This is a genomic window from Candidatus Neomarinimicrobiota bacterium (assembly GCA_016784545.1).
Classification (GTDB): Bacteria; Fidelibacterota; UBA8477; order UBA8477; family JABMPR01; genus JABMPR01.
The window spans coordinates 57672-105870 of sequence record JADHUM010000003.1 but is presented as its reverse complement, the minus strand read 5'-3'; the positions used below and the strand labels follow the sequence as shown (position 1 = coordinate 105870).

Sequence of the window (48199 nt, the reverse complement as noted above, 5' to 3'; positions counted from 1 at the left end):
ATGGCTTGAAATGGCTGTTTCTTTTGATCTAGACAATGAAAATGTCAATTTATCAGAGAAATGAGTGAAAGATGTCTCAAAATGACGAAAAAGAGACTCTTGCAATTGTATTCTCACACAGCCTCTTAATTCGGGTGCTATAGATTTGACCTCATGCAAAAAAAAAGGTCCCGGAAAACCGGGACCTTTTTTTAAAACTAAACGTTTAGACTAGAAATGAAGTTTTAGTCCAAAGTTCATGAAACGAGGTGTACCCAGGAACACTTCAGCTCTTGAAGCTGAGTGACTGGCACCACTTGAGAAACCATTGTACTGGCTATTGTCAACTGCATCTTGAACATAAGTAGCATCAAGAGCATTGAAAACGTGAGTAAACAGTTGTGCATTGAAACCGGCGATCTTTGGAAGGTCGTAGGTTACATGCAGATCCATTTTAGCATAGCCTGGGGCATCCCAAACTTGTACACGATCAGCAGCGTCTATTTCAGCATCGCTGAGTATGCCATTATCATCAGCATCATCAATGATACGACTATCAGGACTCCAGTCAGCATAGTTGTTGTCATAGATGCTGTAGATTGCCTGTACTCTCAGACCTTTAATTGGCATCAAAGTAGCACCAACTATATAGGCAGTCTGTGGCATATCACCAACTTTGAGATCTTTCAAGGCATATCTGTACTCACCCAATAGTTCACCAGCTTCGTTCTGGTAGTCTCCATCAGCATCATCGCCAAATGTCCAGTTACCAAAACTCAATGATGCATCAACACGGAGCATTTGCATAGGTTGTACAGAAGCTTCAACTTCAAGACCCTTATGGTTCTGGTTGACACCAGTTAAGAAAATAACATCGGTATCACCACTTGAACCCTGGCCACTGGTAACAGCCTTGGTCAGATTACGATCTATCCAATCGGTATTGTAAGCATTTGCAGTTACTGCAAACATTTTTGCCTTGTAATTCACACCAAGTTCTGTACTCGTGAATTTCTCATTTGTAGGATCAGCTGCAACTGTACCATCAAAATAGATCACGTTGTCCATGATTGGTGGTTTTTCAACATAACCAAAGTTACCGAAAATGTTGAAGTTATCGGCTAGATGGAACATACCACCACCCTTGACCTGCATGGCACCAATAGCGTCAGACTTGATAACTTCTTGTGCTGTGGTGAAGAGATCCTGATAGGAGTATTTGATGGATGAGAATCCGGCCATACCATAGGCATTCAATGCGCCTGCAGTATAACTGGCCTGTGCAAATCCACCGATCCAGTCAACAGTAGTCTCATTGTAATAATCGATGTTGTCACCAAGTACAACCCGATAGGGGTCACCATTGTTTACATTTGGATCAGAGTCATCCAGGTAATAGTCGCCACCCATGAGGTCACGGACTTCACGTGTGTGCTCAATTCCAGCAGTACGCCAGTCGATACCAACCTGAAGTTTCAACATGTCACTCATGTCAAAGTTCAGCTTGGAGATCAAACCGATGGTGCTCTGACGGTTGATGCTGTTTCTCAAGATTCCAACGGACTGATTGTTATCTGCACCGTGGGTACGAACCAGGGCAGTTTTATCAACATAAACCGTATCATCACTACCTGAGTTATAAGCAACAAGTGTATTCCAATCCCTGGTCCAGGGACCATCACCATAGTAGTATTTGTAATCTTCACCACCCAGGACGCCATTGCCATCCAAGGTTGGAATCTTACCATATGTACCTGTACCACCACCTGAACCACCTGACCAATACAGAACCGTTGATAGTCTCATCTTTTCAGTGAGATTTAAATAATGGTTCAAGTTGACCAATGGTTTATGGAAATAGTTTTCCCGTTCGTTCAGGAAATTGGGATCATATCGATCTTCGGTACGATCGCCGTACATATAAAAATACTGTTGTCCCTTATAGTCAGAGCTGATATCTGCCACATTCTGATTAAACAGATGACCCACATCGGAACCATCGGAATCCTTGGTGAACTTATCTACATAGGCGTCCCAATCTGCATCGTCTACACCATCTTTAGCTATTTCTTCAGCGAATTCCTGGTCATAGGCCATGACATTCTGCTTGTACAGATTTTGACCATGACGCTGTGGAGCACCAATAGCATATAACTCAAAACGGTTGTTAGAGTTAACTGCATAAGAAGCACCAAAATAGTATGCCCAGGCATCGGTCCAGGCCCCATCAACAATACCATCACCAGTTTTACGGACAATAGTACCACTCATGGCAATTTTGTCAGCAATCATGCCAGTGTTGTAATTCACGGTGGTCTTCAAGAATGCACCTGAGCCGGCTTCCTGTTTGAAGCTACCACCAGCTTCAAGCTGTGTAGGATCAGTAATGATATTCATGGTTCCACCAATGGAAGGTGTTGCCAGGTTAACCGCACTGAGTCCACGCTGCATCTGGATTGAAGATGTGGCATCTCCAACACCATCCCAGTTTGACCAATAGACCCAACCGTTTTCCATGTCATTTTGAGGAACACCGTTAATCATAACGGCGACATTGCGCTGGTTGAATCCACGCACGTTGATACGAGCATCACCAGCACCTCCACCCTGATTGGTGGCATATACTGAAGGAGTTGTATTAAGAACGAGTGGAATATCCTGTGAACCAAGACGTACTTCCATCTCTTCCTTTGAAACATTTGTATAAGCAACAGGCGTGTTGGCATCTGCGCGAGAAGCCAATACTTCCAAAGCACTCATTTCGAGAGCCTGGCTTGTGAGAGCAAAATTCAGGGTTGTGGCTACACCACTTGCAACCTGTGCACTCATGGTCACGGATTCATAACCAATGACTGAAGCTGTGACGGAATAATTACCTGCAGGGACACCTTCAATAACAAAGGCACCTGATAGATCTGATGCACCACCATAGGGCTGGCCATCAACGATCACATTTGCGCCTGGAAGGGCGTCACCTGTAGTTCCGTCAGTAACTGAACCGGAAATCGTACCCTGTGCCAGGGCGAGAGCCGGAACCATTACCATAACGAGCAATACAGTAAATAGATAACGTTTACTCATCTTCTTGTTTTCCTCCTTTTATTGGACATACGATATTGTAATGACTGTGACAGACATCACATGATGAATGGGTTCTTCAGGAAATTTATTCCAGATGAACACCATAAAATTACTTAAATTTCTCCATCCATTACGGCGCAAGATAGACTGGCAATTTTTCCCTGTCAACTACCAATTTGTTAGTATTCTGTTATACTCAGGTAGAATGGTGTACCCGCACAACTATTAGGGGTTGACATATACACGAACCCAATATGTTGTATCTCTAGAGCTTAGAGAGATTAGCTCTAGTAGGATGAGAAGCTCATTTCTATTTATGCCGGATGAGTGTGAAAATATTTTAATTTTCCAGGTGAAACATTTAGTGGTGAGCTGTGGTTATCTGCTACTCCAACATCAATTGAGCTCATACCGAAAATTGAGCCTGAAGTGAGATTGATCAATAGAATTATGTGTTTGCATTCTCATCTCTCAGATGGCTTATTTGAGCACTATATAATGACTATAAGGTAAATACCCATATATGAACAAATTAGATTCAGAATTATTATTGCCAGCTGGAAATTTCGAGAAATTGAAATATGCCTTTGCCTATGGGGCAGACGCTGTCTATGCAGGTGTACCACGCTACTCCTTGCGCACCAGGGAAAACGAATTTAGAAAAGAATCTTTGCTTGACGGAATTGCTTATACCCATGATTTAGGCAAAAAACTATATCTCACCATGAACATCTATGCCCATAACACCAAGATAAAGGGCTTTATGGATGAGATGGAACGTATGCTCAAATATGATCCAGACGCCATGATCATGGCTGATCCTGGCCTCATTCACCTCGCACGTAAAGAATTTCCTCAATTGGATATTCATTTGTCCACTCAGGCAAATTGCACCAATTGGGCCAGTGCAGATTTCTGGAGAGATCAGGGTGTGACCAGAATAATTCTTTCCAGGGAATTGAGCCTGAAAGAAATAGCCGAAATACATGCCAAGGTTCCACATGTTGAATTGGAAGCCTTTGTGCATGGTGCCATCTGCATTGCCTATTCAGGAAGATGCCTGATTACCAACTATATGAATAATATGGATGCCAATCAGGGAACCTGTACCAACTCCTGTCGCTGGGGCTATAATTTTGGCCAGAAATCTCCAAGCCTGTTGGAGATGGAAAGTCAGGATATCATTCAAATTGATGCACCCTACACCCCTCCTGAAGATGGATATTTCCTGGAAGAACCCAAACGCCCCGGTCAATACTTTGACATGAAAGAAGATGAGCACGGCACGTATATGATGAATGCCAAAGATCTTTGCTCCATTGAGTTGCTCCAGCAAATGCGAGATGCAGGAATTGTCAGCTACAAAATTGAGGGACGCACAAAATCAGTTTATTATGCAGCCATGACAGCTCGTTCATATCGCAAAGCCATCGATGACATGCAGGCAGATCGTCCTTTCGATTCAAAAAACCTTGAAGACCTGATTGGTATTGCTCATCGTGGATACATCTCCGGATTCTATACCAAGAATCCCCAGGAATATGGACAGAATTATGTGGATCCTTCTTCACAGGACTTTACCCATCAGAATGCTGGTATGGTCACAGGCTGGGACAAATCATCCCAATTGCTTGAATTTGAAATTAAAAATCAAATCAGGGTAGGCGAGACCTTGGAAGTCATTTCTCCAGATAGAACAGTCGAGATGGTGGTCGAAGAGTTATTCAACGCCAAAAAACGTCCTGTCGATGTGGTTCATGGCGGTACAGGGTTAGGCTATATCCCTTTCAATCATGACCCAGGCGAATTTTCTGTGATGCGTAAGGTGCTTGCTGAACCACGAGCATAATTGTATCCACCAAACCAAGCGAGGATTCGAATCCTCACCTGGTGTACATTGCGTTCTAACCTCTCAAAAAATTAAAACATCAAATTCAATGACAAAAACCGGGTATCCCCCAGGTGTTCATGCATGACAAAGGCGTAATCCAACTTGATGACCATTTTGTCGATGCGTTGATTGAGCCCCACACCCAGACTTGCGCTTGCTTCATCCGAATTGGTTCTGTATCCACCCCTGATAACAAAGTGCTGAGCGACAGTGTTTTCAAGACCAACCAGGACTTGTTCATCATTGTCATTAAAGTGGACAATATCCAGACCAATAGTTGAATGCCAAAAGGGCGAGTTGATAACATCGCTTGTAAGACCAAACTGAAAAATCAATGGTAGTGGATAAGCGTCGGTTTTCTTGTTGGCAGGGAGAATGCGATTGGCGTATTCTTCAGAAGCATCATAAAACACCAGCAAATCTGGACCAGACATTTGTAAATCTGGTCCAAAGTTCCTCATGGACATGGCAATAGCTGTATTCCGATAATGAATATGATAGAGGGTGCCAATGTCCAAAGCTACCGCCGTGGCAGTTTCATTCCAGATACGTTGTTGGACAATTTTGGATGTAAAACCAATACTGAATTGATCGATGAGTTTGACTGCATAACTCACTCCAATTTCAATATCCTGGGAGTCGAAAAATTCTCCCGTCCCATTGGGCTCCAATTCAGTAGTGATTTCCATTTTCTCCATACCAAGTGCCCTGAAGTGGAAGCCAAGGGTGCCTCTTCGAGGAAGATTGATTGTGTAGCCAACTGCCGTGATGTTGAAGTAGGTCATCCATGGAATCTGCGAAACATGCAGTGAGTGGGTGTGGTCCTGGGTTATACCCGCTGGATTCCAGAAAAGTGAGGTCGCATCATCTGACAGACCGGTGACTGCACCTCCCAGTGCTGCAGCGCGAGCACCAACAGGAATTTTTAAAAATTGGGCACCCGCTGTACCCAGATTCTTGTTCTGTCCCAACCCAGTTTGATTGAACATGAGGACCATGAATAATGCAATGACAGATTTGAGCGTCGTATTATTTGATAGAGTTCTCATTTGATCACCGCGAATCGATTTAAATATTCCAGACCAGCACTCTTCACTTGGTAGAGGTAAATGCCGGAAACGATTTCCCGACCTCCTTCAGCCCGCATATCCCAGGTCTCAGTGCCATGATTTTCATTATGCTCCAGCGTCTTGATCAAATCACCTGACAGGGTGAATATGTTGATCTCACATTCCATGGGAAGATTGATGAATTGTATTTGACGGATGGGCTCCCGTCGGTAACTGCCATATTCAGACTCCCAGAGTGAACCAGCAAGGTATGGATTGGGTACCACTCTGATCGACTCTAACTCATTTGCCGCATCGAGGGGTTTGATTTGCTCCTCTGTCACACCAAAAGTATAGGCATCCTGTATATGAGGGCTGTAAGGAGGAACTGAAGTTAAGGTAATCATGGTACCCACTGGAGGTGGATTACCAGGATCAAAGGTGAGGCTTGCCTCAATTCCATCAAAATTGAATGATTCCGTTGTATACAAGGTATCCGCTTCAAAAAGTACAGCATCCATATCTCTTGCAACCTGCATGACAATAAAAGTTTCACTGCCCGGACCGCTACCCACTCCTGAAACAGATATCTGGTAACTGGATGCTACCAGAGATGCCTCGTCAAGAACTTCAAATTCAAGGGTGAAATTAAGAAGCGGTGGGGAACTGACATCTTGTAAGATTGGCTGAGGTTCAAAAAGCATAATCAGGCCATCCTCTGATACAAGGGGAGTCTCCAGATCAAATTGCTGTGATTGCATGACTATGCTAGTGTCTGAGCCTTCTATACGACGAAGTGTTGCCGCGAAAATCAAACTGAAATAATCCCCGGGACTGGGTGATTTTGATATATCCGTGTTCTCAAAACTTAAATAGAATGCGGAGTCAGCCCAGATATAGGACCAGATGTTATCCCAGTAGAAAGGCATACTGGTGTAAATGAGTTCATACGGTGTCAACGTGTAAAGATCCGCTGCGGAGGATGACACAAATTCAAAACCGTAATGTTTAGTGGGCACAATACTGGAGTCAACAATTTCAATGTAGGACAGAATTCCAGGATCGCCTATTTCCTGCCGATGAGCATAATCGAACGTCAGGATGTATTTATAAGCGCTCAGCAAACCTGGTGAAACGGGGTCAACCTTGAGCAGATAGTTGGAGCGACCGGTTCCCGTATGGGTCACACCTGAGCTCGCTGAAGAAATATGATTTGGGGCATTTGAACGAGGGGTTAGTCCTACGACATTGTTTGGGCTAAGGCTGTTGCCAATTGGACTTTCAAGGCTGGTAGTGACTGAATCCCCATGATCGAAGGCTGTCAGAGAATACCAATATTCAAAGCCATTGATCACAGTCTCATCACGATAGGAATAAGCCATCCCAAGATCATCACCAATACCATTAATACGATCAAAACTGGCCAGGGGGATTGGATCCAACCCATCAGCTGAAACCTGGTTACGATCGACTTGATCCCAGGATGCCCCTGCATTTACACTCCGATACAGATGGTAGCCTTCAAAATCGATCATTTCTGATGCCTCATCTGGGACCGATTCAACTTCATCCGACCAATACAGGGTTGTGAATCCATCTCCAGCTATGCCATTAAGGACCGGAGTTTGAGGTGGTCGAGCTGTGACGAAATTTTTGGCGTATAAAGCCTGAGCAGCAGTGAGATTTGTATAAAGATCATCAATATCATCACCTGCTATGATGCAGATGATGAAGGTGAGTGTGTCTGTAGGGGATAGATCATAGGGACCCGAAGAAATGGTGCCATAGATATCAGCACCGGAAGGGGGAATCAATCCAGGATCATCAAAATGTATATCAGGAGAACTACCGGTGTTAAAAAAATTCACCGGACTTACACCAACAGGAAGCAAATCCAAATTGCTTGAGAGTGTTGCCATGAGTGTAGAATCTACTAAATCAAGTCTGCCGTAGTGCATATCGGTGATGCCTGCCATAGACCCATCGATCAATGGGGTCTCCAGCATGGTGATACCCATGACCCCGGGCTGTGCTGCCCACTCAGCAGAATAATTATCTGCATCATAAGTATAAATGAAATTGTTAGCGCTGTCCCAACCCAATAAATCATCTCGATATTCACTATCTCCCCCGATATCAAAATCATGATGAAAACCAAAATAAACGCTATCATAGCTCACAAGAGATTGGTTAGTGATCTCAAATTTGAAAAAGACCATGTCCTTTATATCAGGATTGGCAAAAGCATAGCCCGTCTTGATCGTTTGAATACCCAAAACCTCAACCGTATTGTTTGCATCATTGTAGGCGCAATAGCTATCCTGATTTGATACAAAGAGTGAGTTGTCCTGGTCATCATGGAAAAACCAGACGGAAGCTGGCCATGTGATAGGGTCATCGCTAAATGCAATAGATGCACGAGCAGGATTGTGGAAATCCGGTACAGCTTCCCATTCGATATTCGAGATATAGACGGATTGGATCACGTTGGCAGCCCGACCGGCAGCTCTATCCGGTGCGACACCGACCAGAGGCATCAATTTCCAGATATAATTGTGATCGCTATTAATGGGATACTCACCTGCGTATCTGGAAGCAAAGGTTCCTCGAGAGATTCGTCCATAATTTGTAAAATACAATCCGATATTGCTGGCATCATGAACGCCCTTGGCACGATCGGATATTTCCAGGATAGACGGTTTGAAGGCTGCTCTTTTCTCTTTATCGAGATCTTTTTCACTAGCACCCAATGACATGGGAAGAAGCATGATGATGAGGAGAATGTGACCAAATATTTTAGTGTTCATAATTATCTCCAATCCAATGACAGACCGAATCTGATGGTACGGGGAGGTCCGAAATTGCCAGGATTGTGCATATACTCCTCGCTGTGTCCAGGGTCTAGGGTGTAGTCGGGTTCACCGGTGCTGGTAAAGACAGAGAGTACGTTTCTGGCATTGGTAAGATTCTGAACTTCAAGGAATGTTCTTGCCGAGAGTTTACCAGGCAGATTAAATCTTTTACCTGCTATCATATCCAACGAGTATGTAGAGGGCTTGCGGAGTGAATTTATTTCCACAAGTTCAATACCTTTCCACACGGGAGTATAGGGTCTGCCTGAGCTTGCCCGGAAGACAAAACCCAGGTCCGTTCTGGAAAAGGGGAAGCGGTTGAACACCTTTAATCCACTGGATTTCCCCACTCGTAATGATCCATAAACGTTCAGGCCATGGGTCCGGTCAAAATCCAGATTATAGAGAATGCTTGATTCTGTGGTACTTGGATATTGCTCATCAGCGAAAGAGGCGCTTCCTTTGGCAATGGAGTAGGTGTAGGTCATTGCGGTGGAGAAGAAGTCCGTTGGCTTAAAATCAAAATTGATTTCGAAACCTTTTGAGAAGGCATAATCTTCGTTAATAATGAGGGTATAGCCAGCGTATCGATCAGGTGCATCCTCCGTAAAGGGCGCAAAATAGTGTGTACCCACTAAGCCGGAAATATCCTTGAAATACGCATTAAATCGACCCAGAAGTGCGGCGTTAAATTGATGCGTTATCCCAATCTCGTACGCGATGGTTCTCTCGGCATCCATGTCAGGGTCACCGAAGACAGGTGCACTTACAGTGACATCATAATTCAACCTGTTATACAGATAGGCATAAGGTGGGTTCTGGAAGAAATGACCATATGCAAAATGAATTTTGGTTTTGTCCGATATGGGATGTGCGATACCCAATCTGGGGCTGATTTGACTCTTGGACGTGGACATCACACGGGTTGCTTCATCCAGGGGATCTTTGCGGTAGCTTGTCTTGCCATCCATCTGATCAAAGCGTAAACCCAGATTGATGACAATAAAAGCCAGCTCAATTTTGTCCTGAAAGTACCCTGCTATTTCAACTGGCGTCATGTGGTATTCATCACGGTAGGGGTTGGCTCGCTGAGGATCGTAGGGGTTCTCCATGTCCAGATCATGGTGCTTATACTGAAGTCCCAGCTTTAGTTCATTCCAGCTATTCATTTGCCAGATAATATCGCCACGAAAGTCAAAAGTTTTTGTAGCAGAGATAGTATAGGTTGGAGGATCCCTGCGAGCATAAAATTCATGTCCATTGCCTACTTCAGTATACCATTCGTAGCTGCTATAAGGCTCATATTCGCTGCTGTCTTTCCAGGAAGAAGTGGAATCTATCCAGACTCCTTGCCGAAAGTCTTGTTCGTATTGAGACATTCTTAATTCATAGAACAAATTCTCGCTCAGGGTATGGGTGAGATTCAGGTTGAGATGACGTCGAGTTGATTCATATTGGTAATATTGTTCTGGAATATATTTCCAACTGTGACGATAGTATTTGTATCTTTTCCATGAATCCCGATACATGCTGTTGATTCTCAAATTGGATATACCGGTATAGGTCAATTTGGTTGTATAAGAGTCTTCGTTATGGAAGCCCCAGGGCAGATAGCTATCCTTGCTTAAGTGTTGTCCCGAGATAAAAACTCTTAAATAATCACCCAGCAGTGGACCACCGAAATCCCAGGTGGTTTTTTGACCTTCAGATTTATTGGCATCACGGTTTTGGAATATTCCGGTTCTGCTTTCAACTCTGGACTTCCAACTGCGTCCACCTTCACGAGTAACAATGTTCACAATCCCGCTCATGGCGTTTCCATACTCCGCATTAAATGTTCCACTGAGGAGAGATAATTCCTGAATCGTATTCGTCCCCAGGTCATTGGAGAAGGAGCCTAAAAGTGGATCTTGTACATAGACACCATCAATGAGGTAAGCGACTTGATTTGAACGCCCACCACGAACATACAGATAGTTATTTGTGTTCACCACGCCTGATTGGAGTGTCAAAGCCTCCACCATTTGAGTAATCGGGAGTGTATTAAATTCCTCTTGAGTTACAACTGCCCTCGTCCCTGCGAGATCTTTGTCAATAACGCCCTCACTGGCATGGACAATGACTTCCTGACCTTCTAGCACAGAGGTTTTTAGAGGGAGGTTAAATAAGGTTGTCAGATCTGCAGTAACGGGAACATTACCAATGAGCACAGTTTCGAAGCCAATAAATGAAACCTTGAGTGTGTAGTTTCCAGGGGGGATATTAAGGATGACAAAACGACCATGTTCATCAGAGATGCGACCAAAGTTGGTGCCCACAATCTGAATAGTTGCACCGACAAGTGGATCGCCAGACTCCTGCTGGGTAATGGTCCCACTTATCTTACCAGTTACTCCAGCCTGAAGTGGATGTGGTAATATTAGTATAAGCGTACAAAGGAATATGGCGAAGCGGTAAGGTTTACGAAAAAAATCATGAACATTCATCTGGTTTTCCCCTCAAACTATAAACTCATTCCTGGTCGGAAAAAGAGCATCGCCATTTTCCTTGGAGATGGGAGAAAGGAGCCCCCCAGCTCATAAATTGAAACCAATGTGAATTAAACCATCTACCAAACTACCCAATATGAGTATAAATAACAATTTGAAAGTGTTGCTTCTATCAACAAATCTGCAGACCAACAATTATGACAAGAACATCAATTGCTTTTGATAGGTTTTTCAAAACGCTATCATGTCAACTCCTCGGGACATATCGGGCTTTTAGTCTATAATTTTTGTTTGGAAATCCACGCTTTACAAATTAATCTGAGACCGCCATATGGGTTTGACAACTGCGAAATCTGCTGCTGAAAAACGCCTTCCAATCAGGGGGGTTAACCCTGTTGAATTACTCGGCGCCAATGACACCAACCTAAAATTGATTGAAAATCATCTGGAAGTCGCCCTCTATGTCCGAGGTGATGAACTCATAGTTCGCGGAGACGAATCCAAGCTTGCACTGGTTGAAAATATTGTGGGTGAAATGATTGCTGTCTTGAATCGTAAAAAATTTATAGATAAAGACGATGTACTCACCATTATTCGTCTCAGCCAGTCGGGTAAATCCACCCTTGGTGAGTCTGGTCTTGATTCTGTCGTCCTCTTCACTCGCTCAGAAGTGATCAAACCACGTACACCTGGTCAGGAAAGATATTTCGCTGCAGCCACTTCAAATGACATGGTATTCGGGTTGGGCCCGGCTGGAACCGGTAAGACATATATGGCGGTGGCCTTTGCCGTTTCTGCCCTTAAAAATAGAGAAGTTAAAAAGATTATTCTCACCCGTCCCGCTGTGGAAGCAGGTGAGCGTTTAGGCTTTTTACCCGGCGATTTGCGGGAAAAGGTTGACCCCTATCTGGCACCACTTTACGATGCACTTTTTGACATGATGCCCCATGACAAAGTACGCATCCTCATGGATCAAAAAACCATTGAGATTGTTCCCCTCGCCTATATGCGCGGAAGAACACTGGATCATGCTTTTATTATCCTGGATGAAGCTCAAAATACTACACACATGCAAATGAAAATGTTTCTGACGCGAATGGGTGTGAATTCTAAAATTATTATTACTGGTGATCCCACTCAGATCGACCTTCCCAAGCATGAGGAATCTGGTTTACTCCAAGCCGTAAGAATCCTAAAAGAAGTTGAAGGTATCGAATTTGTCGAATTTGATGAAGGTGATATTGTGAGACACAAATTGGTCAGACGCATCATTCGGGCCTATGAACAACCGAAAGAGTCCTGATCTATAAGATCTAAAATTCATCCTTGCGAGGATATTCAGGTTTGGAACGATTTTTGACCTTTGTTATGACAAAACAATTTGCGTCCTGTGAAATTTGAACCACAGGTTGGATTCGCAAGAAATGTATAAAGTTGTAGCAGTCCCAGGTTTGAGAAAATTACAAAAGGAATTATCATGAGCAGAGTTAGAGCCATACGTAAAGTTGCTATTGTGAGTGCAAAGCGAACCCCCGTCGGTGCTTTTCAGGGTGGTCTATCTTCTATCACTGCCCCACAACTTGGCGCCACAGCCATTATGGCTGCTCTGGAGAGTGGTCAAATTTTACCTGAAGATGTCAATGAAGTTATCATGGGCAATGTGCTCCCAGCCAATGTGGGACAGGCTCCTGCCAGACAGGCGGCCCTATATGCTGGATTACCCGATACCACAGAATGTCTGACTATTAATAAAGTGTGTGGCTCAGGTCTTAAAGCCGTCATGCTGGCAGCTCAAGCCATAGAAGTTGGGAATGCAAACATCGTTGTCGCTGGAGGAATGGAGAGTATGTCTAACGTGCCATACTATCTCCCCGGCGCCCGCAATGGTCAAAGATTAGGCGACGGTGCCATGGTGGATGGGATTCTCCGTGATGGATTACAAAATGCCTATGATAGTATTCACATGGGTCTCAGCGGTGAATTATGTGCCAAAGAGTACAACTATACCCGTGAAGCTCAAGATGCATTTGCGAAAGAAAGCTATCTCCGCGCACAAGCAGCACAAAAATCAGGTGCATTTGACAATGAGCTAACCCCGGTTGAGATTCCTCAGCGTAAGGGTGATCCAGTGTTGTTTGATACGGACGAAGAGCCTGGTCGTGGCAATTTTGAGAAAATGCTAAAGCTTCGACCCGCCTTTCAAAAAGATGGTACCATTACAGCTGCCAATGCATCCAAGATAAACGATGGCGCTGCAGCACTGGTCCTAATGCGCGAAGGTGAGGCCGAAAAACGTGGATTAAAACCCATGGCCCGTATCGTTGCCCAGGCATCAGCGGCCCACGCTCCCGAATGGTTCACCACAGCCCCGGTAAAAGCCATTAACAATGTTCTTAAAAGAGCTGGGATGACGTTGGGAGAAATCGATCTTTTCGAAATCAATGAAGCCTTCTCCGTGGTGACCATGGTTGCCATGGATGAGCTCAATATTCCTCACACCAAGGTGAATGTCAATGGTGGCGCCGTGTCCCTGGGCCATCCTATTGGCGCATCGGGAGCCAGAATTCTGACCACCCTGCTGCATGCCATGGAAGCCCGGGAAGCCCATTTTGGTTTGGCTACCCTGTGTATTGGTGGTGGGGAAGCATCAGCGCTTATTGTGGAACGTATTTAAGGGGAATAATATGAGTATTCGCATCATTGGTGTCATTGGCTCTGGAACCATGGGAAATGGGATTGCCCATGTTTTTGCGCAGTCCGGTTATGAAGTCATCCTTATGGATATTCAACAAGCATTCCTTGAAAAGGGAATAGCTACTATTACAAAAAATCTGGACCGCCAGGTTAAAAAAGAGAAAATTTCAGAAACTGATAAAACAGCCACCCTCCAACACCTGAAAACGACAACAGATCTATTGGATGTGAAGGATTGCGATTTTGTGGTGGAGGCTGCCACAGAGAACAGAGATATCAAATTTAAATTATTCAAGGATCTGGATGATATCCTAAAACCGGGTGTGATTCTTAGTTCAAACACTTCATCCATATCCATCACAGAAATTGCAGCTCAGACGTCACGTCCAGAGAAGGTGATTGGCATGCATTTTATGAATCCAGTTCCTGTGATGAAACTGGTGGAAATCATTCGTGGCCATGTCTGTAGTGATGAAACGGTTGCTGAAACAGTGGCACTCTGTAATGCATTGGGAAAAACCCCAGTTGAAGCCAATGACTATCCTGGCTTTGTAGCAAATCGAATCATCATGCCCATGATCAATGAAGCTGTTTTTGCCCTCATGGAAGGCGTGGCCACCAAAGAAGCCATTGATGAAATTATGCATCTTGGGCTGGCCCATCCCATGGGTCCCCTCACCCTGGCAGATCTCATTGGTCTGGATGTCTGTCTGTCCATTCTGGAAGTACTCCATGAAGGTCTGGGAGATCCGAAATATCGTCCCTGTCCACTTCTGAAACGTATGGTCGCAGCTGGAAACCTCGGACGTAAAACGGGGTGTGGCTTTTATGAATATTAGTAAATCTCATAGTGGTATGCCAGGAGTGTCATCCTGAGCTCGTCGAAGGATAACACGTAGGAGAGAGTTTGTCATACTTCGACCAGCCTACGCATTAATGCTACGGCTTGGCAGGCAGGCTCCAGTCTACGCTCGTTGAGCTCCGCCGGGCAGGCAGCAAGACAAACTTGAATAAGGATTAAACATGAATTTTGAATTAACAGATGAACAAAAGATGGTCCGAGAAACCATTCGTGATTTTGCCGAGGCAGAGATAAAGCCAGGAGTCATGGAACGCGATGAGAAAGCCGAGTTTCCAACTGAAGTAATCCAAAAATTAGGCGAATTAGGGTTTATGGGCATGCAGGTCCCGGAAACCTACGGTGGTACTGAAATGGATGCCTTGAGCTATGCCATTACCCTGGAGGAAATTGCCAGAGTAGATGCCTCAACCTGTGTGATTATGTCAGTCAATAATTCTCTTTTCTCAAATCCGATCTTAAAATTTGGGTCCGAATATCTTAAAAATAAATATTTACCCCTCACATCAAGTGGAGAAAAGCTGGGAGCCTATTCCCTTAGTGAACCACAATCAGGTTCAGACGCCAAGGCCATGCTCACCACAGCCACCAGAGATGGAGATTCATATATCCTCAACGGTGTAAAAAATTGGGTGACCAGCGGCATCAGTTGTGACTTTGTCATCGTATTTGCAAAAACAGATAAAGATGCTGGTTATAAAGGTATTTCGGCCTTTGTGGTAGAGAAGGGGCTGGAAGGTTTTACCACGGGTAAAAAAGAGGATAAGCTGGGTATTCGTGGATCAGACACCAGTGAACTTATTTTTGAAAATTGCCGCATTCCTGCAGAAAATCTTATCGGGGAAGAGGGGCAGGGATTCACCATTGCTCTGGCAACTCTGGATGTGGGGCGCATAGGAATTGGTGCCCAGGCTTTGGGAATCGCCCAGGGTGCCCTGGAAAGATCAATTCAGTACGCTAAAGAGCGCGAACAGTTCGGAAAACCCATCGGAATGTTCCAGGGAATTGGATTTAAGCTGGCCGATATGGCCACGCGTGTAGACGCCACCAGACTGCTTGTTTATCGAGCAGCCTGGCTAAAGGATCAGGGAAAAACCATTGGGGAAAAAGCCTCGATGGCCAAGATGTTTGCCGGTGATACGGCCATGTATGTAGCAACAGAAGCTGTTCAGATTCATGGGGGGTATGGATTTATCCGTGAATTTGAAGTGGAGCGCATGATGCGTGACGCGAAGATTACACAGATCTACGAAGGCACCAATGAAATTCAAAGATTGGTCATTAGTAGACATCTTCTAGCAGATTGATTAAAAAAATTGTATAAGGAGAATTGAGAAATGGGATTTTTTGATGCACCAGCATTGAACCACCACGAACAGGTTGTTTTTGCCCAGGATGATGAAACAGGTCTAAAAGCTATCATTGCCATTCATAATACCAGTCTGGGTCCAGCACTGGGTGGATGTCGCGTCTGGAACTATGATGATGAAGCCGCTGCCCTTCGGGATGTCCTGAGACTTTCAGAGGGAATGACGTATAAATCCGCTTTGGCAGGATTGAATCTTGGTGGCGGTAAATCAGTGATTATTGGTCGCGTGAGAGATATCGGTAATGAAGCAGCTTTCCGTGCATTTGGTCGTTTGGTGGACAGTCTGGGTGGACGTTATGTTGCTGCCGAAGACGTTAACACCACGCCCCAGATGATGGAATGGGTCCATGAGGAAACAGATTATGTAGCTGGTCTCAGTCCAGATCTGGGTGGTTCAGGTGATCCTTCACCCTTCACCGCTTATGGCACTTTTGTGGGCATCAAGTCCGCCGCAAATAAAACCTGGGGATCAGACAGCCTTGAAGGCAAGACCATTGCTGTACAGGGTCTGGGTCATGTTGGTATCTATCTGGTTGAGCATCTTTCCCAGGCAGGTGCAAAAGTAATTGTCACGGATATTAAAGAAGAACGCGTTAAAGAAATGCTCAAAATTAAGAATGTGACCGCCGTGGCTCCAGATGACATTTACGATGTTGAAATGGATGTGTTTGCTCCTTGCGCCCTGGGTTCTGTTGTCAATGATGAAACCATTGATCGCCTGAAATGTCAGATTGTAGCAGGGGCAGCCAACAACGTGCTTTCAGACTATGATAAGCATGGCAAGATTCTCCTCGACCGTGGTGTCTTATACGCCCCGGATTATGCCATCAATTCTGGCGGCGTGATCAATGTCTATGGCGAATTCGAAGGCTATAACGAAAAGCGTTCTTATGGCCGGGTCAATCATATCTATGATATTCTTCAGGAAATTTTTCAGCGCTCACAGGATGAAAATATACCGACCATGGATGCAGCGGATACTCTTGCTGAAGAGAGAATCCGTAAACTAGGACGTCTGAAACAGATGCATCGTTCAGGCAAACGTCTATTCTCAAAGATATAGATAACGCGTAGAAAGGATCAGGCCTCAGTTCATGCAAGAAAGACGTCGAGCCCGGGAATTTGTCGTGCAGGTCTCTTATGCACACGAGATACAAAACGACGACCTGGATCAAACCTTCAACCTCCTGGCAGAGAAGAGCGAATTATCTGATGATTTGCTCAAATTTGCCCGTGATCTGGTAAACGGGATTATGGCCCATCGACAGGAATTCGATGAGCTGATTTCCAGTAAATCCAGAAACTGGGACCTGACCCGTATTGCCCTCATCGATAGATTGATTCTCAGGATGGCCCTTACTGAATTCTTTTATTTTAAGGATATTCCCCCCAAGGTGTCAATTTCTGAAGCGATTGAAATCGCCAAGGTGTTCAGTACAGAAGAGAGCAGCAGCTTTGTGAATGGTATCCTGGATGCTATTCTAAATGATGCCATATCAGAAGGCAAAATGTCCATGATTTAGTTGGCTTAAAACGCTAATAACCCAAAAGCGTGTCCCCAAAATCGTCACACCGAGCGGAGTCGAGGTGCGAGGAACGGGAGACACGCTTTTTTATTTTCAATTATCATGAGGAGTGTCATACTGAGCTTGCCTGCCCCGCAAGGCGATGGTCGAAGTGTGAAACGGTCCATTGAAAGTGAATCTTGTCTGTAGGAGGCCCCGGCCCGTGTGGCACAAGCCGGGGATGTATGAACCCAGATGAGGATGGCCACATCGGAGTAAACGCATTTTATACTTTCAAAAATATCATTGATCCAAGGCGCACTGAGCCTGAGGTTCACCACAGATACAATCCTGTGCGAAGGAGCATGTATTGGGGAGGATCACGGCCACAATGATGATGGCCAGGAGACACAACCCTCTTAATCGTTTATCTGCTTTTTCTGAGATCACACGGGTATCTCTATCATTTATTACCCCTAAGCGATGAGCACCACCCCAGATGGTGCATTCTTGGTTTAGGCAGGGCTGAAGGGATTGGCAGAGTTGGGATACAACTCAAACCCAGGAGGTGAATCTTTCAACTCCTTAACCCCAACAGTCCCCACCATTTTAATCAGGGTCAAAAAACATAAACAATCTCGATCTGCCAGATAAGATCGGGCCTTAGTACGTGAATGAACGCTATTACTTCAGGAGTGTGAACTTCCTGACTTCACGGAATTGTTCACCCCTGGAGCCTGTAAAGTTCATCTCATACAGATATATCCCCGCCTCCAGCGACTTTCCATATTGATCCTGCGCCAACCATGTCACAGAATGACTACCCCCTATCGCAGGCTCATCAATGATTCGAGCTGTTTCCCGACCATTCATATCATAAACCACTAGGCTGACCCAACCAGCATCGGGCAGCTCGTAGTTAATTGAAGTAGATGGGTTAAATGGATTCGGATAATTGGGGTAGAGAGCAAAACTGGAAGGCGACGCCATCCGTCCATCAACTCCGACAGTATTCCAGGTAGCTGTAATATCGTAGCCGACGCCATTTAAAACTTCTGTTTGTCCTGAATACGAATAATAGAAATCATCCACTGTCGTGGCACATTCTACACCGATAAACCAGAGCCCTGACTCCTCGGGGGAGATATTGAGGATGTGATTAGTCCCACCATTCAGGCTTTCATATAGAGCGCTATCTTCGAAGGCAAACGATCCTGGGTTTGCATAGAGATTGAAGGCAAAACCTGCTTCTACATCCAGTTCGATGTTTAAGTCAGACGTTCCTGGTGGCAGTGAAATCGTGAAGTGATGATATTGTTTATCCCCAATACGCGTATAGGCTGGCAGGCTGTCCTCAGCATACAAATCCATGGTCCGGGATTCACCGTTCTCCAGACTGGCTTTTACAGTCGGATTTCCAACTCCATCAAGGGCGTATAGTAATATGGCTTGCATCATATTGAGCCTTTCTCCGGCCCAGGCGGTTTCAGGATGAGACCCGGTAACAACTATTCTCCCCTGGGTGGTATCTGGTTTATAGGCCCAGGTACTGGCCTTCTGATGCATATCAAGCGAGAGTTGGTGTGCATCATATCTTGTCAGAACCTCAGTATTAGAAGGGAAGTCAAGATTTTCTCGTGCCCAACAACCCCCATTGTGTCTCACATTTGCGATGTAGAAATCGTTGCCAAAATCGAAATAGTCCAGGAGGGGTGAATCTGCCGGGATATGATGACCCGTGTAAGAATCCAGAATTCCAGTAGAATGTGTTCTCCCAGGCCAGATATGATAATAGGGGGGATGAAGCCAGGTCTCTTCATAATGAAGGCTGGCTATATATGCTCCAGCGCAGGACCCAGCATAACTACCGCCATTTGCATAGAATGTTCGCACTCGGTCTCTTCCAATTTCGCCCAATGAGTATCCATGATTTCCTGCAGTACCCCCATGGGTGTATATCATTCGAAAGCGCGGAGCACCGTCTGGATAGAGGAGATGACCGTTCGTGTCCATTTCATCGCTAATCATGACCTCTGTTTGTGTGACTACATCGGAAGTAGCAAAATATTCTACGGATAGACCTAATAGTTCGATGGCATCCATATACATATTGGATGTTAAATTGACGCCACCATCACTGAATATATCTTTGAAATAGCCCGGGGTTTGTGAGAACAGAGTGGTAGAGAACATTAGGGTAGCTAGGACAGCGGAAGATGAAATTACTCTTGTTAAATCCATGGTAAACCCCCGAAATAATGCCCCGATTGGCCATAACCAACCGGGGCTCCGCGTTAAACAAATGCTATTTCAACAAACTGAATTTCTTGACACTTCGGAATTCAGATCCTTGCTCAGTGACGACTCTGATCTCATACAGATAAATGCCAGCGGCCAGAGGAGCTCCGCCCCGATCCTGAGCCTTCCACTGCAAGGAGTGAAAACCACCATTCAGGTCACTATCAATTAATGTGCTGACTTCTCGTCCTCGCACATCAAAGATGGTTAGTGAAACCCAACCAGAATAAGGTAAGTCAAACCGAATAGTTGTGGAGGGGTTGAAGGGATTCGGGAAGTTCTGATGCAGATAAAATTCCTGCGGTAAGGTCAAATCATCACCGATTGATGTAAGGTAAGGTGATTCATGGGAGCCCAGATCAGGAGCATCTCCCAGGTATTCAGCCTCAGCCATGTCGATGATGGTTTCCCCATCCATGGCGAAAAAAGCAGTACCAGCATCTATGCAGGCTGACGTATCACTCAAGACATAAACGGTTTCTGGGACAAAGCCGGGGTTATCAGAAATGTTGTGAGTTCCCCAGTTAATAACGCCATCCCCTGGATCACAACCAAGCAATCCATTCATAACACATGAATAATCCACGGTGACAGCCGAGGGAGCATAGCTATTATCCTCGTTCAACACAATCTCGTCAGGAAGATTAGCCCAGAAAATGCAATTCAGGACGATAGGTGCTGAGCCATCATTGATGATCATTCCACCACCACCACTGGGACCAACGTTATTCGCAAAGGTCACCTGATTGAATAGCGGTTTTGACTCCTCATGGACAAATATTCCGCCACCATAATACCTCGCACGATTATGATCGATAGTTACAGATTGGAATATTGGATCTGAGGAATCCCCAATGTAGCCGGCTCCACCTGTTATTGAAGCATAGTTGCCTGTAAGTCTAACATTTCTAAGGATTGGAGTTGATCTTGAGCCACCAATGGAGATTCCACCGCCCCAGGCAGACTCATTGTTAGAAATGATGACATCTTCAAGGATTGGATTTGATCCCATACCAATTGAGATTCCACCACCGCTGGGGTCATTCGCATTAGCTTCAGTTGCAGTATTTTCTGTTATGATGAGATTGCGTAAGAGGGGAGAAGCACTATAGCGAACACATATTCCACCGCCAAGATTTACGCTACCATCGCTCCAGCCAGTTCCATTGGTGAGTGTAAATCCATCCAAAATGGCAGATTCATCCTCACCGCTCATCATTAAAACTGTAGACCCGTTCTGACCTCCATCAATTGTTGTGAGTTCTGGACCAGAAACAGATTTGACGACGATATTCTTTCCAATAAAATTGATGTTCTCAGTATAGATTCCCTCAGCAACCAGAACCGTATCAGCATCGATAGCTGCTTCAATAGCCAGCTGAATGGATGCAAAATCCCCTGGGACATTCAGGATGGATGGTTCAGGAGACTCATATGCTCCCATGTCAGGTGCAACACCAACATATTCATCAGCCGCCATATCAATCAAAGTTACTCCTTCAGAAACGAAGTAGTCGATGCCGGTATCAACACAGGGTGAAGATGCCTGCAATTCATCACTGGCTCCAATAAACAAAGGATCTGTTGAGATGTTGCCATCCAACCAATTTACCAGACCTTGACCCACGTTTATTCCAGCAAGTCCGTTTTGGATATTGGAATAGGCAATGGATACCGTATCAGGAAGATATTGAATATCGTTATTGAACAGAATCTGATCAGGGATATTGGAATAGAAAATGGAATTGACAATATTGGCCTTGCTGCCGTGATTAGTTATTAAACCACCACCTCCACTTGAACCCCTGTTCGCTCTAACAGTAACTTTGTTAAAGGTGGGCGTGACATTATCATGGAGGAAGAATCCACCGCCATAATATGTTGCCCTGTTGTTATGAACATACACATCCTCAAAATAGGGAGCTGCATTAACCCCAATGTAGACGCCACCACCCGTCGTTGAGCCATAGTTCTCATAGATTTCAACATTTTTTAATGTTGGATCGGAATTATAAGCAATGGCCAGACCACCGCCCCATACGGACTCATTGTAGCAGATTTCGATATTTTCCAGGGACGGGTTTGAATCCCATGCGATTGTTATTCCACCGCCTGCAGGGTCTTGCCCACCGAAGGCTGAGTTCCCCGTGACGATGAGATTTTTTATAGTCGGTGATGAACTGCTACGACAGGCAATCCCACCTCCCACGAATTCATCTCCATTATCCCAGCCAGTTCCATTTGTTATCGTGAATCCGTCCAAAACCGCATTTTCGTCTTCCTGGCTCAGAAAAAGTACAACTGAGCCACTCTGATTTCCATCAATGGTGGTTAATTCAGGCCCCCTCATGGATTTAATGGTGAGACTTTTTCCATTGTAATTGATATTCTCAACATAGGTGCCCATCTCGACCATGATAATGTCACTATTCACTGCACCATCGATAGCTGCCTGTATGGTGGAAAAATCTCCTGGGACATTATAGGTAACCGGTGGCAGGGGCATTTCACAAGCCCCCATGTCAGGCGCTGGTCCACAATAATCCGATTCCACCATGTCAATCACAGTAACTCCGTCAACAATCCATTGAGCCGTCCCTGCATCAATACAGGGGGATGAAAAACTCAAAGCGTAGTTTTCCTCAAAGAGGGGATTGACCATGATATTATTCGAGCCATAGAACAGCTCTCCAGCACCATTTCGATCAATACCCAATTCACCAGACTGGATATCCGAATAGTCCACATCAAGCCGACTGTCAGCATAACCTGTTCGGGAATAAAATTCGACCTGATTTGGTGAATTACCCCACAGAATTGAATTTACCAGCTTGAGGGATGCCCCATCGCTGAGTTCAATACCGCCACCCCCTCGATAGGTTGGAATTGAACTTGTACAGCTGTTGTTTGCAATTGTCACTTTATTAAGAATCGGAGTTGCATCATCGTGTACCCAAAGACCTGCCCCCAGATATTCTGCCTCATTGTGGTGAATAAACACATCCTTTAAATAGGCTGATGAATCCCAGAGCGCGACGCCACCACCCGTGGTTCGTCCCCTATTCTCGTAGATCTCTACTCTTTGAAGTGTTGGACTGGACTCATAGGCCACAAAACCACCACCGTAGTCAGCTGCATTGTCACGAATAATGACATCCTCAATGAGGGCATCAGATAGATATGAACACATGATACCGCCACCCATTGAGGTATCCCCAGTGCAAAAGTTCCCCTCAACAATCAGATTGCGAAGGGTAGGGGTCGATTCATATCTGCAAAGAATACCCCCACCAATAAAGTGATTGTCATCGTTAAAAATGCCGCGACCGTTTGTGATGGTAAACCCATCCAGGACGGCACTTTCTTCCTGTGACATAAAGGTAACCACACTCCCCAAGCCCCCTCCATCGATGGTCGTTAGATCTGCACCACCTGCGGAGTATACTACAATGTTTTTACCATTAAAATTTAGATTCTCTATGTAAGTACCATTACTTACAAGAACACTATCACCATCAACTGTTGCATCGATACCTGCCTGAATTGTAGCGGCATCTGCTGGTACATTGATCGTTGTCGCTGAAAGTGTAACCACACTAGCCAACACAATAATCATTAGATGTAACCATTTCATAATCCCCTCCTTTGTTGGGTTTGAATTCTGGTGTAAACCTACACCGGAAGAGGGAATTGGGCATCTTTACTAAATCTTTACAAACGCAGAAAAGTTGATACTGCCCAGAAGTGCGGTCTCAAGCGATGTAAAGATGTGGATGCAGGAGTTTAGGGAGGGGGAGCGATATCTTCTAAATACCTGTAAATAATTAATTAATAGCTGATAAGGACAACTGTAATTGATTATTAATGACTTGGGAATGTAAAGAAAAAGTAAAGGTGGTCCAGGTCAATATTTGGAGAGAAAAGTTGAGAGATTTTCTTCACTGCCAATTTCTAATTTTTTTCTGATTCGATGGCGATAGATATCGATGGAGGAGGGTTGAACATTCATAACTTTGGCAATATCTTTTGAAATAAGATTCAATCTCAGGAGGGCACAAACCTTCAATTCATTCTCTGACAGCCCGGGATGATCGCTACGCAGTTCAATATAGAATCCTGTGTGAATTTCAGTGAACCAGATTTCAAAATCTTCCCAACCCTGTTTTACAGAGCTACGATCTCTGAGAAAGTGCAACAGTTTCTTGATTCGAGGCCTGATATCATCCCAACTCAATTTTGAAAAGCTCTCCAGTTCACCCTGAAGATTATCCATAATCTGCTGTTTGTCGTTGAGATGGAGTGACTGAGTCAGCAATTCACGTTTGAGGTGATCCATTTTGAGCTTGTTTTTCTCAAGCTCGACACGTTGTCTTTCTTCAATTTCTACTTTTAGTTGTGCCGTGCGCTCTCTAACCAATGCTTCCAGCTTATCCCGCTGAGCAACCAGTCTGTAGGTGCGGAGTTGGATATAGGCCAGAATGAATCCCAGTAAGCTGACTATGGCCAGGGTTTTAAACCACCAGGTTTTCCAGAAGGGGGGAGCTATTGATATGGCAATGGATGCGCCTTTCATATTCCAGACGCCATCATTATTGGAGCCCCTCACTCTAAAAGTGTATTCTCCAGCAGGTAAATTCATGTATTGCGCTGTGGGATGATGATAGGTGTCTATCCAGTCCTGATCATAACCATCGAGCATATATGCGTATAGATTTTTGTGGCTGGCTGAAAAATTCAGAGCGGCAAACTCAAACCTGATCACTTTGTCCCGATAAGTCAATTCCAGTTTTTCAGTCTGGGAGATTGATCGGGTCAGTATGGTCCGACCATTCCGGTCTTCACCTATGGGGACCGGCTCATAGTTAATGGAAAGTCCAGTAAAAAACAGAGGGGGAATGAAGGAGCTGTTACGAATACTGTCGGGATGAAAGACATTGTATCCATGGTCTCCACCAAAATACATGCTGCCATTTCGTGTCTTGACACGTGACTGATAATAAAAATCACTCTGGACACCATCACTCATGGTATAAGCGTTTAAGAGACCACTATCGGGATCTATCTTGAGAATCCCCATATTTGAACTCACCCACAGGTAGCCATGGTCATCCTCAAGGACCCCAAATATAGCTTGACTGGCTAGATCAGTATGCAGATCCATGGTTGTTATGGTTTGTCGCTGGGGATCCAGTCTATTCAATCCTCCACTTCGCGTACCGATCCACAGATTCCTATCATCATCCTCATAGAGTGAAACGACACAGTTGCTGGGTAAGGCCGGTGTTAATTGAGATTCAACCTGAAAGTGGACGAATTTTCCAGTCTTTCGATCAAACTGATTTAAACCCTTATCATTGGTTCCGATCCAGATATAACCAGCTTGATCTTCCAGGAGAGAATAGGTGAAATTACTGCTGATGCTGGTGGAGTCTTGCGGATCATGGCGAAAATGTTCAAAACTATTACTCCCGACATCGTAGCGATCAAGACCCTGGGTTTCAGTGGCAATCCAGATGCTTCCGTCTCTGGCTTCCAGGATATCCTTGGCTGTTTTATCGCCAAAGCTGTTAGCTACATCTTCACGATTGTTATAATGATTAAACGTCTTGGTGGGATAATCGAGGACAAACACCCCACATTCAGAAGTACCTATCCAGACTTTTTGTGTGCGATCCATTATTACACGTGATACATAATCTTTACTCCAGGAATAGTCGACCCCAATTGTATTAAAATGTTGGAAATTTCCAGTGTTCACATCCATTACACTGGTACCGCCTCCCATGGTCCCAAACCAGATATTGCCAGAATAATCCTCTGAAACTGAGAACACCATGTCATTCCGAATACTGTTTGGATTATCAGGTTCATAGCGTTTCTGTGTGAATCTGATCAGGTTGGGATCGTAAAAATTAACGCCGTCTGATTCAGTTCCCAGCCAGATTATTCCCTGACGATCGATATAGGAACAGTAAAGTAAGTTGTCCCCAAGAGAACGGTGCTCGTCAGGGTCATTCAAGAAGAGCTCAAACTTTTCAGATTGGGGAACATAGGTTGCCAATCCTATAGCCGAGGCTAGCCATAGGCGGCCTGCCCTATCTTGAGAAATCGATATAGTTCCAGCAACAGATAGGGCTGTGGTCAAATCCTCAGCCACGTAGTAGGACCAGCTTTGCTCAAGGAGGTCGTATTTAACAAGACCTAAACCAAAACGTGCGACCCAAAGATCATTATTTATTGAATCCAGGTGAATACTTTTCAATTGGACAGAGCCTGTGTAGGCCGACATCATTGTTTGAATGGAATAATCATCCAATGATAGGCTTACCAGGGCTCCATTTTCTGTACCTACGCAAAGTCTTCGATCAGGCATTTCAGCAAGAGCGCTGATTCGATTCGAAGGCAGGGTGTTTAGACTGTCAGGGTTTTGATAAAAATTGATGAATGTATTGGTATGTTTGTTGTATTTGCTCAAGCCATGTTCCGTTCCCACCCAGAGTAAACCATCAGAGTCTGCACACAATGCAGTAACCGAATTATGGGCTAAAGAATTTGAATCATTCGGATTATGCTTGAAATTCTCAAACGATTCCAGCTCTCTATTGTAGCGACCAAGTCCACCACTACGTGTTCCCACCCACATGACACCATCGTGATCTTCAACTAAACAGTTGATCCAGTATCCCGGGAGACTGTTTGTATCCAGGGGGTCAGATAGAAATACTTTAAATTGCTTGCCATCGTAGCGATTCAATCCAAATCGGGTTCCGAACCACATGAATCCCTGACTATCTTCAAGAATTGCCCGACAGGTATTTTGGGAAAGCCCATCGTCCACTGTGAGGTGGTTGAACCGAACAGGCTGGTCATCGGCCAGGAGGGAGCCCATGAAAAAAAATACAATCGCTATTGGGGGTGCTAGTAGCCGAAGCCACACAGAACCACTTCCGGTTCTATCAAAACATCGATTATAACCAATCTGGCTAAATGTCACTATTGTCCCCACATCTTCTGTAAAACGATGGAACAAAGCTAATTGAACTCTATATAATGGCAACGGAAAACATGGAGATATGGCTATAATCGCCAGCAACGGGCTTTCTGATAAGGTTGACATAGATGATGGTGAATATTCAATGTTACACTCGCAATAAAGCACTTCACAAACCCTCCGAGGAAGTTATTTTAGCGCCATGATTAGTAAACTTATTACCAAAATATTTGGAACCAGCACTGATCGCGAGACCAAGCAGCTGATTCCGTATGTCGCACAGATCAATGAACAGTTCGAAGCACTTTCGGATGCCACTCAAGAAACCCTGCTGGCCAAAACAGAAGCTTTTAAAGCTCAGATCAGTGGGAAAACTTCAGAACTCCAATCCAGGCTTGAAAGTGAAGGCAAAGATCTCAAATCGATAAATGAGGCCGTCTATGACCTCGAGCAGGAAATTCTTGCTGAAATTCTACCTGAAGCATTTGCTGTCGTTAAAAAGGGAGCCGCCCTCCTCATGGGGCAGCCAATCAAAGTCACCGGCCAGGAAATGACCTGGGACATGATCCCTTATGATGTGCAGCTCATGGGTGCTGTTGTCCTGCATCAGGGTAAAATTTCTGAAATGAAAACGGGTGAAGGAAAAACCCTGGTTGCTACCATGCCTATCTATCTCAACGCTCTGGTTGGGAAGGGTGTGCATATCATCACGGTGAATGACTATCTCGCCGAACGAGATTCACAATGGATGGGTGCCCTTTTAAAGTACGTGGGTCTCTCCGTTGGTGTGATCCTGGCCCAAATGGATCCTCTGGTTCGACAGGAAATGTACAATTGTGATGTGACTTATGGTATCAACAGTGAGTTTGGCTTTGATTACCTCCGCGACAATATGTCCATCAGCAAGCAGGATCAGGTCCAGCGCGGACACTATTACTCCATCGTTGATGAAGTTGATAGTGTGCTCATCGATGAGGCTCGAACCCCCCTTATTATTTCTGGAACCGTGGAATCAGAAATTGCTCAGCGCTACACAGATTTAAGACCCCTGGTTGATACGCTTATGCGTCGTCAGACCACTCTGGTCAACTCAATTCTGGCAAAAGCTGAAGAAGCCCTCAAGGATCCCAAGCTGGAATATGACGCTGGAGAATTGATTCTGCAGGCACGCCGGGGAGCGCCCAAACATCGTCGGCTCCAGAAACTCTATCAGGAGCAGGGCATCAAGAAACTCGAGCAGCGAGTAGAGAATGACTATATGCGAGATAAACGCATGCCTGAGATTGATGATGAACTTTACTTTGTCATAGAAGAAAAACAGAATAGTGTAGATCTTACTGATAAGGGACGCGAAGCTTTATCACCCAACGACCCAGATAGATTTGTTATCCCGGACTTGCCTACCCTCTTGAATGATCTGGAGAGTAATGAAGGGCTCCCCATTCAAGAACTGAATGAGCAAAAAGAAAAGCTCTATGCCCTCCACGGTGAGCGTTCTGATACCATCCACAATTTGAGTCAGCTTCTCAAAGCCTATTCACTTTTTGAAAAAGATGTGGATTATGTGGTTCAAGAAGGCAAAGTCATGATTGTGGATGAGTTTACTGGTCGCATCATGCATGGTCGTCGCTATAGTGATGGCCTCCACCAGGCTCTGGAAGCCAAAGAAAAAGTCCGGATTGAGAAAGAAAGTCAGACCCTGGCCACCATTACCCTTCAGAATTACTTCCGTCTTTATAAGAAGTTGTCTGGAATGACAGGGACAGCGGTCACCGAAGCTGAAGAATTTTTCAATATCTACAAACTTGGTGTGGTCGAAGTACCAACGCATCGTCCCATTTCAAGAGCAGATGAAAACGACCAAATCTACAAAACCCGCCGGGAAAAATTTAATGCAGTGATTGAAGAGATCATTGCTTCACATAAATCAGGACAACCTGTTCTGGTGGGTACCATTACCGTTGAAGTTTCAGAGACACTTTCTCGGATGCTCAAACGGCTAAAGATTCCCCACAATGTGTTGAATGCCAAGCAACATGGCCGTGAGGCAGAAGTTGTGGCCAGAGCCGGACAGGCACATGCTGTGACTATTGCTACCAACATGGCTGGTCGTGGAACAGATATCAAACTGGGTCCTAATGTCACAGAGCTGGGTGGTTTGAAGATATTGGGTACAGAACGTCACGAGTCCCGTCGAATTGATCTCCAGCTCAGGGGTCGCTCGGGAAGACAGGGTGATCCAGGTGCATCCCGTTTTTACCTCAGTCTTGAAGATGATTTGATGCGTCTGTTTAGTTCCGATCGAGTCGCCAGCGTCATGGATCGTCTTGGTTTGCAAGAGGGTGAAGTCATTGAAGCAGGAATGGTGACCAAAGCTGTGGAGAGAGCCCAGAAAAAAGTCGAAGCCCGAAACTACAGCATCCGTAAACATCTGTTGGAATATGACAATGTCATGAACCAGCAGCGAGAAGTTATTTATGATCGCCGTCAGGCTGCTTTGGATGGTCTGGATCTTAAAGAGGAATACCGGGAAGTAATCGAGAATTATGTTGATACAGTAGTTGAAAAATATACCGGTCTTGAAACTGACGTGGAATTGTGGGACTGGAATGGGTTGGAGGCTGATCTTGGCTCAACGGCCATGGTTCAGATTTCGGAAACTCCAGACGTTGAACTAGATCCAGACAAATTAAGGGATATGATTAAAGCGCTTATCTCCGACTCCTATGAGAAGAAATTTGAGATAACGGGAAGTCCTGAGAATTTTAAGCGATTGCAACAATTCGTTTATCTGAGAGTAGTGGACGAGAAATGGCGTGAGCATCTCTACGAGATGGATCAGATGAAAGAAGGTATCAATCTGCGCGCTGTGGGTCAGAAAGATCCACTTATCGAATACAAAAAAGAAGGCTATCAGCTGTTTGTCAAGATGCTCGATCTCATTGATCGTGAGGTTCTCAAACTCTTCTTCCACGCACGTATTGTGGACGAGCGCGAAAATAAAATGCGCAGAGCCAGAAATCTCTCTTCTAACCACGCCGAGAGTTCAAATATGGGTTTTCTGAATGCCTTACCACAAACTGGTGGGGACGGAAATCAGAGTGCTGCTCAGCCTGGTCCCCCGCAGAAGCCAAAACCCATTCAAGTGGAACAAAAGGTCGGAAGAAATGATCCTTGCCCATGTGGATCGGGTCTTAAATACAAGAAATGTCATGGTAAGTAGGGAGATGTCCCTGATCACTAACAATTTTGTTACAGTATATAGACAGGCAAATAACGTTTGTATCAACCCTTGAGGGCGTTATTTTTCAACTTGTTTAGTGAATGAACCGGACTGTGATCAGTATCAACACGATTGTTCGGTGGGATAATTAGTTTTAATGGAAATCAACCACATGCATGTGGAGGGAAATATGCGTAGAAGCTTTCTAGTCATCACCAGCCTAATAATCATTGCCAGTTTTGGTTTTGGTGAGACAGTTGTGTCTGTCATTGGATCCTCCGCACAAAATACAGACCCTATTGCTCCACTGAGCATAAATCTGGTAAATACGACTGCTGTTGGTGGTTTGCAATTTAGCTTGAAAGATATACCCAACGAGTTATCCGTTGCTGCCGTGGTACCAGCGGGACGTGCTGCTGCAGAACCCTACGATGATTTTGGTGTAGATGGAACTGCGAATACCAGTGATTTTGGTGAAGGTGATGGGCAATACACACCTGGCGAGCCTTATACTGATGTAAATGGCAATAGCGAATGGGATGGCGATTTTTCTGTAGAATTTAATGATAGAGATTCAACAGTAAGTGTGTTGATTTTTGATGCAAGCGGAAACAGCATTATTCCCGGAAATGGTCCAGTTTGCACAATATTATTCTCTGTTCCCCCTTCAGTAAGCGATGAAATTATTGAATTAAAGTTTCATGAAATTCTTAATGCAGACCCACAATTTTTACTGGTAGTCACCGACCCTGATGGCACTGCCTTAAACACAACCTGGTTAAATGGTCTCCTCACAGTAGGCGGAATTGAAGTTCGTCTCACCGGTGGTGGTGGATCTCCAGGCTATACGTCTGATCCTCTGCTCATCGAATTGAACAATGCGGTTCCTGTAAAGGGAATACAATTTAATCTTGTTGACAATGTGGATTATTTGACGATTGAGTCTGTGCAAGGGCTTGGCCGTGGAGCTGACTTTACCTTTGTTGCCAATGAAGTAGATGGTCACTCGTTGATTCTTGGTGTCAATTTCAATGGTGAGGAAATTGCCCCTGGATCTGGTGCTATTTTGGAAATACAATTTAATATTGCATCAAATGCACCTTTGGGTGATCTCATAGTGTCCACCACAGACTTAATTGTTGCTACACAGGGTGGATTACCCTTACCCAGTAACGGCGAAGATTATATGTTCCCGATTACTGTTGGTGTGGATGATGAAGCTGAGCTACCAACTGCATTTGAGCTTAAACAGAACTATCCAAACCCCTTTAATCCAACCACAACCATTAGCTATAGTGTGCCTGAGGCTTCCGAAGTACAGCTAGGTATCTTCAATCTTCTGGGTCAGGAAATCCGCACACTGTCAAATGGTGAACATCAACCTGGTGTTTATACTACCATGTGGGATGGTTTAAATCAGAATGGTGTTCGAGTTGAGTCTGGAATTTATATCTACAGGATGAGCAGCTCGGCTGGTTTTAGCGCTACCAAAAAGTTGGTAATGCTCAAGTAATCCAGACCAAAAAAGATATTATAAAAAAAGAGGCTGCCCTTTTGGGGCAGCCTCTTTTTTTATAAATAAGGGGTATAGAGGTATAAATGAATATTATTGCAGATATAGCAGCTAACATTATGGTTGTATAAGAAAAGCCACTATCCCGTAAAGCTAGCTTTAAAGCATTTCAACTACATCGGCCCAACGCCTTCCCTCAAGTCTGGATTCATGGATACCAGAGAACCATTTGGTTCGCCTGATCAGCAATGTGATTGACAAATTGGAACTGGATACGGTTCTTCACATTTATCCTGGAAGCAGTGTTTGGTCAAATCAAAGCAAATGGTCACTCCAGGTATTTCCTGCTCTGAGGTCTTGATGAAGTGAATATTGAATTTGGGTTGGTTGATAGTGCCCCTACTCAAATAAAACTATAGTCGAAGAGGAGCGGGGGATAGTAAAGAAGTGTTTAATTATCTCTGGTGAGCTGATTCTAGCCCCTTGACTTGAAAATAACGCTTAAGCTTGGATTTAAATAAATCAGTGATATTCCCTGTGAATCTGTGGCTAAAAAAAGAGGCGATATCATGTTATAAGACAGCCTCTTTCTGTTGCTTCAAAGGAGGCAATTTCTATCTTGCGACGCTTTTTTAAGCCGCGGTGGCGGAATTGGTAGACGCGCTAGATTTAGGATCTAGTAAGCTCAGCTTGTGGAGGTTCGACCCCTCTCCGCGGTACAAAGCAAACGAGAAATCGTTTGCTTTTTTAATTTAATTAAGTCGTCGAACTCCTCAGAATAGCTAAGACTCAATGAATTCTGGTAATTGAGTATATCAATCTGACATGGGAGTATATTTAAATGATATATATGTCATTCAAAACGATAATATAAATCAAGAATAATAATGCCTAAATACAATAAAAATAACATTATAAATAATCGTACCATAGCATGGCATGAGATTGGTTTATTGGGGACCATGTTAAGAACCACTTTTTTATTAAACCTTTTATCGAACTGTGCGACCGATTACAGAAACAGCATGATAAATCAATTAGAGAGAAAGTAAATAATGGAGCAAATTATGAAATCAAGAGCATTCATCACAGTCGTGTCAATCCTTCTAGTCTTAAGCTCTTTTGCTTATGCACAGTCCTCTGTGAGCAAAGACATTCACATCGCAAAGGGCAAAAAGAGCTCCCGCAATGTCTCCACAGTAAGTGGTGATATTTTTGTTGGTAATGGTGCAATGGTAAAGGGTGATGTTTCTGCAGTGAGCGGTGATATCTCAATTGGGTCGAAAGCCTCCGTCCAGAATATAGAAGTGGTAAGTGGCGATATCTCCGTGGGGAAGGGTGCAAAAACAAAAAATCTCGAAACCGTAAGTGGTGATATTCATCTCTATGAGAAGAGCGAAGTTGATGGATCAATTGAGACAGTGAGTGGAGATGTGAACTGTGACTCCGGGTCTGACATTGGAGAATATATTGGAACTGTAAGCGGAGATGTTGAATTGGATGATTCAAGACTTCGTGGGTCTCTTAAGACCGTCTCAGGGGATATCTCACTTTTTAATGGCTCCATGATTGATGGTGACATCATCATAAACCGCAAGCCAGATGTTGTGCTTTATCATAATGGGAAACTCAAAATTATCATAGATATGAATTCGGTTGTAAAAGGTTCTATCCTCGTGAAAGAACCCGATTCAAATGTGATTGTCTATCTGGCCAACGGTGGCGAGGTAAAAGGTGAGATCGTAAATGCTGAGGTACGGAAGCAGTAGGTTATTGGTTCCGGATTGAGGTGAAAGGAATGGAACGATATGAAACATTTTCGACTGCTTACTCTCCTGTTGTGTGGTTTAATACCAATAATTACTATTGGCTCACCACAATTAAAAGGGAGTGCTCAGGAGCGGAGTGTTTCGGCCTTTCGCCTGAATGGTACCCCAATTGAAGTAGATGGAAAACTACACGATAAAGTTTGGCAAGAACTTCCCAAACAAAGTGACTTTTTACAGCGCAACCCAGATGATGGTTCCCAAGCCACCCAACGTACAGAATTTGCTGTAGCCTATGATTCCGAATTCCTCTATATAGGAATTCGCGCATATGACGATCAACCTGAGCTGATTGATGGAATCCTCACCAGACGTGATGAATCCTCGCCATCTGATTGGCTATATATCTCCATAGATAGTTATCATGACCACAGAACGGCTTTCGAATTTGGTCTTAATGCAGCCGGTGTGAAGCAGGATTTAAGACGTTTTGATGATGATAATGCTGATTTTGACTGGAATGCAGTTTGGGAGGGGGAGGTAAGTATCGACGACCAGGGGTGGTCAGCAGAGTTTGCCATTCCTTTTAGGGAACTTCGCTTCAATAGTGCCGAATCCCTTACCTGGGGACTCAATGTTTATCGTGAATTCCCTCGCAATGACAATGAACTGGCTATTTGGAATCACTGGTCCCATGAGGAAACGGGCTTTGTCTCAAATTACGGTGAACTTACAGGTTTAACCAATATTCAGGCTGAACAGCCCATATATATAACACCCTATGTCCTGGGACGATCCGGTTTCAATGATGCCAACGTGGGTGAGTTTGACCACTACGAAAACTCAGCCAGTATGGGTGTAGATATCCGCAAAAATTTTGATCTTGGCCTCACCTTTAGCGGTACCTTTAATCCTGATTTTGGTCAGGTCGAGGCTGATCCGGCAGAGTTTAATCTTACGGAATTCGAGAGTTATTTCAGAGAGCAAAGACCTTTCTTTATTGAAGGGGGTAATATTCTAAACTTTTCCTTAGGATTTGGTGATGGTGACAATTCTTCAAACACACTCTTCTATTCACGTCGTATGGGAAGAGCTCCCCAGGGTGGTGCCAGTTCTGATGGGGGGACAGTAATATCAATCGATGCTCCTGAGTTTACACGTATCCTGGCAGCGGGAAAATTTACCGGAAAACTTGATAACGGTCTCTCTATCGGCCTCATGTCAGCTGCAACAGCTGAAGAAAGTGCTGTGATTACCTATGCTGATGGTCATGAATCAAGCAATGTCATTGAGCCTGCTACAACTTATCTACTTACACGTGTTCAACAGGACTATCGTGGTGGCTTTACGTCAATTGGCGGCATATTCACAGCTACTTTGCGTTCCCTGGATGATACCAACATGGATTGGCTGCGAGAAAAAGCCTTTACCGGGGGTCTTGACTTTAATCACCAATCTTCAGATAGGGTTTATTCCATAGAATCTGCTTTGGCTTTTAGCCATGTCATGGGAAGTGAGGAAGCTATCCTCAACACCCAACTCCATCCTGCTCGATATTTTCAGAGACCAGATGCTGAACACCTCAGTGTGGACTCATCTGCTACCTCACTTTCGGGAATGGGAGGCAAGTTCATCGTTGGCAAATCTGAGGGTAAGCTGAACATGTTTGGTGGTGTCCTTGCTACCAGCCCTGGTCTTGAAGTCAATGATCTGGGTTTCATGCGCTCTGTAGATAATGTTAATGAGTTCATATGGATAGGATATCGACATTGGGAGCCAGGTCGTTTCTTTCTCAATTACAATATTAATTTAAACCAATGGGCCAACTGGACCTTTGGTGGTGAATCCAAGGGTGTAGGTGGGAATGTCAATGGCCATGCCACCCTGAAAAACAATTGGGGCATTGGAGGAGGAATCAATTTTAATACGGGTGGTATGGTACCCTTCCATCTGCATGGCGGACCTTCCATTCGAGGTTCAAAAAATGTGAATGGTTGGACCAACATTAGTTCGGACTGGCGTCAAAAGTTGAGCGCCGGCATAAGTGCTAGCTACTTTTATAGTTGGGACGATGTACACAGTTTCAATACATCCCCATCCTTTACATGGCGACCCAAGAAAAATGTGTCCCTTTCTCTGGGACCCAATTTTCACTTCATGGATGATACCTGGGCCTGGATCACCACCATGGAAGATGCTTCGAATCAACCCCATTATATTTTCTCAGGTTTAAAATTGGCACAAACTACCATGACTTTTAGGGCTGATGTCACCTTGAGCACCACACTTTCACTACAGGCCTATGCTCAGGCATTTATTATGGGAGCGGATTATTTTGACTTTCGCAGGGTAGACGACCATACACAGGAAGATTTCAGCCGACGCTTCCAGGAACTCCCGGATCATCTGCTCTCATTTGATGGAAACGGTGCTCTGAGTGGCGTGGACATTGATCAGGATGGAATCATAGACTATTCACCCATCTCATATGTCTATTCGGACTTCAATTATAGTGAACTGACGTCGAATGTCGTCCTTCGATGGGAATACTCCACTGGTTCGGTGATGTATCTGGTCTGGTCCAGAGGAGCCTCTGCATATGATCCAGCCTGGAGATTTAACCCTGGTGAGGATCTGGAATCTCTACTGAATCTGGAAGCCGATAACATATTCTTGATCAAGGTCAATAAGCTCCTCCATTTCTAAACTATATGTTTTGCAAGCATACCTGAATGCCAAACAGGTGAGTCCAAGGGGGGTATTGACTTATTTGGCAAGCGGCACAAAATCATATAAATTTTGTTATTAAGCGTTTTTTATGAGGATGTGGATAAGGAAAACCCTAAATCTTCATAGGGGAAACCGATTTTTCTTTCGACACTAGCAATAATAGTTTAATGTCTTGCTCAAGTTGCCAATAAGGGCTCTTGAGCGGAAACATTAAATGAAGCTTTCACAGCATATATACATTCCAGTCCTCATATTTGTAGGTGTTCTTGTAGTGGGACAACTGGGTATAAACTATGTTTCAGATCAAGAGTCTGAAAAACTTGCAATAAAAACTCAAGTTACCGCCGAGCAGGTGGGGATGAGACTTAATGATTTTCTAAATACTCGAATTACCCGTCTGGATATTTTCCGAAAACGGATGGAGCAGAGACCTTTCATAAGCGAGGCGGAATTCAGAACTACTGCACTCCGTATACAACATGAACTTCCCGGTTTTCAGGCAGTCAACTGGATAGATGAAAATGGAATTATCCAATGGGTTACACCCTTGGCTCCCAACTTACCAGTAGTTGGTGTTGATTTGGTGCGAGAAGCAGCTAAGGATGCAGCCGAGGTATTTAATAGATCTCTCCAATACCAAATCGATACTGCTTCTCCACTAATCAAACTGGTTCAGGGCGGCAAGGGCTTTGCCACCTACCTACCCATTGTAGTGGATGACCAGATCACCGGTTTTGTGAATGGTGTATTTAGAATTGAAGAGTTGGTCTCTCAATGTTTTAACAACTCGATAAAAGATTTTAACTATGAAGTGATTTTATCAGGTAAGCGAGTTTATCTGAGGGGTGAACCTAATAATTTCGAGAACCCAAGCACCATTGGAAGACATAATTTCACAATGCTGGGTCAGTCCTGGGAATTACAGATAGTTCCAGGTTCCTCTCTGGATGGTACCACAACCTTCATGTGGGCTCTATCCATGGTTGTTGCTTTTTTTCTAGCAACACTTATAGCCGGTCTTACACTGATCAGGTTAAAGTCAAATGCGGAGCTGGCCAAAGCCTATACTGAGATCGAAAATTCTGAGGCAAAATTTAGAACAATTTTTGATAAATCTCCGGCATGCCTGTTACGCTATAGCCCTGAAGCAGTGCTCACAGACTGGAATCTTGAGGCTGCCTCCCTTTTTGGTCTTGAATTTCCACCTTCCAGGCATAGATCCGTGTACGATCTTGAAGAAATGAAACCGATTCTTCATGCCATTGAAGAGACGTTTGCAGGAGAGCATTCCTCATACCTTGGCTCTTTAGAAATTCAAGGCAAGAATATTGAAGTTGCTGCTAATTTTGAAATCTTGGTTTCAAGTGATGATCAGATTCAGGGAGGAATTATACTCCTGAAAGATGTAACTGAGCAAAATAAAACCATGCGGGCTAAGGAGGTCATGTATGATATTGGCCAGCTTGCCAATAAGATCAAAGACCTGCCACTATTGTTTCAGGCCATTCAAAACAGCCTGAGCAGAATCCTGGACACACGTAATTTTTATGTAGCTCTCTACAATGAAGAGCGGGATGAATTTTCCTATCCCTATTACAATGATGAATTTGATTCACCCCCACCTGATCCCGTAAAAGCAGAACGTGGAATCACTGCCTACGTGATAAAAAGTGGTTTCCCTATTTTACTCACCAAAGAAGAGTTCTATACGATGAACAAAGAGGGGAAAATTGATTTACTGGGGACACCCTCTGAACAGTGGCTCGGCTGTCCACTTATTGTAGAAGACAGGCCTATTGGGATTATGGCCGTTCAAAGCTATACCAAAGATGTGGTCTACGATAATGGGGATATCGAGATGCTAAACTTTGTCTCGGACCAAATAGCGTTAAGCATCAAAATTAATATTGAGGATGAAAAACTCCGTGAATCCGAAGCAATGCATCGAGAATTATCGAAACAATTAAGTGATTCAAATAACATCAAAGCGCTGCTTCTCGATGTAATTTCCCATGATCTCAAAAACCCTGCAGGAGTTATCTCTGGTATTGCTGACATTTTGACCATGGGCGAAGAGGTCAGTGATGAACTCCAACTCATTAAGGATAGTTCTGATGTGTTGCTAAAGGTCCTTGACAATACAACTGCATTAGCCCGCATTTCTCTTGGTGAGAGTATCAATATGGTGGATATAAATATCAGCGACTTAGTAAATGAAGTTATTGATGAGTATAAACCGAGTTTTAAAGGTGAGGGGAGTCCACTTCTACTCAGTGTTGAGACTAATATTATGCACATCGCCAACCCCATTATCTCTGAAGTATTTAGGAACTACCTGAGCAACGTTTTGAAGTATGCACCTTCTGGAGAACCGGTTGAAGTGAGTCTTAAAAAGGATTCAGAACGCATCGAATTTTGCGTTAGGGATGTAGGGAAAACGATTGCAGATGATGATCGGGATTCAGTATTTATAAGAAGTATACAGTTGGCCAATGGGAAGATGCGTGGATCAGGACTCGGACTTGCCATTGTCAAACGCATTGCAGAAGTACACGGGGCTGAGGTTGGTGTCCGTCCTAATCAACCGACGGGGAATATTTTTTATTTCGAGATGCCTCTCCAATTGACAAAGAAATGAACATTGACGAATGGGTGAACAAATGACAGTATTGGTTGTTGAAGATGATTTCGCTTCGAGACAGTATCTTTTATTACTTCTTAGAAAGCTTGAGTATGGGTCCATTGCTGCTGAAACTGGGGAAGAAGCTCTTGAGTTGATGAAAGATAAATCCGCAGATATTTTTCTTCTGGATATTGCTCTGGGACCAGGTATTAATGGACTGGAGCTGGGAGCAAAATTAAAAAATGAGGGTCGCTTTGGCCAAGTGCCCATGGTGGCTGTTACTGCGTTTACCAAGGACAAGTTGGAATCCTTTGATGAGGCAGGTTTCTCGGATTATATGTCCAAGCCCTACACCATTGATCAGTTGAAAGCATTATTGGAAAGATACCTAAAATAGATATCCTTCCTGCACCACACGAACAAATCCATACTATCTAGTAAAAAAATATCTATTATATAGAATGAAAATTAATGATATCCTCCAGGAGAGAAAAGACCCCTTTTTAAGTTTCGAAATTATTCCCCCTGCCAGAGGTAGAAGTGCACGTGAAATCTATGAGATCATTGATGAACTGATCGAATTCAACCCCCCCTTTATTGATGTGACCAGCCATGCAGCAGATTCATATTTTATTGAGCAGGATAATGGCACCTTTACACGGCACATCAAGCGAAAACGACCTGGAACCATTGGTTTGTGTGCCGCCATTAAATATCGTTATCAACTGGAAGCGGTTCCTCATCTCCTCTGCCAGGGATTTACCAAACAAGAAACAGAAGATGCCTTGATAGAATTGAATTATCTGGGGATTGATAATGTGTTGGCTATTCGTGGTGATCAATTGCTATATCAAAAAGCCCATCCCATTGGACGAGAGGCAAATGAGCATGCACTGGATCTGGTAAAACAGATTAGTAATATGAATCGTGGCAAATATCTGGAAGATATCCTCGATGCTGATGAATCAGATTTCTGCATTGGTGTAGGGGCTTACCCGGAGAAACACCCAGATGCCCCCAGCAAAAATGCAGATATACGATACTTAAAAAGGAAGGTTGATGCTGGTGCTCAGTACATTGTCACTCAGATGTTTTTCAACAATCAAGATTACTATGATTTTGTTGCTCAGTGCAGAGCAGAGGGCATCACAGTTCCTATTATACCAGGCATAAAGCTGATAACACGTCAGACCCAACTTCGCTCACTGCCTCACGCGTTTTCCGTAACTATTCCTGATGATTTGGTAACAAGTCTTGAGTTGGCGGAGACCTCTCATGAAAGAGCTGAAATTGGCATCAAGCACGCAGTTGAACAATGCGAAGATTTGCTAAATAATGGTGTGGAATGTCTTCATTTTTACGTCATGCAGGATGTTCGTCTGGTTAAACAGGTCGCAACAGCACTCAATTTATCCTAAAGCGATTCAGTAAGTCGTATTTCACCGGTTTGGAAGGCTTTCAGTTTTCCCTCAATAACGATCAGTGCATCACCCCTGCTGTTAATTCCTGAGAAATGCCCTTCAAATTTCCCCTGAGGAGATTCCAACAGGACGGATTGGTTCATTCGGTATGCATTTTTATTCCACTCGCTAGCCAATTGGTCTCCATCATCCAGAGCAGACAAATTTCCAAAAAATGAATTCACAAAAGTATCGATTAAGTTAGATCTATCCAGGTTTTCCACTCCCTCTAGTTTGAGGGAGGTAGCCTGCCTCTGGATAGAAGGGGTAAAATCATCTTTGCCATGGCTCAGGTTTATTCCCATCCCGATGATGGCAGACACAATAGCGTCTCCTTGCCATTGAAGCTCCGTAAGGATACCTCCACACTTCTTTGAATTGATTATGATGTCATTGGGCCATTTCAGGTAAACGATATCAGGAATGAGGGGTGAGATGATGTCATGCACAATGGTACCTGTGAAAATGGATAGCAACTGGATGTTGTGGGAAAGTGAAGTCTGGCGGCCAAGATAAAGTGACATCCACAGACCCAAACCAGCAGCTGATTCCCATCTCCGCCCCTTCTGGCCCTTACCTTGTGACTGTGCATCACTCACCATTAAAACGTTGGAACCCTGAAATTCCTGACGTCGCCTTTTTAACTCAAGATTGGTGGAATCAACCGTATCAAGAAAAATGGTTTTATCAAGATCAGGGTGGGAAGTCATATATTGTGATCTGGTTTTGGACGGTTGGTCCTTACCCCTGATATTCACCAAAGACAGACCTGAGGGTATTGGAAATTTCGCCAACAGACGCATACTCGCGCACAGCTGACAAAATAAATGGATACAGGTTTGTATCCTTGTGCTGAGCAGCAGTTTTCAGCTCAGAGAGAGATTTCTTGAGAGCATCGTTATCACGAGCAGCTTTGACTGAACGTAAATCCTTTAATTGTTCCTGGGCAGCTTTGGCTGCTAGTTTCAAGATGTCAGGTTGAATATCCTCCTCATCGACGAATTTGTTTTGCCCAACCACAACACGTTCTCCCTGCTCAATATCCTGCTGATATTGATAGGCGCTGTTGCCAATTTCATTCTGAAAATATCCCAATTCGATGGCTTTCACGGCACCACCTAATTCATCAACCTTCTTAATATATTCGAAGACATCCTCTTCCAGACCATTGGTTAAGGTTTCAATAACTTCTGAGCCGGCCAGTGGATCAACATAGTTGGTAATGCCACTCTCAAATCCAACAATTTGTTGTGTTCTCAGAGCCAATCTTGCTGACTCCTCAGTTGGCAGGGCCAGGGCTTCGTCCCGTGAATTTGTATGCAATGACTGAGTACCGCCCAACACCGCTGCCAAGGCCTGAAGGGTGACACGGACCACATTATTATCAATCTGTTGAGCTGTAAGTGTTGACCCCCCCGTTTGGGTATGAAAACGGCACATCATGGCTTTCGGATTGGTGGCTCCAAAACGCTCCTTCATAATTTTTGCCCAGATACGACGAGATGCACGGAACTTGGCTACTTCTTCCATCAGATCATTATGCGCGTTCCAGAAAAATGATAGTCTGGCCCCAAACTCATTGACATCCAAGCCTGCTGCAATGGCAGCCTCCACATAAGCAATCCCATTGGAAAAGGTAAATGCCAGTTCTTGGGCTGCTGTGGAACCAGCTTCACGGATGTGGTAGCCTGAGATAGAGATCGTGTTCCAGTTGGGGATATGTTCATTGCAATATGAAAAAACATCGGTAATAAGCCGCAGAGATGCCTGGGGTGGGAAAATGTAGGTCCCACGAGCAATATATTCCTTCAGGACATCATTTTGAATGGTACCCCGCAGTTGTTGGCTGTTCACGCCTTGCTTTTCAGCCACGACCTGGTACATGGCCAATAAAATGATAGCAGTTGAATTGATGGTCATGGATGTGGATACCTTGTCCAGAGGTATGCTTTCGAAAAGAACTTCCATATCAGCCAGGGTGTCAATGGGTACCCCAACCTTCCCAATTTCTCCCTCGGCGATGGGGTCATCAGAATCATATCCAATCTGGGTTGGCAAATCGAAAGCGACTGAAAGACCAGTCGTTCCCTGATCTAGCAGATAACGGTACCTGGTATTTGAGTCTTTAGCGCTGGAAAATCCTGCATATTGCCGCATCGTCCATTTTCTGGAGCGATACATCTCTTCATAAATTCCCTTTGTAAAGGGATATTGTCCGGCCTTTTCCCCTTGGCTACTCATAGCTTACCTCTAAGTCCTGCGTTCAGTCTTGATTTGCTGGTAGGCTTCATTGATAGCCTTGAATTTGTCTTCAGCCATTTTCTGGAATTCTGGTCCAAGATGTTGAACCTTGTCCGGGTGAAACCGTGCTGCCATGGAGCGATAGGCTTTTTTTATCTCCTGATCAGTAGCGGAAGGATCAATTTCCAATATTTTATAATACGAATGATTGTCCTTTACAAAGATAGCCATGATGGCATCAACATCCCGGGCATTCAGCTTTAAATGTTGGCCTATTTCCTGAATGATTTCAACTTCACTGGCATGGACCTGACCATCTGCCTGGCTAATTCCAAATAGAACATGCATGAGCTGAAGTTTTTCAGCAGTATTCATATGACTATTAATCTGATTTGCTATTTCGTAGATGAAGTAGTCTTGTTCCAGCAAATTCTTCAATAAGACAAGCATCTCCTGGGCATTATCGCGGCCAAAACTTTTTATGAGGAACTGCTTTACATACTCTAATTCAGCCTTGACTACTTTTCCGTCTGCCTTCATGACTGCAGCAACCAGAACTAACATGGCAATGGCAAAATCGCCTGGTTTCGTCTGTTGCGAAAATCCTGGACCAATGCGTTGTCCCATATTGGGATTAGATTCGACCTGACCACCTAACCACCATCCAATTAATCCTCCGATGGGTCCTGCAAAAGCCCACCCAAGTCCAGCTCCGAACATTCTTCCTAACATTTGGTATCCAATATTTTAATTATCATCAGAATGGCTTACACAATCTCGATAATGTTTGTTCCCTTTTCAACGGTTTGCCCTTCAGCAACACCAATTCTTTTTACCACACCCCCTACAGGAGATTTTATCTCATTTTCCATCTTCATGGCTTCAATCAGGAAAAGAGGATCACCCGCTTTAACCTGATCCCCAACAGTATGGAAGATCTTGGTCACCAGACCAGGAATTTGTGCGCTTATCAAGCCCGTTTTGACATCTTGAAGTGAATCCCAGCCTAATTCTCTAAGGTGCAGATGTACTGCATCAAGGAGTTCCAGATGGATAGGGGTTCCATTTACATTCACTCGATTAACTTCTCTGGGGCAAACCCCAACTACAAATGATCGATTGTTCATCAGGACACTATAAACTCCCGGCTGAACCTGTATCGCCTCAAAACGCAATTCTCTTTCACCCGTCATGATGATTAATTCGTTGGATTCTATACTAAAATTGGCTTCTAAGGATCTCTGACCAGCATTGATTTCGAACTTCATCAATCATTTCTCCCCAGCTGCGCACTGACCCAGTTTGACCGAGCTTTCGTTGTTGAAGCTGATGCGTTTGAACTATGCTTGATTTGATTTTGATGATGAAAAAGCGAACCACCTGCAACCAATAGTACTTCGTCAGTTGAAGCAGCCAGGTCTGCATGTAATTCTTCTCTGAATTTGGTATAGAAGTGAGTATCATACGTCCCTTTTCGGAATACTGGATGTCTCACTACTGAGCGGCAAAACTGAATGGTTGTTTCAATACCACCGATATAAAATTCTCGGAGCGCTCGTTCACTGCGGTTAAGTGCTGAATCTCTATCCTTGGCCCAGCAAATCAGTTTCCCAAGCATGGGGTCATAGTATGGCGTAATCTCCAGACCCTGTCTGATCGCCCCATCAAACCTTGTCCCTGCACCATCAGGTATTTGAAGCATAACAATTTCTCCTGTGGAAGGGGCAAAGTCATTAGAAGCATCTTCAGCATAAATGCGACATTCAATTGCATGACCTGTCGTGCTGATGTCAGTCTGTTTCACAGATAATGGCAGTCCAGCCGCAATGCGGATTTGCTCAGCGACCAAATCAATTCCAGTCACCATTTCAGTCACAGGATGTTCCACCTGAAGACGTGTGTTCATTTCTAAGAAATAAAAATTTCTATGTTTGTCTACCAGAAACTCCACCGTGCCAGCACCGACATATTTACAGCTCTCAGCAGTTTCAACTGCAGCCTGACCCATCTTTGATCGGAGATTATCATCGATGAAGGGACTTGGAGATTCTTCAATCACCTTCTGGTAGCGTCTCTGAATGGAACATTCACGTTCGTTCAAATGGATTGTATTTCCATGGGTATCAGCCAGAATTTGAAATTCAATATGGTGGGGTTCTTCCAGATACTTTTCCACATACACCCGACCATCACCAAAGGCGGATTGTGATTCTCGCTCAGCCTTACCCACAGCCCCTTCGAATTCAGAAGCAGCATTGACGATTCGCATGCCTTTTCCACCACCACCACCGGCAGCTTTGATAAGCACGGGGAAACCGATCTCTTTGGCAATATTCAGGGCCTTGCCGATGTCAGCAATTGGCTCTTCTGTACCTGGCACGACTGGCACCTGCGTTTTAAGCATGGTTTGCCGCGCCATGGTTTTATCACCCATGATCTTTATGGCAGAAGCCGGGGGTCCGATAAAAACGATACCCGCTTCTGAAACTTCCCTGGCAAAATCTGTATTCTCAGATAAAAAGCCATAACCTGGATGAATGGCTTCTGCACCGGAATCTCTGGCCACTTCAAGTATTTTTTTATAATTGAGATAACTTTCGGTGGAGGGAGAAGGGCCAATGTGATAGGCTTCATCAGCAAAAAGCACGTGGGGGGCGGTACGATCCGCTTCAGAAAAGACAGCGACCACCTCAATCCCCATTTCCCGGCAGGTGCGCATGACTCTTAAGGCAATTTCTCCTCGATTTGCGATCAAAATTTTCTTAAACATTTATTCCGCTCCTACCATTGTTCGAAATTCATCTTCGGTGATAATTTTTACACCCAGCTTATTGGCTTTCTCAATTTTGGAGCCTGCCCCTGGTCCTGCAACCAAATAGTCTGTCTTTTTGCTGATAGAATTTGCTGAAGCCCCACCCAGTGACTCAACCAATACCCTGGCGGAATCGCGATTGAAGTGTTCCAGCTTTCCAGTAAATACAAAGGAGAGACCTGAAAATATACCTGCATTCCTAGCGCTCACATCGATGGTGGGATTTAGCCCGTGTTGGGATAATTTTTCCAGGATATTAAGATTGTCTGAGTCCCTAAAAAACTCTACCAGTCCTCTGGCTACAATGGGGCCAACTTCATGGGTTGCTTCCAGATCTTCAACGGTTGCTTCTCCCAGGGCTTGAAGAGAACCATACTTACTGGCGATAACTTTGGAAATATGTTCACCCACATTCCGAATACCCAGACCATGAATTAAGCGCCACAGATCAGCTGATTTGCTTGTATCAATCGCTTCCATGATATTAAGAGCCGACTTTTCTGCCATGCGTTCCAGATTGGCCAGTTGCTCCAGATTGAGAGAATAAATATCTGCAATGCTCCCAATGAGTTCCGTATCTACTAATTGAGATACCAGCTTGGTTCCAAAGCCATCAATATCCATACAGCGCTTGGCGACAAAATGTTCGATGCGTCCTTTTATTTGAGCAGAACAGGAGATATTCTGACAATAGTGTTTGGCTTCTCCCTCGAGACGGAGGACATGGCCTTCACAAGCAGGGCAGCGATCAGGAATAATGTAAGGTTGGGATCCAGCAGGTCGCTTATCCAGAATGGCCTTGACAACCTCTGGAATGACATCACCTGCACGTTGAACCACCACCGTGTCACCCTCACGAACATCCTTCCTGTCGATTTCATCCTGATTATGAAGGGTTGCTCGAGCCACCATGACCCCCCCGAGATGAACAGGTTCAAGATTCGCCACAGGCGTAATTGAACCGGTTCTTCCCACACTGGGGACGATACTTAAAATTTTTGTGACTTCCTGACGTGCTTTAAACTTCCCGGCAATTGCCCACCGTGGGGACCGACTCCGAATACCCATGCGGTTTTGATAATCCAGACGGTTCACTTTGGTAACGGTACCATCGATGTCATATTCCAGATTTTCTCTCTCCCGCTCAAGTTTGTTGTGGAACTGAATAACACTTTCAATATTGGGGCACAATTCATACAAAGCATTAACAGGAAAGCCCCAATCCTTGAGGGCCTGAATGAATTCCATATGGGATTCAACAGTGAAATTATCAATTTTGCCAGGTGCATAAAGATTGATCAACAGGTTACGGCTTGCAGTGATCCTAGAATCAAGTTGTCGTAAACTTCCAGCGGCAGCATTACGCGGATTGGCAAAGGGCTGCTTCTCCTGATCGAGCTGTCGTTGGTTTAATTGCTCAAAATCCCCATGCCCCATGAATACTTCTCCACGTACTTCAAGATAGGGAGGGATGGGTCGCTTCTTACCCCTGAGTCTCAGAGGCAAGGCTTTCAGGGTCCGAAGATTCTTGGTTATGTTTTCGCCAGTGACACCATCACCCCTGGTAGATCCAGCGGTGAATACACCATCAATATAGATCAACTCCACTCCGAGGCCGTCCAACTTGGGCTCAACGACATATTCGAGTTGCTCTACTTCAAGATCCTTACGCACTCTTTCGTCAAAACTGATTAATTCTTCTTCATCCATTGCGTTGGATAAGGAGAGCATGGGGATACTGTGGGTGAGCTGGTCAAATCCTGCAAGCGGTTGACTCCCAACTCTTTGAGTAGGAGAATCTACCTGTTTTAAATCTGGGAATTGGGTTTCAAGGTCGATTAGCTCTCTGAGGAGAGCGTCATAAGCGGTATCTGATATGCTGGGGTCATCAAGTATATAATAACGATGATTATGCTCAGTTAGTGCTTCCGTGAGTTCGCGGATGCGTGCAAGGGCTTGTTGTAGATCCATAGGCTGAAAATGTAATCGGCAGGGTATAAAAAAGAAACGCCCCATTAAGGGGCGTCTCTGAAATTGTTGCCTGGAGTGATGCTTATTTAATCAATGAGTCCATTTGCTCAGTGATATAATCAGCATGTTCTTTTTCCTCAGGAACAGCGAGCATTCCTTCTCTAAAACGAAGAGAATTGCTTTTATTTTTTTTGAGGGGCAGGATATAACGTACCATCTTTTTATGGGTACGTGTCTTTCCGCGTACTTTATCTCCAAATGCTTGTGCTTTAGCCATAGTCTTTCCTCCAGTCCTTTAGCGGGGCGAAACTAAACGACAGTTACGCCTATTGCAAATAATTTTGTGTAACCCTTACTTGAAAGCCAGGATATCCTTCTCAAAGACCTTGTGATCTGTATAGCCTACATACTTACGCTGAATATTGAAATCCCTGTCGATAACAAAGGTAGTAGGAATGCTGCGTACACCACCATAGGCTTGTACGACACCACCATCACCATATACTACGGGGTAATTGATGTTCATTTTCTCGGCAAAGGGGACCACAACTTTTGCGCCACCACGATCCAGAGATACACCCAGGACAACGACATCATCTTTATAGTCATCCTGTAGTTTTATAAAGCTGGGAATTTCCATCTTACAGGGTCCACACCAGGTAGCCCAAAAGTCTAAAATGATAATCTTACCTTTATAGTCAGAGAGTGAGACCTTCTGTCCATTAAGATCGGTGAGTGTAAAATCTGGAGCAGTCTGAGCTGAAACAGACGTTGTCCCAATCATGAAGATACCGAAAATCACA

29 protein-coding genes and 1 tRNA gene (1 of these 30 running past the window's edge) are annotated in these 48199 nt (G+C 44.4%); 15 read left to right on the top strand and 15 right to left on the bottom strand.

Annotation, left to right across the window (positions count from 1 at the left end; genetic code table 11):
* Positions 1–210: 210 nt before the first annotated feature.
* Complete coding sequence (locus ISR87_01640; GenBank protein MBL7024130.1) at positions 211–3024, bottom strand: TonB-dependent receptor; 2814 nt, start codon at positions 3022–3024, stop codon at positions 211–213.
* Between the two features lie 559 nt (positions 3025–3583).
* Between ISR87_01640 and ISR87_01635 the strand changes: the two genes are divergently transcribed.
* Positions 3584–4909, top strand: a complete 1326-nt coding sequence (locus ISR87_01635; GenBank protein MBL7024129.1) for a tRNA 5-hydroxyuridine modification protein YegQ — start codon at positions 3584–3586, stop codon at positions 4907–4909.
* Between the two features lie 71 nt (positions 4910–4980).
* On the opposite strand, the gene ISR87_01630 is transcribed toward ISR87_01635, so the two are convergent.
* The 3 genes from ISR87_01630 to ISR87_01620 are packed head-to-tail and all read right to left on the bottom strand — an operon-like array spanning position 4981 to position 11338.
* Positions 4981–6000, bottom strand: coding sequence for a PorV/PorQ family protein (locus ISR87_01630; GenBank protein MBL7024128.1), 1020 nt, complete (start codon positions 5998–6000; stop codon positions 4981–4983).
* Positions 5997–8807 carry a hypothetical protein gene (locus tag ISR87_01625; protein MBL7024127.1) on the bottom strand — a complete coding sequence of 937 codons (2811 nt, stop codon included), beginning with the start codon at positions 8805–8807 and terminating at the stop codon, positions 5997–5999. The genes ISR87_01630 and ISR87_01625 overlap by 4 nt, the downstream gene beginning before the upstream one ends.
* Before the next feature lie 2 nt (positions 8808–8809).
* The gene (locus ISR87_01620; GenBank protein ID MBL7024126.1) at positions 8810–11338 is read right to left on the bottom strand and encodes a TonB-dependent receptor; all 2529 of its coding nucleotides are present in this window, start codon (positions 11336–11338) and stop codon (positions 8810–8812) included.
* 334 nt (positions 11339–11672) lie between these two features.
* On the opposite strand from ISR87_01620, the gene ISR87_01615 reads away from it, so the two are divergent.
* From ISR87_01615 to nusB, 6 genes are all read left to right on the top strand, one after another.
* Entirely contained in the window at positions 11673–12644 is a 972-nt protein-coding gene (locus tag ISR87_01615; protein ID MBL7024125.1) for a PhoH family protein, read from the top strand.
* A gap of 192 nt (positions 12645–12836) precedes the next feature.
* Positions 12837–14015 carry a thiolase family protein gene (locus tag ISR87_01610; GenBank protein ID MBL7024124.1) on the top strand — a complete coding sequence of 393 codons (1179 nt, stop codon included), beginning with the start codon at positions 12837–12839 and terminating at the stop codon, positions 14013–14015.
* A gap of 16 nt (positions 14016–14031) precedes the next feature.
* On the top strand, positions 14032–14874 hold the full coding sequence (locus ISR87_01605) for a 3-hydroxybutyryl-CoA dehydrogenase (protein MBL7024123.1): 843 nt from the start codon (positions 14032–14034) through the stop codon (positions 14872–14874).
* A 184-nt stretch (positions 14875–15058) separates the two neighbouring features.
* Positions 15059–16201: an acyl-CoA dehydrogenase gene (locus tag ISR87_01600; protein MBL7024122.1), complete on the top strand. Its 1143-nt coding sequence runs from the start codon at positions 15059–15061 to the stop codon at positions 16199–16201.
* A gap of 30 nt (positions 16202–16231) precedes the next feature.
* Positions 16232–17326 (top strand): Glu/Leu/Phe/Val dehydrogenase, encoded by a 1095-nt coding sequence (locus ISR87_01595; GenBank protein MBL7024121.1) that lies wholly within the window; start codon positions 16232–16234, stop codon positions 17324–17326.
* 31 nt (positions 17327–17357) lie between these two features.
* On the top strand, positions 17358–17786 hold the full coding sequence (gene nusB / locus ISR87_01590; GenBank protein ID MBL7024120.1) for a transcription antitermination factor NusB: 429 nt from the start codon (positions 17358–17360) through the stop codon (positions 17784–17786).
* A 666-nt stretch (positions 17787–18452) separates the two neighbouring features.
* Here nusB and ISR87_01585 read toward each other — a convergent pair.
* The 3 genes from ISR87_01585 to ISR87_01575 form a co-directional block, all read right to left on the bottom strand.
* Positions 18453–20009 carry a hypothetical protein gene (locus ISR87_01585; GenBank protein ID MBL7024119.1) on the bottom strand — a complete coding sequence of 519 codons (1557 nt, stop codon included), beginning with the start codon at positions 20007–20009 and terminating at the stop codon, positions 18453–18455.
* Between the two features lie 64 nt (positions 20010–20073).
* Positions 20074–23700, bottom strand: a complete 3627-nt coding sequence (locus ISR87_01580; GenBank protein ID MBL7024118.1) for a hypothetical protein — start codon at positions 23698–23700, stop codon at positions 20074–20076.
* Between the two features lie 270 nt (positions 23701–23970).
* Positions 23971–26955: a hypothetical protein gene (locus tag ISR87_01575; protein MBL7024117.1), complete on the bottom strand. Its 2985-nt coding sequence runs from the start codon at positions 26953–26955 to the stop codon at positions 23971–23973.
* A gap of 307 nt (positions 26956–27262) precedes the next feature.
* Here ISR87_01575 and secA point away from each other — a divergent pair, with 307 nt between their 5' ends.
* From secA to metF, 8 genes are all read left to right on the top strand, one after another.
* The gene (gene secA, locus ISR87_01570) at positions 27263–30280 is read left to right on the top strand and encodes a preprotein translocase subunit SecA (GenBank protein MBL7024116.1); all 3018 of its coding nucleotides are present in this window, start codon (positions 27263–27265) and stop codon (positions 30278–30280) included.
* Positions 30281–30470: 190 nt separating this feature from the next.
* On the top strand, positions 30471–31793 hold the full coding sequence (locus tag ISR87_01565) for a T9SS type A sorting domain-containing protein (GenBank protein ID MBL7024115.1): 1323 nt from the start codon (positions 30471–30473) through the stop codon (positions 31791–31793).
* A 636-nt stretch (positions 31794–32429) separates the two neighbouring features.
* Positions 32430–32512: transfer RNA gene (locus ISR87_01560), tRNA-Leu, on the top strand.
* A 348-nt stretch (positions 32513–32860) separates the two neighbouring features.
* Positions 32861–33562 (top strand): DUF4097 family beta strand repeat protein, encoded by a 702-nt coding sequence (locus ISR87_01555; GenBank protein ID MBL7024114.1) that lies wholly within the window; start codon positions 32861–32863, stop codon positions 33560–33562.
* Between the two features lie 39 nt (positions 33563–33601).
* Entirely contained in the window at positions 33602–36265 is a 2664-nt protein-coding gene (locus ISR87_01550) for a carbohydrate binding family 9 domain-containing protein (protein ID MBL7024113.1), read from the top strand.
* Positions 36266–36503: 238 nt separating this feature from the next.
* Positions 36504–38927, top strand: coding sequence for a GAF domain-containing protein (locus ISR87_01545; protein MBL7024112.1), 2424 nt, complete (start codon positions 36504–36506; stop codon positions 38925–38927).
* 10 nt (positions 38928–38937) lie between these two features.
* Entirely contained in the window at positions 38938–39309 is a 372-nt protein-coding gene (locus ISR87_01540) for a response regulator (GenBank protein MBL7024111.1), read from the top strand.
* A gap of 64 nt (positions 39310–39373) precedes the next feature.
* The gene (gene metF, locus ISR87_01535) at positions 39374–40330 is read left to right on the top strand and encodes a methylenetetrahydrofolate reductase [NAD(P)H] (protein MBL7024110.1); all 957 of its coding nucleotides are present in this window, start codon (positions 39374–39376) and stop codon (positions 40328–40330) included.
* Here metF and ISR87_01530 read toward each other — a convergent pair.
* The 8 genes from ISR87_01530 to ISR87_01495 form a co-directional block, all read right to left on the bottom strand.
* Entirely contained in the window at positions 40327–41082 is a 756-nt protein-coding gene (locus ISR87_01530) for a biotin--[acetyl-CoA-carboxylase] ligase (GenBank protein MBL7024109.1), read from the bottom strand. The genes metF and ISR87_01530 overlap by 4 nt on opposite strands.
* A gap of 31 nt (positions 41083–41113) precedes the next feature.
* Positions 41114–42613 carry a methylmalonyl-CoA mutase gene (locus ISR87_01525; protein ID MBL7024108.1) on the bottom strand — a complete coding sequence of 500 codons (1500 nt, stop codon included), beginning with the start codon at positions 42611–42613 and terminating at the stop codon, positions 41114–41116.
* A gap of 9 nt (positions 42614–42622) precedes the next feature.
* Entirely contained in the window at positions 42623–43345 is a 723-nt protein-coding gene (locus ISR87_01520) for a molecular chaperone DjiA (GenBank protein MBL7024107.1), read from the bottom strand.
* Between the two features lie 35 nt (positions 43346–43380).
* Complete coding sequence (locus ISR87_01515) at positions 43381–43884, bottom strand: acetyl-CoA carboxylase biotin carboxyl carrier protein subunit (protein MBL7024106.1); 504 nt, start codon at positions 43882–43884, stop codon at positions 43381–43383.
* Entirely contained in the window at positions 43881–45383 is a 1503-nt protein-coding gene (accC, locus tag ISR87_01510) for an acetyl-CoA carboxylase biotin carboxylase subunit (GenBank protein MBL7024105.1), read from the bottom strand. Before accC ends, ISR87_01515 begins: the two co-directional genes overlap by 4 nt.
* Positions 45384–47396 (bottom strand): NAD-dependent DNA ligase LigA, encoded by a 2013-nt coding sequence (ligA, locus tag ISR87_01505; GenBank protein ID MBL7024104.1) that lies wholly within the window; start codon positions 47394–47396, stop codon positions 45384–45386.
* Between the two features lie 82 nt (positions 47397–47478).
* Positions 47479–47673: a hypothetical protein gene (locus ISR87_01500; protein ID MBL7024103.1), complete on the bottom strand. Its 195-nt coding sequence runs from the start codon at positions 47671–47673 to the stop codon at positions 47479–47481.
* A 75-nt stretch (positions 47674–47748) separates the two neighbouring features.
* Positions 47749–48199, bottom strand: partial view of a TlpA family protein disulfide reductase gene (locus ISR87_01495; protein MBL7024102.1) — the 3' portion only. The gene runs 44 nt beyond the window's last position; the window shows 451 of its 495 coding nt (coding positions 45–495); its start codon lies off the right edge, out of view; the stop codon is at positions 47749–47751.

Coding starts and splice junctions, on each gene's coding strand:
- ISR87_01640 (MBL7024130.1), bottom strand. CDS start 3,024: ATGGTAATGGTTCCGGCTCTCGCCCTGGCACAGGGTACGATTTCCGGT.
- ISR87_01635 (MBL7024129.1), top strand. CDS start 3,584: ATGAACAAATTAGATTCAGAATTATTATTGCCAGCTGGAAATTTCGAG.
- ISR87_01630 (MBL7024128.1), bottom strand. CDS start 6,000: ATGAGAACTCTATCAAATAATACGACGCTCAAATCTGTCATTGCATTA.
- ISR87_01625 (MBL7024127.1), bottom strand. CDS start 8,807: ATGAACACTAAAATATTTGGTCACATTCTCCTCATCATCATGCTTCTT.
- ISR87_01620 (MBL7024126.1), bottom strand. CDS start 11,338: ATGAATGTTCATGATTTTTTTCGTAAACCTTACCGCTTCGCCATATTC.
- ISR87_01615 (MBL7024125.1), top strand. CDS start 11,673: ATGGGTTTGACAACTGCGAAATCTGCTGCTGAAAAACGCCTTCCAATC.
- ISR87_01600 (MBL7024122.1), top strand. CDS start 15,059: ATGAATTTTGAATTAACAGATGAACAAAAGATGGTCCGAGAAACCATT.
- ISR87_01595 (MBL7024121.1), top strand. CDS start 16,232: ATGGGATTTTTTGATGCACCAGCATTGAACCACCACGAACAGGTTGTT.
- nusB (MBL7024120.1), top strand. CDS start 17,358: ATGCAAGAAAGACGTCGAGCCCGGGAATTTGTCGTGCAGGTCTCTTAT.
- ISR87_01585 (MBL7024119.1), bottom strand. CDS start 20,009: ATGGATTTAACAAGAGTAATTTCATCTTCCGCTGTCCTAGCTACCCTA.
- ISR87_01580 (MBL7024118.1), bottom strand. CDS start 23,700: ATGAAATGGTTACATCTAATGATTATTGTGTTGGCTAGTGTGGTTACA.
- ISR87_01575 (MBL7024117.1), bottom strand. CDS start 26,955: ATGGGCTCCCTCCTGGCCGATGACCAGCCTGTTCGGTTCAACCACCTC.
- ISR87_01565 (MBL7024115.1), top strand. CDS start 30,471: ATGCGTAGAAGCTTTCTAGTCATCACCAGCCTAATAATCATTGCCAGT.
- ISR87_01555 (MBL7024114.1), top strand. CDS start 32,861: ATGAAATCAAGAGCATTCATCACAGTCGTGTCAATCCTTCTAGTCTTA.
- ISR87_01550 (MBL7024113.1), top strand. CDS start 33,602: ATGAAACATTTTCGACTGCTTACTCTCCTGTTGTGTGGTTTAATACCA.
- ISR87_01545 (MBL7024112.1), top strand. CDS start 36,504: ATGAAGCTTTCACAGCATATATACATTCCAGTCCTCATATTTGTAGGT.
- ISR87_01540 (MBL7024111.1), top strand. CDS start 38,938: ATGGGTGAACAAATGACAGTATTGGTTGTTGAAGATGATTTCGCTTCG.
- metF (MBL7024110.1), top strand. CDS start 39,374: ATGAAAATTAATGATATCCTCCAGGAGAGAAAAGACCCCTTTTTAAGT.
- ISR87_01530 (MBL7024109.1), bottom strand. CDS start 41,082: ATGACTTCCCACCCTGATCTTGATAAAACCATTTTTCTTGATACGGTT.
- ISR87_01525 (MBL7024108.1), bottom strand. CDS start 42,613: ATGAGTAGCCAAGGGGAAAAGGCCGGACAATATCCCTTTACAAAGGGA.
- ISR87_01520 (MBL7024107.1), bottom strand. CDS start 43,345: ATGTTAGGAAGAATGTTCGGAGCTGGACTTGGGTGGGCTTTTGCAGGA.
- accC (MBL7024105.1), bottom strand. CDS start 45,383: ATGTTTAAGAAAATTTTGATCGCAAATCGAGGAGAAATTGCCTTAAGA.
- ligA (MBL7024104.1), bottom strand. CDS start 47,396: ATGGATCTACAACAAGCCCTTGCACGCATCCGCGAACTCACGGAAGCA.
- ISR87_01500 (MBL7024103.1), bottom strand. CDS start 47,673: ATGGCTAAAGCACAAGCATTTGGAGATAAAGTACGCGGAAAGACACGT.